This is a genomic window from uncultured Planococcus sp. (genome assembly GCF_947501725.1).
GTDB classification, from domain to species: domain Bacteria; phylum Bacillota; class Bacilli; order Bacillales_A; family Planococcaceae; genus Planococcus; species Planococcus donghaensis_C.
Window position 1 is genome coordinate 115,343 of record NZ_CANMXD010000011.1, and the last position, 57,671, is coordinate 173,013.

Annotated in this window: 57 protein-coding genes; 19 read left to right on the forward strand and 38 right to left on the reverse strand. The window is 46.0% G+C overall.

Annotated elements, in window-relative coordinates:
- Positions 1–115: 115 nt before the first annotated feature.
- The gene (locus Q0785_RS15965) at positions 116–358 is read right to left on the reverse strand and encodes an IDEAL domain-containing protein (protein WP_223641706.1); all 243 of its coding nucleotides are present in this window, start codon (positions 356–358) and stop codon (positions 116–118) included.
- A gap of 177 nt (positions 359–535) precedes the next feature.
- Here Q0785_RS15965 and Q0785_RS15970 point away from each other — a divergent pair, with 177 nt between their 5' ends.
- Entirely contained in the window at positions 536–1,090 is a 555-nt protein-coding gene (locus Q0785_RS15970; RefSeq protein WP_298832090.1) for a competence protein ComK, read from the forward strand.
- Between the two features lie 262 nt (positions 1,091–1,352).
- Here Q0785_RS15970 and Q0785_RS15975 read toward each other — a convergent pair whose 3' ends face one another.
- Positions 1,353–2,969, reverse strand: coding sequence for an AarF/UbiB family protein (locus Q0785_RS15975; RefSeq protein WP_298832093.1), 1,617 nt, complete (start codon positions 2,967–2,969; stop codon positions 1,353–1,355).
- Positions 2,970–3,070: 101 nt separating this feature from the next.
- On the opposite strand from Q0785_RS15975, the gene Q0785_RS15980 reads away from it, so the two are divergent.
- Entirely contained in the window at positions 3,071–3,847 is a 777-nt protein-coding gene (locus Q0785_RS15980; protein WP_298832096.1) for an enoyl-CoA hydratase-related protein, read from the forward strand.
- Between the two features lie 39 nt (positions 3,848–3,886).
- On the opposite strand, the gene Q0785_RS15985 is transcribed toward Q0785_RS15980, so the two are convergent.
- From Q0785_RS15985 to Q0785_RS16015, 7 genes are all read right to left on the reverse strand, one after another.
- A complete protein-coding gene (locus Q0785_RS15985; RefSeq protein WP_298832098.1) occupies positions 3,887–5,863 on the reverse strand; it encodes a S9 family peptidase in 1,977 nt (658 codons plus the stop codon).
- 158 nt (positions 5,864–6,021) lie between these two features.
- Positions 6,022–7,575 (reverse strand): fatty acid--CoA ligase family protein, encoded by a 1,554-nt coding sequence (locus tag Q0785_RS15990; RefSeq protein WP_298832101.1) that lies wholly within the window; start codon positions 7,573–7,575, stop codon positions 6,022–6,024.
- 97 nt (positions 7,576–7,672) lie between these two features.
- On the reverse strand, positions 7,673–9,610 hold the full coding sequence (locus tag Q0785_RS15995) for an ABC transporter permease (RefSeq protein ID WP_298832104.1): 1,938 nt from the start codon (positions 9,608–9,610) through the stop codon (positions 7,673–7,675).
- Entirely contained in the window at positions 9,582–10,355 is a 774-nt protein-coding gene (locus Q0785_RS16000) for an ABC transporter ATP-binding protein (RefSeq protein WP_298832107.1), read from the reverse strand. The genes Q0785_RS15995 and Q0785_RS16000 overlap by 29 nt, the downstream gene beginning before the upstream one ends.
- Positions 10,258–11,361 carry a sensor histidine kinase gene (locus Q0785_RS16005; protein ID WP_298832110.1) on the reverse strand — a complete coding sequence of 368 codons (1,104 nt, stop codon included), beginning with the start codon at positions 11,359–11,361 and terminating at the stop codon, positions 10,258–10,260. Before Q0785_RS16005 ends, Q0785_RS16000 begins: the two co-directional genes overlap by 98 nt.
- Positions 11,361–12,065: a response regulator transcription factor gene (locus Q0785_RS16010; protein ID WP_223641674.1), complete on the reverse strand. Its 705-nt coding sequence runs from the start codon at positions 12,063–12,065 to the stop codon at positions 11,361–11,363. Before Q0785_RS16010 ends, Q0785_RS16005 begins: the two co-directional genes overlap by 1 nt.
- A 72-nt stretch (positions 12,066–12,137) precedes the next feature.
- Complete coding sequence (locus tag Q0785_RS16015; protein ID WP_298832113.1) at positions 12,138–13,130, reverse strand: lipoate--protein ligase; 993 nt, start codon at positions 13,128–13,130, stop codon at positions 12,138–12,140.
- A gap of 143 nt (positions 13,131–13,273) precedes the next feature.
- On the opposite strand from Q0785_RS16015, the gene yhfH reads away from it, so the two are divergent.
- Positions 13,274–13,399 carry a protein YhfH gene (gene yhfH / locus Q0785_RS16020; protein WP_215102079.1) on the forward strand — a complete coding sequence of 42 codons (126 nt, stop codon included), beginning with the start codon at positions 13,274–13,276 and terminating at the stop codon, positions 13,397–13,399.
- Between the two features lie 951 nt (positions 13,400–14,350).
- Here the strand turns inward: yhfH and Q0785_RS16025 are convergent.
- From Q0785_RS16025 to hemE, 4 genes are read right to left on the reverse strand one after another with little or no spacing between them, the layout of a single operon-like run.
- Entirely contained in the window at positions 14,351–14,815 is a 465-nt protein-coding gene (locus tag Q0785_RS16025; protein ID WP_298832118.1) for a FixH family protein, read from the reverse strand.
- On the reverse strand, positions 14,812–16,248 hold the full coding sequence (gene hemY, locus Q0785_RS16030) for a protoporphyrinogen oxidase (RefSeq protein ID WP_298832121.1): 1,437 nt from the start codon (positions 16,246–16,248) through the stop codon (positions 14,812–14,814). Before hemY ends, Q0785_RS16025 begins: the two co-directional genes overlap by 4 nt.
- Positions 16,249–16,272: 24 nt before the next feature.
- Positions 16,273–17,205: a ferrochelatase gene (gene hemH, locus Q0785_RS16035; RefSeq protein WP_298832124.1), complete on the reverse strand. Its 933-nt coding sequence runs from the start codon at positions 17,203–17,205 to the stop codon at positions 16,273–16,275.
- A gap of 24 nt (positions 17,206–17,229) precedes the next feature.
- Entirely contained in the window at positions 17,230–18,276 is a 1,047-nt protein-coding gene (gene hemE, locus Q0785_RS16040; protein ID WP_223641657.1) for a uroporphyrinogen decarboxylase, read from the reverse strand.
- Between the two features lie 213 nt (positions 18,277–18,489).
- Between hemE and Q0785_RS16045 the strand changes: the two genes are divergently transcribed.
- From Q0785_RS16045 to Q0785_RS16055, 3 genes are all read left to right on the forward strand, one after another.
- Positions 18,490–19,002, forward strand: coding sequence for an antibiotic biosynthesis monooxygenase (locus Q0785_RS16045; RefSeq protein WP_298832131.1), 513 nt, complete (start codon positions 18,490–18,492; stop codon positions 19,000–19,002).
- 43 nt (positions 19,003–19,045) lie between these two features.
- Positions 19,046–20,041, forward strand: a complete 996-nt coding sequence (locus Q0785_RS16050; RefSeq protein WP_298832134.1) for a sodium:calcium antiporter — start codon at positions 19,046–19,048, stop codon at positions 20,039–20,041.
- 188 nt (positions 20,042–20,229) lie between these two features.
- Positions 20,230–21,399, forward strand: a complete 1,170-nt coding sequence (locus Q0785_RS16055) for an amidohydrolase (protein WP_298832136.1) — start codon at positions 20,230–20,232, stop codon at positions 21,397–21,399.
- Positions 21,400–21,444: 45 nt separating this feature from the next.
- Here Q0785_RS16055 and Q0785_RS16060 read toward each other — a convergent pair whose 3' ends face one another.
- The gene (locus Q0785_RS16060) at positions 21,445–22,647 is read right to left on the reverse strand and encodes an ABC transporter permease (protein ID WP_298832138.1); all 1,203 of its coding nucleotides are present in this window, start codon (positions 22,645–22,647) and stop codon (positions 21,445–21,447) included.
- Positions 22,631–23,380, reverse strand: a complete 750-nt coding sequence (locus Q0785_RS16065; RefSeq protein WP_298832142.1) for an ABC transporter ATP-binding protein — start codon at positions 23,378–23,380, stop codon at positions 22,631–22,633. Before Q0785_RS16065 ends, Q0785_RS16060 begins: the two co-directional genes overlap by 17 nt.
- Before the next feature lie 105 nt (positions 23,381–23,485).
- On the opposite strand from Q0785_RS16065, the gene Q0785_RS16070 reads away from it, so the two are divergent.
- The 7 genes from Q0785_RS16070 (at position 23,486) to Q0785_RS16100 (ending at position 28,197) form a co-directional block, all read left to right on the forward strand.
- On the forward strand, positions 23,486–23,917 hold the full coding sequence (locus Q0785_RS16070; RefSeq protein ID WP_298832145.1) for an HIT family protein: 432 nt from the start codon (positions 23,486–23,488) through the stop codon (positions 23,915–23,917).
- 103 nt (positions 23,918–24,020) lie between these two features.
- Positions 24,021–24,551: a tryptophan transporter gene (locus Q0785_RS16075; protein ID WP_223641645.1), complete on the forward strand. Its 531-nt coding sequence runs from the start codon at positions 24,021–24,023 to the stop codon at positions 24,549–24,551.
- Between the two features lie 126 nt (positions 24,552–24,677).
- On the forward strand, positions 24,678–25,097 hold the full coding sequence (locus Q0785_RS16080; protein ID WP_298832152.1) for a YtxH domain-containing protein: 420 nt from the start codon (positions 24,678–24,680) through the stop codon (positions 25,095–25,097).
- Positions 25,098–25,401: 304 nt separating this feature from the next.
- Positions 25,402–25,965 carry an HTH-type transcriptional regulator Hpr gene (locus tag Q0785_RS16085; protein ID WP_223641641.1) on the forward strand — a complete coding sequence of 188 codons (564 nt, stop codon included), beginning with the start codon at positions 25,402–25,404 and terminating at the stop codon, positions 25,963–25,965.
- Positions 25,966–26,065: 100 nt separating this feature from the next.
- Positions 26,066–26,611, forward strand: a complete 546-nt coding sequence (locus Q0785_RS16090; protein WP_223641639.1) for a DUF3267 domain-containing protein — start codon at positions 26,066–26,068, stop codon at positions 26,609–26,611.
- 61 nt (positions 26,612–26,672) lie between these two features.
- Positions 26,673–26,858, forward strand: a complete 186-nt coding sequence (locus tag Q0785_RS16095) for a hypothetical protein (protein WP_006828367.1) — start codon at positions 26,673–26,675, stop codon at positions 26,856–26,858.
- Positions 26,859–27,300: 442 nt separating this feature from the next.
- Positions 27,301–28,197, forward strand: coding sequence for a peptidylprolyl isomerase (locus Q0785_RS16100; RefSeq protein ID WP_298832183.1), 897 nt, complete (start codon positions 27,301–27,303; stop codon positions 28,195–28,197).
- Between the two features lie 139 nt (positions 28,198–28,336).
- Here the strand turns inward: Q0785_RS16100 and yhaM are convergent, their stop codons facing one another.
- From yhaM to Q0785_RS16125, 5 genes are all read right to left on the reverse strand, one after another.
- Positions 28,337–29,275 (reverse strand): 3'-5' exoribonuclease YhaM, encoded by a 939-nt coding sequence (gene yhaM / locus Q0785_RS16105; RefSeq protein WP_298832186.1) that lies wholly within the window; start codon positions 29,273–29,275, stop codon positions 28,337–28,339.
- Positions 29,272–32,112 carry an AAA family ATPase gene (locus Q0785_RS16110; protein ID WP_298832189.1) on the reverse strand — a complete coding sequence of 947 codons (2,841 nt, stop codon included), beginning with the start codon at positions 32,110–32,112 and terminating at the stop codon, positions 29,272–29,274. Before Q0785_RS16110 ends, yhaM begins: the two co-directional genes overlap by 4 nt.
- 4 nt (positions 32,113–32,116) lie before the next feature.
- Positions 32,117–33,334 carry a DNA repair exonuclease gene (locus tag Q0785_RS16115; RefSeq protein ID WP_298832192.1) on the reverse strand — a complete coding sequence of 406 codons (1,218 nt, stop codon included), beginning with the start codon at positions 33,332–33,334 and terminating at the stop codon, positions 32,117–32,119.
- Between the two features lie 163 nt (positions 33,335–33,497).
- Positions 33,498–34,748, reverse strand: coding sequence for an ABC transporter permease (locus Q0785_RS16120; protein ID WP_298832195.1), 1,251 nt, complete (start codon positions 34,746–34,748; stop codon positions 33,498–33,500).
- Positions 34,741–35,640 (reverse strand): ABC transporter ATP-binding protein, encoded by a 900-nt coding sequence (locus Q0785_RS16125; protein ID WP_298832198.1) that lies wholly within the window; start codon positions 35,638–35,640, stop codon positions 34,741–34,743. Before Q0785_RS16125 ends, Q0785_RS16120 begins: the two co-directional genes overlap by 8 nt.
- Before the next feature lie 126 nt (positions 35,641–35,766).
- Between Q0785_RS16125 and Q0785_RS16130 the strand changes: the two genes are divergently transcribed.
- A complete protein-coding gene (locus Q0785_RS16130) occupies positions 35,767–35,952 on the forward strand; it encodes a YhzD family protein (RefSeq protein WP_298832203.1) in 186 nt (61 codons plus the stop codon).
- 96 nt (positions 35,953–36,048) lie between these two features.
- On the opposite strand, the gene Q0785_RS16135 is transcribed toward Q0785_RS16130, so the two are convergent.
- From Q0785_RS16135 to Q0785_RS16145, 3 genes are all read right to left on the reverse strand, one after another.
- Positions 36,049–36,828, reverse strand: a complete 780-nt coding sequence (locus Q0785_RS16135) for an enoyl-CoA hydratase (RefSeq protein WP_298832206.1) — start codon at positions 36,826–36,828, stop codon at positions 36,049–36,051.
- 90 nt (positions 36,829–36,918) lie between these two features.
- A complete protein-coding gene (locus Q0785_RS16140; RefSeq protein WP_298832208.1) occupies positions 36,919–37,266 on the reverse strand; it encodes a YlbF family regulator in 348 nt (115 codons plus the stop codon).
- Between the two features lie 22 nt (positions 37,267–37,288).
- Positions 37,289–38,431 carry a DUF445 family protein gene (locus Q0785_RS16145; protein WP_298832211.1) on the reverse strand — a complete coding sequence of 381 codons (1,143 nt, stop codon included), beginning with the start codon at positions 38,429–38,431 and terminating at the stop codon, positions 37,289–37,291.
- A gap of 82 nt (positions 38,432–38,513) precedes the next feature.
- Here Q0785_RS16145 and Q0785_RS16150 point away from each other — a divergent pair, with 82 nt between their 5' ends.
- Positions 38,514–38,717 (forward strand): YheE family protein, encoded by a 204-nt coding sequence (locus tag Q0785_RS16150; RefSeq protein WP_298832214.1) that lies wholly within the window; start codon positions 38,514–38,516, stop codon positions 38,715–38,717.
- Positions 38,718–38,826: 109 nt separating this feature from the next.
- Here the strand turns inward: Q0785_RS16150 and Q0785_RS16155 are convergent, their stop codons facing one another.
- Positions 38,827–40,581 (reverse strand): ABC transporter ATP-binding protein, encoded by a 1,755-nt coding sequence (locus Q0785_RS16155; RefSeq protein ID WP_298832217.1) that lies wholly within the window; start codon positions 40,579–40,581, stop codon positions 38,827–38,829.
- Between the two features lie 2 nt (positions 40,582–40,583).
- A complete protein-coding gene (locus Q0785_RS16160; protein WP_298832220.1) occupies positions 40,584–42,320 on the reverse strand; it encodes an ABC transporter ATP-binding protein in 1,737 nt (578 codons plus the stop codon).
- 475 nt (positions 42,321–42,795) lie between these two features.
- Between Q0785_RS16160 and Q0785_RS16165 the strand changes: the two genes are divergently transcribed.
- Positions 42,796–43,314 carry a universal stress protein gene (locus tag Q0785_RS16165; protein ID WP_298832222.1) on the forward strand — a complete coding sequence of 173 codons (519 nt, stop codon included), beginning with the start codon at positions 42,796–42,798 and terminating at the stop codon, positions 43,312–43,314.
- A 221-nt stretch (positions 43,315–43,535) separates the two neighbouring features.
- Positions 43,536–43,928: a phosphatase gene (locus Q0785_RS16170; protein ID WP_298832224.1), complete on the forward strand. Its 393-nt coding sequence runs from the start codon at positions 43,536–43,538 to the stop codon at positions 43,926–43,928.
- Between the two features lie 214 nt (positions 43,929–44,142).
- Here Q0785_RS16170 and kynB read toward each other — a convergent pair whose 3' ends face one another.
- Genes kynB through chrA form a run of 3 tightly spaced genes read right to left on the reverse strand, consistent with a single transcriptional unit; the run spans position 44,143 to position 47,209 of the window.
- Positions 44,143–44,763: an arylformamidase gene (gene kynB, locus Q0785_RS16175; protein WP_298832226.1), complete on the reverse strand. Its 621-nt coding sequence runs from the start codon at positions 44,761–44,763 to the stop codon at positions 44,143–44,145.
- A complete protein-coding gene (gene kynU / locus Q0785_RS16180; RefSeq protein ID WP_298832228.1) occupies positions 44,764–46,017 on the reverse strand; it encodes a kynureninase in 1,254 nt (417 codons plus the stop codon). It lies immediately after the preceding gene.
- 19 nt (positions 46,018–46,036) lie between these two features.
- The gene (gene chrA, locus Q0785_RS16185; protein ID WP_298832230.1) at positions 46,037–47,209 is read right to left on the reverse strand and encodes a chromate efflux transporter; all 1,173 of its coding nucleotides are present in this window, start codon (positions 47,207–47,209) and stop codon (positions 46,037–46,039) included.
- A 298-nt stretch (positions 47,210–47,507) separates the two neighbouring features.
- Here chrA and Q0785_RS16190 point away from each other — a divergent pair, with 298 nt between their 5' ends.
- Entirely contained in the window at positions 47,508–48,410 is a 903-nt protein-coding gene (locus Q0785_RS16190) for a cation diffusion facilitator family transporter (RefSeq protein ID WP_298832232.1), read from the forward strand.
- Positions 48,411–48,460: 50 nt separating this feature from the next.
- On the opposite strand, the gene Q0785_RS16195 is transcribed toward Q0785_RS16190, so the two are convergent.
- The 8 genes from Q0785_RS16195 to Q0785_RS16230 form a co-directional block, all read right to left on the reverse strand.
- Positions 48,461–49,516, reverse strand: coding sequence for a mechanosensitive ion channel domain-containing protein (locus tag Q0785_RS16195; RefSeq protein WP_298832234.1), 1,056 nt, complete (start codon positions 49,514–49,516; stop codon positions 48,461–48,463).
- Positions 49,517–49,552: 36 nt separating this feature from the next.
- Positions 49,553–50,854 (reverse strand): DUF2254 domain-containing protein, encoded by a 1,302-nt coding sequence (locus tag Q0785_RS16200; RefSeq protein WP_298832236.1) that lies wholly within the window; start codon positions 50,852–50,854, stop codon positions 49,553–49,555.
- A gap of 101 nt (positions 50,855–50,955) precedes the next feature.
- A complete protein-coding gene (locus Q0785_RS16205) occupies positions 50,956–52,152 on the reverse strand; it encodes a cytochrome P450 (RefSeq protein WP_298832238.1) in 1,197 nt (398 codons plus the stop codon).
- A gap of 92 nt (positions 52,153–52,244) precedes the next feature.
- The gene (locus Q0785_RS16210; protein WP_298832315.1) at positions 52,245–52,583 is read right to left on the reverse strand and encodes an enoyl-CoA hydratase-related protein; all 339 of its coding nucleotides are present in this window, start codon (positions 52,581–52,583) and stop codon (positions 52,245–52,247) included.
- Between the two features lie 24 nt (positions 52,584–52,607).
- Positions 52,608–53,675 (reverse strand): phosphotransferase family protein, encoded by a 1,068-nt coding sequence (locus Q0785_RS16215; RefSeq protein WP_298832240.1) that lies wholly within the window; start codon positions 53,673–53,675, stop codon positions 52,608–52,610.
- 100 nt (positions 53,676–53,775) lie between these two features.
- Entirely contained in the window at positions 53,776–54,003 is a 228-nt protein-coding gene (locus Q0785_RS16220; protein ID WP_298832242.1) for a hypothetical protein, read from the reverse strand.
- A gap of 9 nt (positions 54,004–54,012) precedes the next feature.
- Positions 54,013–54,111 (reverse strand): AMP-binding protein, encoded by a 99-nt coding sequence (locus tag Q0785_RS16225; protein WP_298832318.1) that lies wholly within the window; start codon positions 54,109–54,111, stop codon positions 54,013–54,015.
- Between the two features lie 6 nt (positions 54,112–54,117).
- Complete coding sequence (locus tag Q0785_RS16230) at positions 54,118–54,321, reverse strand: hypothetical protein (protein WP_298832244.1); 204 nt, start codon at positions 54,319–54,321, stop codon at positions 54,118–54,120.
- A 439-nt stretch (positions 54,322–54,760) separates the two neighbouring features.
- Here Q0785_RS16230 and rsgA point away from each other — a divergent pair, with 439 nt between their 5' ends.
- A complete protein-coding gene (gene rsgA, locus Q0785_RS16235) occupies positions 54,761–55,816 on the forward strand; it encodes a ribosome small subunit-dependent GTPase A (protein WP_298832246.1) in 1,056 nt (351 codons plus the stop codon).
- 36 nt (positions 55,817–55,852) lie between these two features.
- Here the strand turns inward: rsgA and Q0785_RS16240 are convergent, their stop codons facing one another.
- Both Q0785_RS16240 and Q0785_RS16245 read right to left on the reverse strand, forming a co-directional pair.
- Positions 55,853–56,494, reverse strand: coding sequence for a response regulator transcription factor (locus tag Q0785_RS16240; protein ID WP_298832249.1), 642 nt, complete (start codon positions 56,492–56,494; stop codon positions 55,853–55,855).
- Between the two features lie 16 nt (positions 56,495–56,510).
- On the reverse strand, positions 56,511–57,626 hold the full coding sequence (locus Q0785_RS16245) for a GAF domain-containing sensor histidine kinase (protein WP_298832252.1): 1,116 nt from the start codon (positions 57,624–57,626) through the stop codon (positions 56,511–56,513).
- Between the last annotated feature and the right edge of the window lie 45 nt (positions 57,627–57,671).

A 57,671-nucleotide genomic window follows, 5' to 3' on the forward strand; every position in this document is an offset into this window, starting at 1 on the left:
ACAAGAAGAACCTGAATCTGATCCAAAAAATTTTCCATTATCGCTGGCAGACAAAAAAAAAGGAGAGTCAGATTAAATCCGACTCCCCTTTCACCGGCTATTTCAAGACAGCCATTTATTCAGTTTCTTCGTGCTTTAAAGTTTGTAGTTGGGCAGCATATATGGTGAATGCTTTTTGGTCATGATTATCCAGGGCTTCGTCGATAAGGGTCATAAGCTGTGCTTCCTGCTGAGAACGGTGTACATGCTTTAAGAACAGATCTAGATAAATATCGTTCAGCAGTTTTTCCGCTTCCGTGATTTTTTTTGTTTGAGCCATAGCTTTCATGAAATCAGCATAAGAATAATAGTTTTCCATTCTTCCTCACCCCGAATGCTTTTCATTAGTATACATTAGCGGTGTAGAATAAATCAAGATTTATTTGAAAATTCCGATGAAATAGAAAAAATTTTATTTTCAATCTAATGAGCATTGCGAAATTTCCATTTTTTATTATAATAAGGTATGTAAAGTAAATTAAGGGGGTTATTTATCATGAGCAAAAAGAATCATAGACCATTCTCGTATACCATCTGTGCAAATACGTATGCTCTTTTACCCTACACGGATGGCCACCGCACATGGATGCGAGTGATTGAAGACCGCAGCGAGATTGTGGTTGAAGAAGCGGTTTATAAAACGGTGACCACTTCCTGCCGTTTCTATCGCGCTTCACTTGAAAGTGCTACACTCTATGCCCAAAAAGCAGTCGGCGTAAAACATAAGCCCCCTATTATTATCGGCGAGTATTACGGCAACCCACTGATTTTCTTCCCGACCCACTCTCCAAAGAACAAGGAATGTGTCTGGTTCAATTATGACGCCGTCGACCTGATCGAAAGTGACAGCAGCGGCAAAGGCAGTATCATTTATCTGAGCAACAGCGAAACGGTTTATTTGGATGTGTCGCCCATCGCCTTGCGTAACCAACACTCTTTTGCCGGTTCACTCCGCCGCTATTTCAAGAAGGCGCAGCGTGTCCACAATCATCCAATGGCCTATGTAACGAAACGGACCTTTCCGCCGCGGAAACAGCAGCCACGTGATTAAGTGTTTTTTCACACCACGAAAATCTTCCTAAAAAATTTTTACCCCCATTGCCGCACAGCCTCTTCATATGGCGATTCTGCATATGGACCGTCATCTCCTTCAATTCTTTCCGCTCCTATTTTTCTAAGTTGTACATAAATCATATTCCCGTACATCGAACAGCACAAAAAAAGAGTTTCCATCCAAAGTCAGGTTAAATGACTTCAGGCGGAAACTCTTTTTCATCAGCCAAATTACACTTCATAAAGCAGCTTATCCATTTCTATTTAATCGATCGATACACCCATAAAGAGCCCACAAAAAATACCGATGATACCCATAGATAAGGTTCATTCCAAAACCAGACCGATACAGAAATCCCGGTGAATGACAGGATAGTGAAAATTCCTGCAAACATACGTGATTGCAGGTCGCGCCGGTATTCGCGTTCACGCCCGTCGCGATTTTCGATATAGCGCCGCATGCGTTCCGGCTCTTCCAGGTAATTAATGACTTTCTGCGGCAGCACTCGCAGCGGTCCAGTAGCGTTCAACACCCAGCGCAGCACATCTTCTTTGCCGAAGATCCCTTTGCCTTCTTTCTGCGAGGAAGCCCATTCCAGTATCCGTGGACGAGCCAGGGCCAATAGATCCACATTCGGGTCCAGCACATGCAGGACGCCGACGAATATAGAAGCAGCCCGTCCGAAAAAGGCGAACTCCGCCGGTAATTGAACCGGCTGGGTCCGGACGATTTCCTGCATATCGTTAAGCAGCCGTTCCACTACAAAACTGTCCATCTGCGACAGCTCGTTGGACTCATAAGCTGCTACGAGCCGGGAAATGGCATCGCCCAAAACTGCGCGATCTGCCTGCGGCAAAAGGAACCGCAAGTCTTCCAACGAATCCAGTACCTGGTCGTAGTTTTTGAATATGATACCTTCTGCGGCACGCAGCACTGCCTGAGAATCCTTTTGAGAAATATTGCCGATCATTCCAAAATCGATCAGCACGATGCCGCCATCCGGTTCCAGCAGGATATTCCCACCGTGTGGATCTGCGTGGAATTGTCCACCGTATAGAACCTGTTCCAGGAATAGAATAAACAGGCGTTCTGAAATCTCATGGCGATCCAATTCATTTTTTTCAATGAATGCCAAGTCTGTGATGCGTGCACCTTCAATCCACTCCATCACCAACACACGGCGTGTGGTAAATTCATCAAAATAAAGTGGGATTCGGACACCTTCCATCGCATCGAAACGATCCGCAAAAGCACGGCCATTTTGAAGTTCCTTCAAAAAATTCAATTCAGCGCCGATCGTCTCGGTCATTTCCACATACAGAAGTTTGAAGTCTATTTGTTTTGCAAACGGAGTGAATTTTTCAGCCATCCAGATGACGATGCGTATGGCCTTGAAGTCTGCGCGCAAAATCCGGTCCGTGCCGGGACGTTGAACTTTAACAGCGACCTCCATCCCGTTTTTCAATACCGCTTTATATACTTCACCGATTGAAGCTGAAGCGATAGCTGAATCTGATAATTGATCCAGGTAGTTCGTGTGTGGCGTATTCCATTCCTGTTCAAGCACAGAGACGATGCTCTTCTTTGGAACGGATGGTACGCGATCGGTTAAGCCTTCCAACTCTGCAAGAAACGATGGGGGCATGATGTCTGCACGCGTCGACAGGAACTGGCCCAGCTTGATCATTAGTCCACCCAGCTTCAAAGCCAGGTTCTTATATTCTTTTGCTTGCTTGGTAATCATATCATTCCATCTTTTTTCAACCAGTGGACTCCAATTGCCGCGATTTCGCCTTTGGAAGAACGTCACTTGCAAAAAGATTTTGACTGCCAGCCAGACAATCCGGAAGATGCGGATAAATGTAATTTGATTCATAAGTGCAGTCCCTCCCATGGATTTCATTATAGAGACTGATGGCAAAATAGTCCAAAAAGTGGTATGTTTTTAACGGATGGAACGATACAAGGGGGATGAAAATGGACACAATTCATTACGAACAACGAAATAATTTAGCCTTTATTACATTGAATCGACCAGAAGCATTGAACGCCTTCAATTATGATATGCTCCTCGAACTTGGCCAGGTCGTGGAAGCAATCCGCATTAATCCGGATATCCGCGTCGTGGTGTTTACAGGCGCTGGTGAAAAGGCCTTCAGTGTGGGAGCTGACTTGAAGGAACGCAAAAACATGACTGACGATCTGGTCAAACGCAATATCTTCAAAATCGGCGAGGTTTTTTCTACGATCGAGAGTTTACCGCAGCCGACGATCGCCATGATGAACGGCTTTGCGTTTGGCGGCGGCATGGAGTTGGCGCTGGCATGCGATTTCCGGATTGTGGCTGAAGGTACGCTTCTTGGTTTGACGGAAACCAGTCTTGGGATCATTCCAGGGGCTGGCGGCACTCAGCGTTTGCCGCGTTTAATCGGTGAAACCAAAGCACTGGAATTGATTTTGACTGCCCGTCGCCTAAATTCGGCTGAAGCGTTGGAATATGGACTGGTGACACGTGTGGCAACACGAGACCAGCTAGCGGATGTGACCGGCGCCTTTGCCGATTCAATCCTTGCCAACGGTCCGGTCGCGCTTCAACAGGCAAAATTCGCCATCAAAAATGGCATGAACACCGATTTGCAGACTGGCCTCCAAATCGAACGCAAAGCTTATGAAATCACCATTCCGACAGAAGACCGAGCTGAAGCGCTTGTCGCTTTCGGCGAGAAACGCAAACCGGTATTCAAAGGAAAATAAAAAACGGAGCAGCTTTTATCAGCTGCTCCGTTTTTTTGTTTACAGGTATTTTTCCATCCAACCGGTAATCTGCTCCAGACGTGCAAAGCGGAGGTTCGGTTTGCCCGTCCGTGATAAATTATGGTCGGCTTCAGGGAAGCGGACAAACTCCGTTTCTTTTTTCATGCTTTTCAAAGTCACATACAATTGTTCCGATTGCTCGATCGGGCAACGGTAATCATTTTCAGAATGAAGAATCAGCAAAGGCGTCTCGACATTTTTTGCGTACTTTAGTGGCGAGTGCTGCCATAACTTATCCACATCCGTCATATCCGCACCGATTTGCCAATCACTGAAATAATAACCGATATCCGACACGCCGAAGAACGAAATCCAGTTGGAGATGGAGCGTTGGGTCACGGCTGCTTTAAAGAGATTGGAATGGCCGACGATCCAGTTGGTCATGAAGCCGCCATAACTGCCGCCTGTGACGCCTAAACGGTCCTCATCGATCCAGCCATTCGATTCCACGATTTGGTTCACTGCGTTCATGATGTCCTCATAATCACCGCCGCCGTAATCGCTGCGCACCGCGTCTACAAATTCCTGGCTGTAGCCATGGCTGCCGCGCGGATTGACATACAGGACCCCGAAGCCGCGTGCTGCCAGCAATTGCATTTCATGGACAAAGGTATTGGCATACATCGCGTGGGGGCCGCCGTGAATATTAATGACCAATGGATATTTCTGACCTTCCTGATAGCCGTATGGCTTCATCAGCCAGCCATGGACTGCCCAGTCTTTCGCCCCTTTTGTAATGATCGGCTGTGCTTCGGCCAACTCCGTCTCTTCCAGGAATTCCTGATTAAAGTGAGTTAAAACCTCGCGTTCACCCGTAGCAATCGTCAAACGATATAATTCACCGGGATTGATAGGATTACTGATAGCTGCTACCGCAAATTCGCCGGTCCGGGAAATATCATAGCCATAAATATGTTCCATATCAGGAGACGCTGGGAAAATCATGCCATCAAGCGACGCAAAATACAGACGCACATCCCCCATCGTCGAAACCTGGAAATACAGATGATCATCTTTCGTCCAGACCACGTCCGGTGCAGCAGCACCTTGCTGATGATCGGCCACCACGTAGTCACCGACAGGTACATCGAGCGCTTCAGTCAAGCACACGCGTGTTTCGGCTTTTAAATCTGCTACATAAACTTCTGTATGCGTCGCATTCTCGTATTGCCGGGTATTGCCGACAAATGCGACTTTCGAATCGTCATGCGAAAAAGCCGCACCACCGAAATAGCCTTCTTCTTCTATTAAAGCCGACTCTTGCTTTGTCTCCACATCATAGATGTAAAGAGGCTGGCGGAAGACAAAATCCAGGTTTTCTTCACGCGTTACCCCATAAATCAATTTCTTTCCTTCATGCGATACGGCTTCCAGGCTGTAGTGGAATTTCCCTTCTGTCAGCTGCTCCACTTTCTTCGACTCAAGCTCAATCGACCCGATATGGCGATGAAATTCTTTCGGCAGCAAGCCCATACCATCCATCTTGTATTTCATCTTATCCACATGATAAGGTTCCGGCTGTTTCTTTTCTTCTTTTTCTTCCTTATCCGTGAAGGTCTTCCCTTCCTTCGTTAATGCATTAAACCAGATTTTTGTTCCGCAAGGCGACCACTCAAATCCGTTGACCCCTTTTTCGAAATCCGTCAGCGAACGGGCTTCGCCGCCGGCAGCAGACATGACAAACAATTGATTTTTCTCATCCCGATCCGATAAAAAAGCGACTGCAGTTCCATCGGCCGACCAACGCGGGGAGCTCACCCGTTCCTTGCCGAACGTCCATTGGGTCTGCTTGCCTGTTTCCAGGTCGATATGATGGAGATGGGCCCTGTATGTATTTTCCTCTTCATCAATTTGCGTATGGACAAATACCGCTTTTTTTCCATCCGGGGAAATATGGGGATCTGTTACTGACACTAACTTCGTTAAATCCTTAATTTCCATCGCTTTTTTCGCCATTCCATTTCCTCCTCGGATCCAACTATTTCGAAATTCGTAATACTGCTCCTTAACTATAATAAAAAATGTCAGTTTTTTCAATCAAATCAAAAGAAAACTCTGGAATAATCATCCAGAGCCTTCTCATCTCATGCAATTCAGCTGCTACGTTAAATAGGTTATTTCTGCATCGCCTGGTCTTTTAGTGAACGGCGCAGGATTTTTCCGGTCGTGTTTTTCGGCAGTTCATCCAAGACTTCAAATTGTCTTGGCACTTTGTATTTCGCTAGATGTTCCGCGCAATATGCCTTCAAATCTTCTACTGACACTGACGGGTCCTTCAAGACAACATAAGCGTTGACTTCTTCACCGAAATCCGGATCTGGCAAGCCGACAACCGCCGCTTCCAATACCGCTGGGTGAGCGAATAGGACTTCTTCGACTTCACGCGGGTAGACATTATAGCCACCGACGATGATCATATCTTTTTTGCGGTCGACAATATAGAAATAGCCTTCTTCATCTACACGGGCCAAGTCCCCTGTGTACAGCCAGCCGTCACGAATCGCCGAAGCGGTTTCTTCCGGCATTTTGTAATAACCTTTCATGACATTCGGTCCGCGGACGATCAACTCGCCAACTTCATTAGCAGCCACTTCCTCGCCAAGCTCATTGACGACTTTGTTTTCCACATTGATGATGGATGTACCGATCGAGCCGGCTTTCCGCTCACGGTCAATCGGGTTGAAGCAGGTAACAGGCGAAGCTTCCGACAAACCATAGCCCTCTGAAATGCGGACATTGAATTTTTCTTCAAAACTATGCAGCAAAGCGACTGGCATAGCGGAACCGCCGGATACGGCTAAGCGAACAGAGGCGAAGTCTGCCGGGTCGACATCCGGTAATTGATTCATAAAATTGAACATGGTCGGAACTCCCGCAAAAACACTTGCCTCGTATTTTTTGATCGCTTCGAATACCTCTTTCGGATTGAAGCGAGGCACCAGTATTATGGTCGCTCCTTGCAGCAGAGGGGCATTCACAACAACAGTCAGCGCAAACACATGGAACACCGGTAACGTTGCAATCACGCGGTCGTTTGCTCCGATCTGCAGGTATTCCCCTACATCACGTGCATTCGAATACAGATTCTGATGCGTCAGCATGGCGCCTTTCGGTTTCCCAGTTGTGCCGGACGTATACAAAATAACCGCATTATCATCTGCTTTCACTTCCGTAAATTCAGCATGCGGCACTGACTTACTCATCATGCCCGCAAAGGAATGGACTTTCCCTTTTACATCTTCAGGAAGCTGCGCCATCTTTTCAGGTGTCGCCGGATCTGTTTCACAAATAATATACGATTCTACTACAGGCAGTGCTTTATGCGCTTTTTCCACCAGCGGCAGCAGGGCATCAAGTGCCACTACAACTTTCGCATCGCTGTTGTTGACTATGTAAGCGATTTCATCTGGACTGTAAATAGGATTGATCGGGACAGCTGTAGCTCCCAAACGCATAGTCGCGTATAAAGAAATCAAAAAATGTGGTGTGTTGCTCAAAAGAAATGCGACATGGTCCCCTTTTTCCACGCCTAACTCTTTTAAAGCACCCGCAAAAACCGCTATCGACTGATCGAATTCGCCGTAACTGGTATCTTTTCCCATAAAACTATAGGCGACTCTGGCAGAATCCTGTTCTGCAATTTCATGAACGCGTGACATTAAATCCATTTCCATCCCTCTTTCGTGTTGAATGAATACTCATTCATATTTCAAGCTATTTTCATTATAAAATAAATCTTCAGACAATACAACAGACACCGTAAAATTACGGTGCCTGAAGATGGGCCACATAGCGCCAACGAATCAAAAAGAAGTATAAAATTTGTGCAACTGTAAAGCCGCCCAGGACAATAGCCATCTCGCTGAGAATTGACAGTTCGGCGAATTCTTCCCAAACAACCTGCAGCGAAATAAAAGCAAAGGCGCTGTGAAGCAACGCCAGTCCCCAAGGCAAAAAGAATTGGGGAATCAATTGGCGATTGATGATTTTCCCCAGTTCCTTGTCAGTCATGCCTAAGCGGATCAGCAATTTGTACTGCTTACGGTCCCGTTCAAGACCAGTATACAATTTAAAATAGATGAAGCTGCCGGCTGCTAAAAGAAAGACGGCTGCCACCATGACTCCGATAAACAGCAGCAGAGCGAACGAGGATTTGAACCAGCGGTAATCATCACCTGGATTTTCAAAGAAGAAATTGACTCCGCTGAAATCAGCATTTTCCACCGCGTCACTTACCGTCTCTGTTAATCGGTCGCCGATATTGACTGTTTCTGTCCAATTCAAAATATCAAATGCATAATAGGAGAAATCCGACTTCCCTGGTTCATACCCGAGAAGAGGTTCATCAATTGCTTTATAATCGGCATCGTTGACGACGATTGTATTGATATTCAAGGTATGTGTCGGAAACACGACATGCGGATAAGTTGAGCGGATCGATAAGGACACGTCACTTTCGAACAATGCCGTGTCGACGCTCGTGCTTTCCAGCTCCTTTAAAGAATCCAAGGAAAACGGCACAAACATCCCTTCACCTTCTTGCAGTTCCGCCGGTTCAAAATCAAGGGCAGCCGCTAAACGGTTAAATTCGGACAGGGATAAGATATCGACATCGTTTCCGGTGGCCTCTGAGGTTTGGCGCTTGACCGTCAACTCGACCAAATCATAAGACAATTGTTCATTTTCCAATTGGCTGGTCAGACGCTCGATATGCTCGGCTTCCTGTTCGTTTCCATCAAAGGAAATATAGACGAGCCCAAGTGGATTCGACTCACGGAAATCACCTGTATAGGACATGAAAGACGCTAATGTTCCCACTGTCAAAAAGGCAACGGTGGACACGATGGTGACGATGAAGAACATTTGCGCACTGTCTTTCAGTTTGACCGAAGCCTCTGCCAATGAAACCAACCGCGTTTTTTCCCAGTAAACATTCTTTTTCCGTTTATACAGCCGCAATAAGGAATGCAGGGTATGGGTAAAAAACAGATACGTACCAAAAGTGGCAAGTGGCGGAACGATGAAAACCATCTGGTAAACAGTCCGGTCCGACACATTTGCAGCAAATGTATAAGCAATAACTAAAAAAACAACTCCCATGATGGATAGCGCCGTCGACGATTTCGTCTCTTCCTCCACTTTCCAGAAGCCCTGCAGCAAGTCCACCACGCGTTTGGTTCGGATAAAGCCGACACTGACAAAAGATATGATGATGAACAAACTGGCAAATGCTGCAATCGTCAGCAGGAACGGCTCCCATGAAACATATAACGGCAAATCATCCAATTCCATGATTTCCCGGCCGATCATGAAAAAGAATTTTGAAAAGGCAAAGCCGAAAGTAATGCCCGTGACGGTTGAAACAGTTCCGAGAATCAGCATTTCAAAGAAAATCAATTTATTCAATTGTTTTTTGGTCATCCCTAAATGCATCAATACTCCGAATTCCTTTGATCGTGCCTGCAAAAAAGCGCTCATCGAATAAAACAGGAAAAACAAAGTAAAAATATAGAGCACGACTTCGGCAATCAGCATTCCCCGGATTGCCAATAGCCGCAATCCTTCCTCTTCAAATGCAGGATGAAAAATAAACATCGAGTAGACGAAAAATACCATGACTGAAACAACACTGGCTAAAAAGAACGCCGCATAGTTTCTTCGGTTGCGGACAACATTATGGTAAGCGAGTTGCCGAAAGGTCATTCACGGATCCTCCCAGCAACGAAAGAACATTCAAAATCCGCTGATAAAAGGTCTGGCGCCGTTCATCTCCATAGATTTCATTGAAGAATTCACCGTCTTTGATGAAAAGGACGCGATCGCAATAGCTTGCAGCAATCGGATCATGCGTCACCATGATGATCGTCGTCTCACTATCATTGGCAGCATTCGACAGAATCTCCAATACATCACGTGACGATTTGGAATCCAGATTGCCGGTCGGTTCATCAGCCAATATGAGAGCCGGCTGATGAATAAGCGCCCGGCCAATGGCTGTACGCTGTGCTTCCCCTCCGGAAATTTCATTGGGTTTCTTGTGAAGGATCGATGTCAGCCCCAAACGTTTGGCGATGACCAGCACCCTGCGTGCCATTTCTTCAATCGGCACATAATCAAGCGTCAGCGGCAGCACCAGATTTTCTTCGACCGTCAGCATCTGCAGCAGGTTGAAATCCTGGAAAACAAATCCTAGCTGCCTTCTGCGAAACAGCGCCAACTCATTTTTATCCAGCAAATGCGGATTGATGCCATCTATTAAAATCTCTCCGGAAGTCAACGAGTCGATGGTTGAAATCAAGTTCAACAAGGTTGTTTTCCCACTGCCTGAAGGCCCCATCACTGCTAAAAATTCACCTTTTTCCACTGTGAAGCTCAACTGGTTGACTGCCCGGTGCGTCACTTTTCCCTCGTATACTTTTGTCACTTCGTCGATTTTCACTATTGTCATCGTTTTCCTCCTGTGTTGCAAAATCTTGGTTGAAGAACAGTACAGAGATCGTCGTCCCTTCTCCCTGAACAGAAGAAATCGACAGTTCATGGCCCAGTTTCCGGCAAACTTCATTCGCCAGATATAAGCCCATCCCTGTGGATTCTCCTGTTTTCCGTCCATTTTCTCCAGTGAAAAAGGCTTTTGTTATGCGTGGCAAATCAGAAGCTGGAATCCCAACCCCTTCGTCGCGTATCGTCAATAAAGTATTGCCATTGGCACATTCAGCTGTAATGAATACTTTTTTATTGGATTCGAATGTATATTTGACCGCATTCGTCAAAAACTGGCCGATAATGAACTTCATCCATTTCTGATCGGTCGCGACGATATGCTCTTCTCCAATCGAAATTTCCGGGTAAACGCGCTTCGAAATGAACAACCGTTTGTTTTCGGTGGCCACTTCGCTGACTAAAGACCGCAAAGCGACCTGTTCAATCTGCATGTCCTGCTCAAACGTATCCAGACGCGCATTCATCAAAACGGTATCCAATCCCGTTTTCAGGCGATCCATTTCTTCACGGACACTGCTCTTATCCAATTCCTGCTCTTCCTGCAGCAGCAGGTGCATGACCGATAAGGGTGTTTTCATCTGATGCACCCATTGGTTCATGAACTGGAGATGGCGATTCTGGGTAGCGTATAACGACTGTACTTCATGCTGATACAGGCGGTACAATTCCTGGAGGTAAATCTCATTTTGAATCTGTTCGGGTGATTTCCCTTCGCGCTGCAGTGCATGCTCCATGCTTTGCGGTTTCGCCAAAATCCGTTGGTAATACTGATAGCGTTTAACAAAACGCGCCGCCAGAAACGTCAGCACCAGCACGCTGCTGATGACAAATGAATAGATGGCCGTATCGACATTGCGGAAACCATCCAGCCAATACAGCATCATGATGAACGCCACAAGCACGATTTGAAAGACGATGAACGCTGCATGCTCTTTCAGGAATAATCGCAGCATCAGGCTTCCTCCTCATGGAGCAGCAGGCGGTATCCGGCCCCTCGTACAGTTTCAATGGCGGATAATACGTGGTAGTCGGAAAGTTTTTTACGGACCCGAGTCATATTGACATTCAATGTATTTTCATCCACGAATGACTGATCATCCCATAATTCCTCGAGCAGTTGCTCACGCGACACCACTTTCGGGTAATTGGCCAGCAAAAGTTCCAGTATCGTGCATTCTTTTTTCTGCAATGGAATGGCTTCGGATTTTACATGCAGTTCCATCCGTTCCATGAAAAGAACAATACGCCCGGCCTTAATCGACCGCTCTTCCTGCTTTGGCGCGTACTCGCCATAAGCTCTGCGCAGATGACTTCTTATTTTTGCAAGGACGATTTCATAATGGAAAGGTTTCGTAATAAAGTCATCCCCGCCATTTTCCAAGGCGAAGACCTGATCCATTTCTCCTGAACGGGCAGAAATGAATAATATCGGACAAGTGGTTTGCTGCCTAAGCTGGCGGCACCAATAATAACCATCATAAGAAGGCAAATTAATATCGAGTAAAATCAAATGGGGATCAAAAGCTTCGAATTCTTCGATGATTTGATCAAAATCTTTTGCGGTTTCCACTTCATAATGATATTTCCGCAGGGTCTCTGCCAACAACTCCGCAATTTTCAAATCATCTTCTACAATGAAGATCCGTTGAACAGCCACAATGATTCCCCCTTTCCTTTTTCTTTCCATTTTAACAAAAGAGCCTGCATAAATGCAGGCTCCGGTGAATTCTTAATAAATTAATTTTAAAAACTCTTCCGTCGTGATGCCGCCAAGAAGTTTTGGGATGTCGATTCCTGCAATCGCCTCATCCAAAGAAGCCCGTTCGTATTTTGAGCCGATGATGGCCTGCTCTATTTCAGATACGTCACCGACACCGAAAAAGTCGCCATAGATATTGGCGTCCTGGACAATGCCTTTCTCTACCTGCAGACGGACATCGATGCCCCCTACCGGGAATCGGTGGGAATGTTTGATGTTGAACTTAGGTGACTTGCCGTAATTCCAATCCCAATTGCCGTAGCGCTCTTTCGACAACTCATGGATATTTGTCCAATCTTCGTCCGTCAATTCATAATAGCGGACATTTTCTTCGCCCTCGAAAATCGAATGCAGAATCGCATTGCGGAATTCCGTCACTGTCATCGGCTCTTTCAGAAACTCGGAAACATTCGCGACACGGCTGCGAATCGACTTGATGCCTTTCGACTCGATTTTTTCTTTGCTGACTTTCAGCGCAGATACGACCGCGTCCACTTCAGTATCAAACATCAACGTGCCGTGGCTGAACATCCGGCCTCTCGTAGAGAACTGTGCATTGCCCGACACCTTCCGGCCTTCAGCCATCAAATCATTGCGTCCTGAAAGTTCCGCATTGACGCCTAGGCTTTGCAACGCTTTGACCACAGGCTCTGTGAACTTACGGAAATTGCGGAAGCTGTTGCCGTCATCTACCGTGATAAAGCTATAATTCAAATTCCCAAGATCATGATAAACCGCTCCGCCACCGGATAATCGGCGAACCACATGGATGCCATTGGAATCCACGTAATCGGTATTGATCTCCTCTGCCGTGTTTTGGTTCTTGCCGATGATGATGGAAGGTTCATTGATATAGAACAGAAGGAATGGATCTTTTTCAACATCCATTGTTTTCAGCAGATATTCTTCAATTGCCAGGTTAATTCTCGGGTCTGTAATGCCTTTATTGTCTATGAAATACATAATCTCTCTCCTTTTGGCTGCGTTCCTGTACTTAGTTTAACGGATTTTTCAAATAAATTCACGGTTAAGGGTTGACGAATCCAAACTGTTATAATACACTGTTTTAAACACCAACAGTACTATAACAAAAGGAGATGGAAGTTATGATTGAAAACGTAGTTGAATTTTTCAAGAACTTGCCCCCGAAACAGTGTGCGTCTTGTGGAGAAAAAATGGAAGAGCAACATGAATGTTATGGTACTCAATGTGATTCCTGCAACGAATTATAAGATCAAGTAAAATATACTTATAAAAAACGAAGCAGCGCTAAGTGGCGTTGCTTCGTTTTTTGTGTTGAATTTTTGTGTTAAATAGATTTAGAATAATTTGAGTAGGTTGGAGAAATCGCTTCAGACGTATTCATTCGAGGAGTGATGAAAAAATGAGTTGCACTTATGCTTTTCGCCTGTGAAAAGCGGGCATGTCGGAGAAGCGCAGCGGATCGCTTTTGGTTTGTGGACAGTCCGTGAATAATGGATCTTTCAACCACTAAACAGATTATTTTCACATCATATTCCCATAAATTCTTGTAGAAATACAAAAACTTCATGTAGAAAAGTAAAATATTAAGGTAGAAATCTTACGTCTCTCAGGTAGAAACGTGAACTGGTAAGGTAAAGCCTCGAAATCCACACACTTCCATCCCAAGCCGAGCGAAGGCGCGTGTACCATCGCTGCCGAGCGATTTTAGAACCACTCCCCATCTATCTCTCCCAAACAACTAGGATATCCACCTATCAACTACACACCCAGCTGAGGAGCGGCTACGGAGTGGGTGGAGCGATAAGACTGGCAGCGCCCTTCAGCTGCCCGGCTTATCGTGGGAACCCACTCCAGAGCGACCGAAGCGGCTATAGAACCTCATCAAAATCAACTTATCCACAAAACCCGCTTAGCGAAGGCGCGTGTACCATCGCTGCCGAGCGATTTTAGAACCACTCCCCATCTATCTCTCCCAAACAACTAGGATATCCACCTATCAAATACACACCCAGCTGAGGCGCGGCAACGGAGTGGGTGGAGCGATAAGACTGGCAGCGCCCTTCAGCTGCCCGGCTTATCGTGGGAACCCACTCCAGAGCGACCGAGGCGACTATAGAACTGCAGTGTAAATCGCCACCCCACTCTTTTATTCACAATAAAAAAGACACCGCCTAAGCGATGCCTTTGGGTAGTCTGTATCAATGGCCGGAATGGCCTTCCATCTTATCCATGCCCTGCGAATCCTCGCTGTCATCCGGAACAATGGAATCCGGGTCTGGATTGCCGACCGTGACTTCCTGTTTCGGCATAACGTGCAAACTCCGTGCAGTGGTATGCGCCTGCATATAATACAGGCCCTCTTCTTCAAAGCTGGTTTCCGCTTCGTAAACCCCGTCTTCCTTATGTTCAGCCGGAATCATCTCGCTGTTGTCGCGATCTCCGGATTCCCATACTTCATAGACGACTTCATCTGCATCTTCCACAGCTTCGTCTCCCTGTGTCACAGAAACGGACAGCACCACTTCTTCAGCAACAGCTGCCTGCTGTTCAGTGTTGAATTCCACCATCACTTCTTCTATCTGCTCACCAGTACCAGCTGCATCCGTTCCGCAGCCAGCCAGCAATAAAAATGGCAATCCAAGCCACATAAATTTTTTCATCATGCATTTCCCTCCGTGCTGATAGATTCAGCAGTAAATCGTTCGATCAATTGATTGGCGGCCGCTTTCCCTTGGTCAACGCAGGCTGGCAATCCGAATCCTTCAAAGGAACCCCCTGCAATCTGCACCATCGGAAGCGCATCCTGCAATTCTTTTTTGGCGGAAGCAATCCGCTCTTCATGGCCCACTAAATATTGCGGCATCGCTTCTTTCATTCGGGAAACGACAGTCAGTTCAGGTTCTCCCTGAATGTCCAGCAATTTATTCAGGTCTTCTAAAACGGCTTTAACAATTTCCTGATCCGATAATTCCACAACCGCTTCATCACCGACCTGCCCAATAAATGAGCGATACATGGTTTTTCCAGCCGGTGTTAAGCTGGGCCATTTCAAGTGTGCTGCTGAACACGCCGTAATGGTGAAATCGCTGTTTCGTGCCACTACAAATCCCATGCAATCAGGTTCGGACGCTATGGCACCTTCCGGAAAAGCGATGGATACCGTCGCAATGGAAGTGGAGGGCATGCCTTTCAGGCCTTTCAATAAGCCCAATGGTTCGAAAATCGGCAACAGTTTAGCATGCGGCAAGGCGAAAATGACACCATCTGCGATGATGGAAGCTTCATTGTTCAGCTTCAGCTTCACCTGGTTTTGTTGCTGTTGCAGGTTTTCCACTTTAACGCCTTTTAGAATGGTACAGTTTTCAAGTTCTTTTTCCAGCGTATGTACCAGTGTTTCAAGTCCACCTGTAAACGTTTGGAATAAGCCTTCTTTTATGGTATTGAATGGGCGGGAATCCGCTACTTGATTTTTCTTTAAGCCCCTTATTAAACTGCGGTGCTGCCGCTGGGCATCAAGTAACTCAGGAAACGTCGCTTTTAAGCTCAAACGGTCAATATCACCAGCAAAAACACCTGAAAACAAAGGTTCAATTAAATTTTCAACCAATTCATTGCCGAACCTGCGCCTTAGAAATTTTCCAAGCGGCTGATCTTCAACTGCTGTCGATGCCGGTAGGACAAAGTCCCCTAAAGCGCGGGCCTTGCCAAACCAAGAACTGATGCCGGACGTAAGGAACGAACCGAAATTTGTCGGTACGCCCATGACTGAACCCAACGGAATCGAATAGAGCTGATTCTCGACTGCCACATGGGTTTTCCCCGGCGCGCTTTGGATTAATTGGTCTTCAATCCCTAATTCTCCAGCTAATTGCTGGATGCTGTTTTTTCGTGAGACAAACGAATCCGGACCACGCTCTACTACAAAACCATCTTTATGCAAAGTCTGGATTTTCCCGCCGAGACGATGGGCTACTTCAACCAATGTGATGTCAATCTCCAAACCTTGCTCAACTGCCTGTTTTTGTAAGTAGTATGCCGCTGACAGTCCTGTAATTCCCCCGCCCACGACGACTACTTTATGCGCTTTTACGGCCACGTTTAATCCTCACTTTCACTTGGTTTATTTTTCTGCCAGCTTTCTCAATACCACATCAGCCAAACCATCGATGAATAATGGCTGGACGTTCGGCATTTCTGGACGACGGTAGTTTGCACCGATTTCATCACAAACTACTTTACATTCGTAATCATTATCGAAAAGCACTTCTAAATGATCTGTCACAAAACCAACCGGTGTGTAGACAAAAGAGGTATATCCTTTTTGTTCGAACAGCTCGCGGGTCAAGTCCTGGACATCCGGTCCAATCCAAGGCTCACCTGTTTGTCCAGCACTTTGCCAGCCAATTTCAACGTTTTCCACGCCAGTAGCCTGTTGAAGTATTTCAGCTGTTTCCTTTAATTGATCCGGGTAGGGATCGCCATTCGCGATGATTTTCTCAGGCAAAGAGTGTGCAGAAACGATCAGGCAAGATTTCGCTCGTTCTTCTTCTGACATTTCAGCGAAAGAAGCACTGATTTTTTCACTCCAGTACTGGATGAATTTCGGCTCTGTGTACCAGCTTTCAACTGATGTCAATGAAATGCCTGCTTTTTCAGCTGCTTCAGCTGCGCGGCCATTATATGATTTCACGGAGAATGTCGAGAAATGAGGCGCCAATACAATTGAAACGGCTTCTGTGATACCGTCTTTCTTCATTTCTTCCACACCATCTTCAACAAACGGTTCGATATGCTTCAGGCCCAGATACATTTTGAATTCAATGTCATCCTGCACTTCATTCAAGCGATCGCATAAGCCATTTGCTTGGTCTAACGTGATTTTTGCAAGTGGTGACAATCCGCCAATCGCTTTGTAGCGGCTGCGCAAGTCTTCCAGACTTTCTTCGCTCGGCTTGCGGCCCCGGCGGATATGCGTGTAATAACGTTCAATATCATCTTCTGTATATGGCGTTCCATATGCCATCACTAATAATCCCATTGTCTTTTTCAACATAATCACCTCAAAATGAATTTTCTTCTATTTTAATTTGCTTTTATGAGCAGCACTGTATTCATGGACGAATGAAGTCAAACGCTTCAATGTATCCGGATTGACTTCAGGGAATACCCCGTGGCCAAGATTGAAAATATAGCCATCACTCTGCATGCCCATGTCCAAAATCTTCTTCGCACGTTCTTCGATTACTGGCCAGTCTGCCAATAAGTACGCCGGATCAAAATTCCCTTGAAGGGTTTTGGTCAATCCCATAGCACGTGCTTCAGAAATCGGCAGGCGCCAATCCAATCCAACTACATCCACCGGAAGCTCGTGCCATTCTTTTGCCAAATGGCTTGCGCCGACACCGAAAATCGTCAACGGCACACCTTCTGTACGCAATTCAGCGAAAATACGATCCATAACCGGCTTGATGAAGATACGGTAATCTTCTACATTCAAAGCACCTACCCATGAATCGAAAATCTGAATTGCCTTAGCACCTGCTTTGATTTGCGCATTCACATAAGGAATGATCGTGTCTGCCAATTTATCCATCAACGCAAACCACATCGCCGGTTCCGATACCATCATCGCTTTGGTTTTGTTGTAGCTTTTCGAAGGGCCGCCTTCAATCATATAGCTGGCTAATGTGAAAGGGGCGCCTGAAAAGCCGATCAACGGCACGTTCAGTTGCTCTTGCGTCAACAAACGAATCGTATCAAGGACAAAATCGACGTCTTGTTCAGGATTGATTTCGCCTAAGCGTTCGATATCCGCCATTGTACGGATCGGATTATCAATTACGGGACCGATTCCCGATTTGATTTTTACGTCAACGCCGATTGCCGGCAACGGTGTAACGATATCTTTGTAAAGAACTGCTGCATCGTTGTTGTACTGATCTACAGGGAGTTTGGTCACGTAAGCGCATAGTTCCGGCTGATGCGTAATTTCTTCCAATGAATATTTTTCTTTGATCTTGCGGTATTCCGGCTGCGAACGTCCAGCCTGCCTCATGTACCATACAGGTACATGATCCGTTTTTTCTCCACGCGCTGCGCGAAGATAAGTATCATTAAATGTCATGAATTTTTCATCCCTTCAAACTTCTGCTCTACTGTTTGTCTACCTATATCCGTCTATACTATAGACGTTCCGCCCTTTATTGTATAGATTCACAGCGCATTTGTCATAAATTAGACGCTTCTCTTTTCACTTGTTTGTCAAACCTGTTTCATGTAGATTTCTAGAGGGAAGGATGTATAGTAAGCAGTAAGTATATTATTAGGAGGGGTATCAGTGAATTTTTATATGACAACAGGAACATATGATTATATGAAAAAAATGCGCGACAAAAATCCAGCAGAGAAAATGGTCCTCATGCAGGGTGAAAATTCGACCTTGATGATTCACGAATCAGAAGGAAAAACGATCTTTCAAACTCCCCGTCGCTATGAAGTTGTCGACGGAACTGGTGAGTTGAAGGAAAAAGGATTTTTTGTCTTCAATAACATACCGGTCTCCGATGAAGGCCGCCCTGTTTTCGAACATCGTTTTAAGAATCGGGCAGGTGCTATTGAAAATGAGCCTGGCTACATTGCATTCCGTGTTCTGAGACCGCTCGATTCGGATACGTATGTGGTCCTGACTGAATGGGAATCCCCTGCTTTTTATGAGAAATGGAAAGAGTCGCAGGCTTTTGCAGAAGCCCATTCCGCTAAACCTGAAAGTCCGGCCGGTTCACAGCGTCCGAATATTTTCTCAGGTGTGTCCTATATCAGTACGTATCGAGCAAAACCAGAAGAAGAATAATAGCTAAAAAAAGTCTTTGCATATATAAAGAGGAGGAAATTACTTGGTTTTCGTTATTTTCATATTAGCAGCCGCATTGACTGTTTTCGCGTCCATCAAGCTGTCCCAGTACGCCGATGTTATCAGTTCTAAAACGGCAATGGGCGGCATGATGGTCGGTACACTCTTGCTCGCAGGTGCCACTTCTCTTCCCGAAGTGTCCACCAGTTTCTCGGCAGCAGCGATCGGCAATGCCGATATCGCGGTCGGAAACATGATCGGGTCGAACCTTTTCAATCTCTTCATTCTTGCCGGATTTGATTTCCTTCTCAGAAGGCGCCGAATTCTGGACCGGGCTTCCCGAAATAATATTTATACTTCCCTCCTTGGGATTTTATTGACCGTCCTGGTGATCATGGCATTATGGCTTCGCTTGGACATTCAAATTCTGGGTGTTGGTCTTGATGCACTGATTATCGCCATCACTTATATTGTCGGTATGGTGGCCATCAACAAACTGCCTTCATTGGATCCTGAAGCAGAAGCAATTGCGGAGTCGGAAGAAGAACCCGACAATCCGAGTGCTTCGCTATCTCCGAAAGCAGCGATTTTCCGCTTTATCATAGCTGCACTTGTTATTTTAGCTGCTGGTACCGCTTTATCGATTACCGGCGACCAAATCGCCATCATCACCGGAATCGGCTCCAGCTTTATCGGCAGTTTCCTGATTGCAGCGGCTACTTCCCTTCCGGAAGCCATTTCTGTTTTTGTAGCGCTTCGATTGAGCAATGTCAACATGGCAGTCGGTGCGATTCTCGGAAGCAATATCTTCAACATGATCATCCTTGCTCTGTCTGACCCTGTGTACACTGCAGGAACCATCATTTCGGGAGTTTCCGGTGCCAATATGATCATCGCTGTCGGTGTTCTGATTATGTCCTTGCTGGCTTTGCTTTCGCTTTACCGGCAAGAAAGTAAGTCTACATTATCTTATGCACTGCCATCAGTGATTATTCTCATCGTGTACTTTGCAGCATCTTATATGAACTTTACTTATTAACTAAGCAAAACAAGGCGCAGCCCTACTTCGGCATACGAAGTAGGCTGCGCCTTGTTGGTTTCCTGGACTTTTCGTCGAGTCAGCTAAAGTCTTTTCTGTTTGGTGGATGTATGTCGCAAAGTTGCGTCACTTCTCTTAATAAACAGTTAATTATGATATGATTTTAAAAAGAGAGAGGAGTTTTGACAATGATTGATAAATTATACGTTGAGTTGGATGCTGCTTATCCTGAAATGGTGGAGATCCGACGCCACCTGCATATGAATCCCGAGCCATCGTTCCATGAAATCAAAACAGCCCGTTATATTCGCCAATATTATGAGCAATTAAGCATCGACGTCAAACATAGCGTTGGCGGAAACGGTGTGGTAGCCACGATAGAAGGCGCAAAACCTGGGAAGACCATTGCTTTGCGTGCTGATTTTGATGCTTTGCCTATACAAGATCAGAAAGAAGATGTGCCCTATAAATCAACGGTCAATGGGGTCATGCACGCATGTGGACATGATGGTCATACAGCGACTCTTCTGGTGCTAGGAAAAGTCCTGCACTCTTTACGCCACGAACTGGATGGAACTTATGTATTGATCCACCAGCATGCTGAAGAACTGGTACCCGGCGGTGCTAAATCGATGATTGAAGCAGGTGTCCTGGAGGGGGTAGATGCCATTTTCGGAACCCATCTTTGGTCTACGACGCCATTCGGGAGAATCGATACACGCGTCGGACCGATCATGGCCGCTGCCGACAGCTTTGAACTGAAAGTCCAGGGGCGCGGAGGACACGGCGCCAGCCCCCACGAAACCATCGACGCGGTCGTCATCGGCTCCCAAATCGTTTCGAACCTTCAATCGTTGGTATCGAGACGTGTGGACCCCCTCGAATCAGCGGTCTTGTCCGTCGGTTCGTTTGTTGCGCAGAACCCGTTCAATATCATTGCTGACCAGGCCGTACTGTCCGGAACTGTCCGTTCATTCAAAGAAGATGTCCGAAGCCTTATGGAGACGGAGATGGAACGGGTCATTGAAGGAACCAGCATAGCCAACAACAGCCGCTATGAATTTAATTTCAAACGGGGATATCCAGCGGTCGTCAACCATGAAAAAGAAACCCTCTATATTAAGAGCATCGCAGAAGCGATTCCTGGTGTAGAAGAGGTCTATGATTGCCCGCCTCAGATGGGTGGAGAGGATTTCGCCTACTACCTGGAGGAAATTCCAGGTGCTTTTTTCTTCACTGGTGCCATGCCTGAAGGCGAAGTCTATCCTCACCACCATCCGAAATTCGATTTCAAAGAAGAAGCCATGCTGCTGGCAGCCAAAACTCTTGGTGCTGCCGCGATCAATTTCCATAAATAAATCAAAAAACAAGCCCGGCCTCGAAAAATAGAGGCCGGGCTTGTTTCAATTCTTTTTATTTCTCAACACGGTAACAGACAGTAAAGAAGCGATTAAAATAACCCCGAAAGTCAACAGAGCGGTAATCATTTCCCCCATCAGCAACAAGACAGCTGCTGCTGCAATGCTTTGCAGCACCTGCATGGCCATGATGAGTTTCCTGACAGCCTGCTGCCTGCTGAAATGTGTCAGCGGAAACAGATTGTCCATCCGGAAATGCTGGGTATGGGTCAGTCCCTGCCAAATTTGGATCACCGTTGCAAATGCCAAAGCACCGGCAAATAAGGCGACACCAATCTGGAACGGAATAAACCAAGCCCCCACCATAATGATTGCCGTCAATCGCACCCATAAATAAAACAATTCATCCGATCGGATAAACGTTCTCCAGACTAAAAACAGATGAGCGTTTTTCGGACCCGGTTTGATAAACCGGTAAACCCAGTTCAGCCAGCTTCTGGTTTTGATTTTACCCTTCAGATGAGGAACATCTGTAAAGTAATTGGCGAATTGATAAAAGCGAAGCATCCGGTTTTCTTCCAAGCCGATAAAATGTTCGTAAGCAAAAGGCTTTCCAACCGCCTTCCGGGCAATCCATTTGCCGTAGAAAATGATGGCAAACAAGACAACAATGGCAATGATCAACTGTTCTTCTATATAAAAGTACACAAATAATCCAATCAGCAGAAAGCGAAGCAACCGATCCAGCCAGACGCCGTCCCCTGCTCCTTGTTTCCTAAAAGCAAACTCCGTCTGGACATTCCACCATTTAATCAGCAGCAGCAAAATCGGAAAACCGATCAGGAAAGATGATGGAAGGCCATAGAGAGCGTTGACCATCGGCAATGAAACAATAAAGACAATGACCGGCAAGTACAATTGCGAAAAGAATGACCATTTCAATGCCGGCTTCAGAAATTCATCCAACTTGCTTTCCAAAGGTAAAAAATATACCGAATCCGCTTCTTTCAATAAAGTGGACGGCGGACTGATGGCTAACAGCACCCCAAAAATCACTGCTAAGACAAGCGCTCCCGGGAAATCCGGCGGGATATTCTGAATCCATTCACTATAGGCGAATCCTGCAGCTCCAAGTGCAAAAAGCAGCACGACCGCAATATGGCCGGTGAAAATATATTTCAGGTAATTTTGGACTTCAACTGTGTATTTAGTTAGCCTCCGTGACCAGACATCATGCAAATTCTTCATTTAGCTCATCCTCGGTCATCGCAATGTATAAATCGTCAAGTGACGCGTCCGGCATCTTGAACGCCTTCCGCAAATCATCCATTGTCCCGCTGGCCCGCACACGGCCGTTGTGAAGAAGGATGATCCGGTCGCAATAACGCTCGGCAGTCGACAAAATATGGGTCGACATCAGCACGGATGCCCCTTTTTTCTTTTGCTTTTCCATTTGATCCAATAAAGATTTGATGCCCAGCGGATCCAGCCCCACAAAAGGTTCATCGATGATATAAAGAGCCGGATTCACCAGAAACGCACTCATGATCATCACTTTTTGGCGCATTCCTTTTGAGAAATGCGACGGAAACCATTTCAGGCGCTTTTCCATCCGAAATTCCTTCAGGAGTTCAGCAGAACGCTTTTCAAACAACTTCGGATCTAAGTTATAGGCCATCGCAGTCAATTCAAGGTGTTCCCGCAGCGTCAGTTCCTCATATAATACCGGCGTCTCTGGAATATACGAAAAAGAGGAACGGTACGTGTCCATATCTTCTTCAAAGGTTTTTCCATTCAAACGGATCTGCCCCGATTTCGGCTGCATCAATCCGATAATGTGCTTGATCGTCGTACTTTTTCCGGCACCATTCAAACCGATGAGCCCGACAAGCTCCCCTTTTCCTATTGAAAACGTCACTTCCTGCAGGACCGGCTTGCGTGTATATCCTCCAGTCAACGCATCGACTTCCAAAATTGCCATGCATAACACCTCTTTCTATTAAACTATTGTATCAAAACCAGCTGCTGAATTCTTTTCGGATATGTCAATTGTGGTAAAATGGGAAAAATGGAAAGGATGATACCTATGACAAATTGTATTTTCTGCAAAATCATTGCAGGCGAAATCCCAAGCGTGAAAGTTTATGAGAATGAACATGTTTTTGCATTTATGGATATCATGCCATTGTCTAAAGGGCATACCTTGCTTATCCCCAAAACACATCGCGAATTCGTCTATGACCTCACGCCGGAAGAGGCAGCCAATCTGTTTTCCGTAGCACCTAAAATTGCAAAAGCCATCAACGAAACCTTCCAGCCTGAGGGCATGAACCTGTTGAACAACAATGGTGCGAAAGCGGGACAAAGCGTTCTCCATTTCCACCTGCACTTTATTCCCCGTTACGGCGAAAGCGACGGATTTGGCGCAAAGTGGATGACGAAAGAAAAGGAATTCACTTCTGAACGCATCCAGGAACTTGCGGAAAGCGTAAAAGAAAAATTAGCCGCTGACGCTTGATTTTCTAAAGTGGACAGGATAGAATCAGTATAAGTTTTCGCCGGCGGTCATGAGGACACGACCGGGAAAAAGAAACTAGCACAGAGCTGAGGAGAGATGAGAAATGAATACGAAAAACCTAGTTTTAATGGCGTTGCTGGTCAGCGTCGGAGCCACTCTTTATGTGGTGATTCCAGGCATCAACGGCGGAATGAAGCCCGATTTCATGTTGACGATGATGTTTGTCGGCATTCTTTTATTCCCGAATGTTAAAAACGTGTTTTTATTGGCGGTAACGACGGGTGTCCTGTCTGGACTGTTTTCCACATTCCCAGGTGGATTCTTCCCGAATATCATCGATAAGTTCATCACGGCTTTTGTTTTTCTTGCTTTGGTGATGATCTTGAAGAAATTCATTTCTAAATTACCAGTGACTATTGCCCTTTGTGCAGTTGGAACTTTATTGTCCGGAACGATTTTCCTGTCTGCAGCCATTTTTGTAATCGGCGCCAATATTCCCTTCAGCCTTTTGGTTGTTACGGTGGTCTTGCCTGCAGTATTGATGAACGGAGTCGCTTTCGCCTTTATTTATCCGATTGTCATCACATTGGTCAAGCGTTCAAAATTCGAAACGGCTGTTTCACAAGCAGCCTAAATCCCAGAGCTTTTCGCCATTATTTTTGGCGAAAAGCTTTTTTTATTGAATAGTCATTCATCTTTATGTTTTAATTAGGTAAAATAAAGGAAAAGAAGCTTATAGGAAGAAAGGGGCGTTTTATACATGAAAGCATCAAGGTTTTTCTTAGGACTTGCTACAGGGTTGGCAGCTGGAGCTGCAACGGCCTTATTCTCTGCTCCCCAATCAGGGCAGGAATTCCGTACGACTATGAAGTCGTCATCATCTGAGTGGAAAGAGTATTTAAATGAACTGAAGGAAAAAGTGAATGGCTTAAAAGAGTCGATCAACCATTTGACCGAGGAGGCCAAAGCACAGCTGCCTGAAGCAGTCGACGGATTGAAGGCTTCTCTTGAAACATGGACGGAGAGCACTGCTCCTGCAAAAGAGCATCTCCAGCTTGAAATCATGGCAATCCAAAACGCAATTGAAGAATTGCAGAATACTATCAGTAAAGATAAAAAAGACAATGACGATGATAAACCTAAAAAGGAAAAAGTCGATGACGATACACAAACCGCTTAAAACAGCAGCCTTCGGGCAGCTGTTTTTTTTGTGGGATACCTTATTCTCCCATTCAAAACTAGAAACGCAGTTTTCGGCACCTTCAATCCGTGAAAATAACTATTCAATGTCAGGTCAGTGTTTGCTGCTCAGCTTTGCTGTATCCAGCCTTTTGAATAGCTGATTACGGCTGTTTTTTCCCGATCGAGTATGTTTTACAGTACTTACATATTGCTTTTGTAAATTATTTTACTATTCTTACTTTAATTACGTTTGCTTTACTGCTATAATAAAGAAAATATTTCGGAGGAAAGTTGGTGCTTGTGTGAATGAAAAGGAATATACCATGAAAGAGGCTATGCTGTTTAGCCAGCGCATCGGTCAATTATCGAAAGCTTTGTGGAAAGCGGTGGAAAAAGATTGGCAGTTGTGGATAAAACCTTATGATTTGAATATTAATGAGCATCACATTCTTTGGATCTCGTACCACTTAAAAGGAGCTTCCATCTCAGATGTTGCTAAATTCGGCGTCATGCATGTTTCAACCGCTTTTAATTTCTCAAAAAAACTGGAAGAGCGTGAACTGCTATCTTTTTCGAAACGCGATACGGATAAGCGCAATACCTATGTACAACTGACCGAAAAAGGCGAGAAACTGATGCAGGAAATGATTGAGAATTATCATGAAACTCCGCACGCCGTTATCGACGGCTCTCTTCCATTGCGTGAACTGTATGGAAAGTTCCCTGAATTCATGGATATCATGGCCGTCATCCGAAACATTTACGGAGATGATTTCATGGAGATATTTGAAGCTTCCTTCAAAAATATCGAGAACAGATTCAGTGAAGAAAACCATGTCATTATGCACCAGGAAAGCCAACAATAATCAGTAATTCCCCAAATTTAATTTATGGTTGCATTTCCTTATAAATCATTGTAATGTATGTATCGAATCAAAAATGAATTTATAAATAGGGGATGCACACATGCACTGCTGGAAAACAATTAATGTAAAAAAACAATATGGATTTGACCGGCTTTTCATGATATCAGCGCTTTTCGGAATCGCTGTTTTTATGGCCTCGTACATTGGGCTTGCGATTGCTTATGCCACACCTCTATCCGATCAGTATTTCCTGCTTTTTATCCTGGCTTTGCTGGCCATCTATCCGATCCACAAAATTCTGCATTTTTTGCCGATGATCGGGTGCCACAAGTCCTTGAAGCTCATCATTCGAAAACAATTGAAAGTTTGTCCAGCTATTTTACTTCATATCAATGAACCGGTACCAAAACTACGTTTTCTTTTGTCATTGGCCACACCTTTTCTTTTTTTAAACACAGCCATTGTCACCTTAAGTATACTGATGCCTGCCTTCAGCCATTATTTCGCTATGCTTTTGGCCTATCATTGTGCGCTATGTTTGACGGATATCATCTATCTTCGCAATTTAGCGCGTTCTCCAAAGTATGCATTAATAGAAGAAACAGAGACTGGTTTTGAGATTTTAGTACCTCCAGTAGTCAGCTGATTCCTGCTTTTTCTTCCCGTCTTTGTTATACTAGGAAGTAAAGTCAGAGGGGAGGAAATCCATGATTATCGCATTCATTGTTATGTTCTCCGTGTTTTATCTTTTCCAGATCAACCGGATGACATTGGCATTAGTCACTTCTCGGGAAATCCCGGAAGAAAATCACCAAAAAATATTCCGTACCATTAATATATTGATCACAATACTACTGGTATCGTTGTATGTAGGCGTAGAATTTACACCTTAAATCACTTGCCTCCTGGCAAGTGTATTTTTTTAGGAACTTTGCATACTGCGAATCGTTTATAGTATAGTAATTACTGCAACTATATATGTTGAACTAAAGAATTTTGCTTTTACACAACGCTTCGGACGCTTTGGGCATGGCTCCCGTAAGAAACCAGGCAAAGAGCGCCAGTCTTCTTGCTTCGCCTAGCCCCTGGGCGCGCCGGCGCTAAGAGATGTAGTGAATTCAAAGCGAGTCTCTATGTTTCTACTATATCTATAAAAGATATGGAGCAAATCAGCGGAGACTCCAGCGGGATAGCGAAGTGCCGAAATCCACTCGGGCCAAAAGCCCGAGTTAGTTCGGCGCGAGCCCGCAGGAAAGCGGAGCTGATTTGTGGAATATCACCAGGCGAAGATCTTTAGTTCAACTTATACAGATAGAAAGTAGGGAGCGAAATTCAATGAAAAAGTCCTTTTTAACTATAACCTTGGCAGCATCCGTACTGGCTTTAGCTGCATGCAGCGACAACGGTGAAGGAGAAGTCATCGTTACATCTGAAGTTGGCGATGTCACCAAAGATGAACTTTACCAAGAAATGAAAACGTCAATCGGTGAACAGGCAGTACAGATTCTTATGATTGAGAAAGTGCTTGCTGAAAACTACGAAGTGACGGACGAAGAAGTGAATGCTGAATACGAAAGCAATAAAGAAGAATTGGGCGAAAGCTTTGATCAGTTTCTTGCTCAAAACAATCAAACAGAAGAAAGCTACAAAAAAGTCATCCGTTTGAATATCTTGCAGGAAAAAGCATTGACTGAAGATGTTGAAGTGACGGACGAAGAAATCCAAGCTCAATATGACCGTCAAGGCACTGAGTTGAATGCACGCCATATTCTAGTGGCTGATGAAGAAACTGCCAACTCCCTTAAAAAGGAATTGGATGAAGGCGGCGATTTTGCTGCATTAGCTGAAGAAAACTCAACTGATACAGCATCTGGTGCTGACGGTGGTAACCTTGACTGGTTCGGTCCAGGAGCTATGGTTCCTGAATTCGAAGAAGTCGCTTATGGCCTTGAGGTTGATGAAATCAGTGAGCCTGTAGCCTCTGAATTCGGATTCCATATCATCCAGGTTCTTGAAAAACGCCAGGTGGAAGACCAGCCGGCACTGGAAGATCAAAAAGAAGAAATCCGTTCTGAAATCGCACTTTCAAAAGCAGACCAAGCATCCTTGCTTCCAAAAGTTGCTGAATTGATGAAAGAAGCAAATGTCGAGATCAAAGACGAAGATCTTGAAGGCGCATTGGATGATATCTTAAATCCACAACCTGCTCCTGAAGCCGCTCCTGCTGAATAATAACTGAAGATCTAAAAACCCCCGTTTCCTGCTATAGGAAACGGGGGTTTTTTAAACTTAAAAAACTATGATATTTTCGTTCTTCAGTTATTGTCCAGACTTTAGCGGCAAGGCTACGCGGACGCTTGCACTTTTCTTCTTAAATTTTAGGTTTATAGAATGAACGGTTATCCAATGCAAAGACGCGTTCGGAAAATTCGCCTTCCTTGGTTTTTCCAAGGACGCGATCCATCATCATCATCTTGGCATCGATATTGTCTATATAATGCAGGATTTCCGCTTCTTTGAGCATCGGTTTTTTCGGACTGCCCCATTCTTCCTTGCCGTGATGAGAGAGAATGATATGCTGCAAGAGCATCACTTCTTCCCCTTCAATCTCCAGCTCTTCTGCAGCTTTCGCCACTTCCGTCACCATGATGGAAATATGACCGATTAAATTGCCTTCCACTGTATAGGTTGTAGCAATCGGGCCTGAAAGTTCAATTACTTTGCCGATGTCATGCAGAATAATTCCCGCATACAACAGGTCCTTATTCAAGCCTGGATAGATTTCGACCAATGACTTGCCCAGTTTCAGCATTGAAACGACATGATCCGCTAAGCCGGAAACGTAGTCATGGTGATTGCGGGTCGCTGCCGGATATGTCAGAAATTGCTGCTGGTATTTTTTCAGCATAAAACGGGTAATCCGCTGAATTTGCGGGTTTTCCATTTCAAACAGATACTTCATCACTTCTTCCAGCAATTCTTCTGTTGATTTTTCCGACGATGGCATCAAATCAGCAATCGATTGATTTTCCTCGGGCTTTGCCGGCCGGATGCTTTTTATGCGCAGTTGATTTTTCCCTCGGTAATTGTGGATTTCTCCACCTACACGGACAATCGTTTCCGCTGCGAATATTTTTTCCTGTTCATCTTTTGTATCCCATAATTTCGCTTCAATATCGCCGCTTTTGTCTTGCAGCACCAACGAAATAAATGGGTTCCCCGTAGTTGTGACTCCCTTGACGGACTGCTTGATCAGCAGGAATTCGTCGACGGTCTCGCCAACTGCGCGCTGTGTAATTCCTTTAGTCATGAATGAACGCTCCTTTCGGTATTGGCCACTTTGATGATCTGCGCATTAGGCCAAGCCTGTTGCATGCCTTCGTGGCAAGTGAAATAAATGAACTGATGCTCTTTTTGCAGCTCTGTCACTAAGTTTATCATTTGCTGCAGACGACTGCGATCAAAATGGACAAAAGCATCGTCCATAATAATCGGAAATGGATGGCTGTTCTTCATCGATACGGCTAAAGACAGCCTCAATGCCAGATAAGCCTGCTCTTTTGTCGCCTGGCTGAGTTCAGCAATACGGAAATACGTGCCGTCCTGCCGCTCCGCTTCGAAATACCCATCCATGTTCATCGCCAATCCTTTATAGGCACCAGCGGTCAACCGGTTGAAATAATGCTGTGCATTGTTCAGCACTGCCGGCAGTTTCTTTTCTTTCAACTCATCCATTGTTTGTTTGATCGCTTCCACAACTGCTTTATTGATGGACCATTGCTGCGCCAACTCAGTAAATCCCGCTTTTTTTCCTTCAAATTCCTGCTGCTTTTCTTCGTAGGAAGTATCCGACAACAACAAACGGGTCAATTGCTGTTTATCCGCCTGTTCAGCCAGCAGCTCATTTCGCTCTGCTTTCAGTTTCGCCAACTGGACTTGGCATCTCTCCAAGGCCGCATCTGCATCATCAAGCTGCCAGCCATCCGGGAGTTCATGATCACCGATGGACTCCAATTGTCCATCAACAAGTGCAAGCTCTCTTTCCAGCTGCTGTTTCCGCTCCCATGCATCTGCAACACCATAGAAAGCGGGAACATTTTCCGCTTGAGCATATTCCAGCAAAACCTGCTGTTCCTTTTCAAGCTGCTCCCGGTACACAGTCAAACGACTGATTTCCTGCTCCAGCCCCGCTTGCTTTTCTTTTATTTTCAGCCATTCTTCCTGCTGCTGCTTTCGGTGTGCCAACTCTGAACGCAAAGCCGGCATCAGTTCGCCAGCAGCCAATTCCTTACCGCATGCCGTTTCTGCTTTCTCCAACCATTCCTTCTGCCGCTCTTCGAGTACATGGATTTCATCCTCGATCCGCTTCAGCCGTGAATGGACATGGTGCACCTTACGGATTTTTTCAAATAGTTCCAGAATCATCGTGCGGCTTGTTTCCGGCTGTAGGCCGATCTGCGACAGATACTGACGATAAGCAGCTTGAGCTGAATATCCAGGTTCTTCTGTTGAATAGGTGGTGATTTTCTTTTTAATGGCATCCCGTTGAGCCATCAAATTATCCAGGTGACGGTCAAATTCCGCGACTTTCTTCGTAACGGTTTCATAGTCACTTTCTTTGCCGGCGTACTTCTTCAGAACCGCCTCGTATTCTGCCGACAGCTCTCCAGGTTTCGGCGTTTTAAGAAACAGCCTGACACCTACTCCGATTGCCGTTGCACCCAGTACCATCACTACTGACGAGGTTTGGATGAATCCGTATGCAGCTATGATCACACCCAGTGCGATCATCATATAGTTGATCATAGATCCATTTCCGCTGCTGGCCTGTTGAAATTTTGATGCTGCTTTGGCTTCTGCCAATTCTGCTGAGATGGCTGGCCATTGTTCCGCAGCGAGCCGTTCTTTTCCAGGAGGCTCTCCCGCCAAAAAAGAAGTCAACTCATGCTCTGTTTGAGCCAGCTTATTTTTCTCTTCCTGCAGATTGCGCAGCCGGAAACGCTGGTCCTCTTCTTCCACATCCAAATCCTTCAGCTTGCCAAGCAATTGCTCTTCATTGCTCAAAGAGACATCTACAGCCAATGCCTGCTGTTCTGACAGTCCCAACAATGACACGGTGGTCTCGCAGTCTTCTGACAGTTCCGAATGCTCCTGGCGCTTTTGTTCCAGCTGAATCCGCAGTTGATGCCAATCCGATTCACGGTTCAACAGGTTTTCCAGAATAGAGGCAGGTTCTCCTGCTTCAATGGCAGGCAAGCTGCCTTGCTGGTTCGCCGCGTGCTCCAAATCGGCTTTTGTTTCCGACAGCTTGTCCACCAGGCGATCCATCTGCCTTTTGCCATCCACCGGAAATCGTACAAGTTCCAAAGTTTTAATCTGTTCTGTTAGCTTCTTTTTATCAGCAAGCAATGGAGAGGCCTGCTGCCATTTGCCAAGTTTTTTCAGTTCCTGGTCTATTTCCGCTTCTTCGCCTTCAACAGCTAACAGCCGGTGCTCGATTTCCCGCAGCCGCTCGATAGAAGGGCCATAAAGCTCTGTCCGTTCCCGGTACTCCTTCAGCTCACCTTCGATGCTCCGGAGTTCTTCAGCGAGTCTATTCATTGCCGGTGTACGTCCACCCTTCTTGAATAGCTGCGCCATTTCCTTTTCCAGCTGGCCTTCCAGGCGCGTCACTGCATCGATGCCTGTGGTTCCTGAAGCAAGCAGGGTACGGCTCAATTCTGTTTCACTCAGCCCTTCAAGCCCCTGCAGTTCATGGATGGAAAATGAAAAAACCGCTTCAAACGAGGCGCGGTCATAATTGCGCAGCAATTGCTTGAGCTCCGCTTCTGCTCCCCGCCTGCCATCTTCAAACCAGACCGTGACATCTCCAGCAGATTTTCCTTTTATCCGCTCAATCACCAGTCTCCCATATTGCGGATCGGAAATATGGAGCTGACCCCCGTATTTCCCTCCGTCTTTCGGTTCATAGCGTAATTGCGTCCCATTGCGTGCAGGAAAACCAAATAGAATTTGGATGATGAATTGCTGCATGGTTGTTTTTCCGGCTTCATTGGGTCCATAGAACAATGCCAACTGATCGGTCAGGTCGATTGTCCGATTCTCATGCCTGCCGAAGCCGTAAATGATCAGTTTCTCAATTTTCATCCCGTCACTCTCCTGCCTGCATACTGCGCCGAATTTTTTGTGCGGCTGCTTGTTGAAGATCCCCGACGGATTGATCTGCCAATGGCTCTAAAAAACGACTGCTTTTCGGATGCCTGTATAAATCCTTCAACACCGTTTTCCATTCTTCTGTACTCCACCCTTCGATTGCCTGAACCAGTGTAGCCCCAAGCGGTGACAGCTCTGTTTCACTCTCTGCCTGTTGAAACTGAATCCCTTGGATCCAAATAAAATAATCCAATGCATCCATCGATTCCTGCAATGTTTCCAGCAACTCGCTCTCTGGAATTTCGGCTAACAGCTGAAAACTTTCCCGATCCAGCTCGGTAAACACGATATCCACGATTGCCGTACCCGCTGCTTCCCCCAATAGGCTCAGCTCCTGCCGGCAGGCATCGATCAATTCATTCATATGGAGGAGTCCTTTGACCGGAATGGCCACCTGCTCGAATTGTACGACTGACGTGGGGATGAACTCCAGAGCCGTATCCCTTTTCGATAGCGTTACATCATAAAAGCCTTTTACACCGGATTCCTTGCGGTGGCGTCCTTGAATATTGCCCGGATAAATGATGGATGGCTCCCTGTGAAGTTCCTGGCGTTTATGGATATGGCCAAGCGCCCAATAATCGTAATGTTTGCTGAGCAGCTGCTCTTTTTTGAAAGGCGCGTAAACAGCATGGGTAGAATCCCCCTCGAGGCTGCCATGCAGCATGCCGATCTGATAGCTGTCCGTATCTGTCGCTTGGGGATAATGCTCGACCATCGATTCACTGACATGGCGTTTGCCATAGCTGAATCCCGTGAAGATTACGGAACCGCCTGCAGTTTCCAGGTTAAACTGGGACACCGAATCATCGAATGTATGGACATTCTCCGGGAGATTGAAACGCGTCCAATTGCCGCTCAGATGATCATGGTTGCCATAGCTGATGATCACGGGAATCTTCTGCTCCGCCAGCTGCTGCATCCCCTGTTGAAAACGGGCTTGTGCGCGGATGCTGCGGTCTTCACCGTCATAGATATCTCCGACAATCAAGACGAAATCGGGTTTTTCTTTAAGGGCATGCTGAATAAGCCGATCGAAAGCATCCAAGGTGCTGTCTTTCAGCTTTTTCCACTGCTCTTTCCGCAAACCTTTCATACCGACGAACGGACTTCCCAAATGCAGATCTGCTGTGTGGATAAAACGAATGGATTCCATAATTAACCCCTTTTATTGACCGAATATTTGTTCCTATTTTACCATGAAAATCTCATAAAAAAAACTGTTTGCAAGAAACTTCCTGCAAACAGCGTCCTTATGTTCTGTTTAAATTGAACTGAAGAAACCAGCTCTTACCCAGTGCTTTGAGCACAGCTCTCGATTACTTATTATTCCCTAAACGAATGGCTTTGCGGATGTCCTTCAGCGATTGGGACGAGCCATACATCAGGACACCGCCGCGGTAGACACGGGCACCGAACCAACCGAGGATCCCGATGGTCACCAGCATGATCGCGATGGACAGCAGCGGCTCCCATAATGGCAGATCCAGCATGCCGACACGCAGGAACATCACCAAAGGCGCAAAGAAAGGAATAAAGGAAGCGATGGTCACGTAACCGGCTTCCGGTATCGAAATTCCCGAAAACGCGATAAGTGATCCGAGGATGATCAAAATCATCATCGGCAGCATCAATTGCTGCACATCCTCTGTCCGGCTGACCAATGACCCCAGCAATGCGGCAAGCACCGCATACAGGAAATAGCCCAGCAGGAAAAAGAGGATGGCGAACAGGAATGTGCTGATTTTGACTTCCGAAAAGCCCATGACGCTGAAAAAGCCTTCCGTCAAATCGGTGCCGGCCGTTTTAATTGCGAAATAGCCTGCCAGTCCGAATATCATCATCTGTAATATTCCGAGGGTGCCGATGCCAGCGATTTTTGCGAACATATGCTTAACCGGCGACACGCTGGAGATCAGAATCTCCATAACACGAGAGGATTTTTCTGTTGCCACTTCCATGGCGATCATATTCGGATAGTAGATGACTGCTACATAAATCAGCATGATCAGAACGTAGACAAGTCCTCTTGCCTGACTCAGCTCTTCCTGCGATTTGGAGGATTCCGAAATAGCTTGCCGTTCAAATTCGACCGGCATGAACAATTGGCCCACCTGATTATCGTCCAAACCAAGCTCTTCAGCAGTTAAAGATGTATGTATGGCCTGAACTGCATTTTCAATTTCCATTCCACTGCCCATTTCATTGGCAGATTCCGAGACATAGCGCGCCTGCAATTGGCCATTCTGTGTTAACACCAAATAATCATCGATGGTGCCTTCTGCAATGCTTTCCTGCAATTCTTCTTCCGTCAGAAAGGTGGGTACAGCTTCGATGCCGCTGTCCATCAACTCAAACTGATTCTGCAGTTCAGGGAACAGCTCTGTGGTTTCATCAAGGACATGCAGTATGTTCTCCTCGGATTCTTCGTTATCGAAAAGGGAGATGATATTCGGTATATTCGCCAGAAGGAAAAAAGAGGCGACGACAATCAATGTTGTGATGATAAAGGATTTCGTTCTTGCCTTGGTCATAAATGCCTGTTTGAAGATAATCCAAAAACTATGCATGCTTTTTCCCCACCTTCGCAATGAAAATTTCCTCCAGAGAAGGTTCTTCTATCGCAAAGTGGCGTAAAGTTCCCAACTCCATAGCTTTCTTCAGGAGAATTTGGGCTGTATGTTCATCTGTAATCTGAAACAAAGCGCCCTCTTTTGTTTTAGTGAAATGATCGACACCCTCAATTTCGCTTAAACGACTGAGGTCGGCATTCATATTCAAACGGACTTTCTGCTTGCCGAATGACCGTTTCACTTCCCGGATTGAGCCTCCAACAACCACTTTTCCGCGATCCAAAATGCTCATCTCATCACATAGTTCCTCGACATGATCCATCCGGTGGCTGGAAAAGACGATGGTTGCTCCCTGCTTCTGAAAATCCAGGATGGCTCTTTTCAGCATTTCCACATTGACTGGATCAAGCCCTGAAAAAGGTTCATCCAATATCAACAGTGAAGGTTTATGCAAGAGCGACGCAATCAATTGGATTTTCTGCTGATTGCCTTTCGACAATTCTTCCACTTTTTTCTGGCCATAATGAGGTACTTCAAAGCGCTCCAGCCAGGCAGCCGTTTCACGCTTGGCATCCACCTTCGTCATCTTGCGCAGCTGTGCCAAATAAACCAGCTGTTCTTCAACTTTCATCTTCGGATACAGGCCCCGTTCTTCCGGCAGATAGCCAATATCCGGACTGCTTGCATATGTAATAGGCTTTCCTTTCCAGCGTACTGTTCCGTGCGTGGGATCCAACAGCCCGAGAATCATCCGGAACGTTGTCGTCTTGCCCGCCCCGTTGGCCCCAAGGAAACCGTGCATCCCCCCTTCTTCGATTGACAGCGAGAGATCATCCACCGCTGTAAAGTCACCGAATTTTTTCGTCACCTGTTCTACATGTAAAGCCATTTCCGGTCGCCCCTTCCTTTCTACTTATTACGAAACATCTGACGAAATGTTTCAAAAATTACAGGACTTTTCAAAAGAAACCCTTTATACTTAAAATGAATATCCATTCAGAAAGGATTGATTCACTTGAGAACTTATAAATTGACTGCATTCGAACAAACAGGCAAACAGATAATGGACGAAACATTTACGGCCGAAACAGATGAGGAAGCGCGTGACAAAGGAAAAGTCATCCTGGAAGAAAAAGGGCTGACCAAACAAACCCATCGTCTGGCATCACCTGCTGGAAAACTTCTTCTTTTCCATTCATAGAAACGCAAAAGCATGGCGGGAAATTCCCGCCATGCTTTTTTCTGCTATTCATATAGAAGAGGCATAAAAACCTCCGCTGATCCATGCCTTCATTAATTAACTGCCTTTAAATTCGGGTTTGCGTTTTTCGACGAATGCCTGGATGCCTTCCAGGTGATCCGCTGATTTCCGCATAGCCGACTGTGCTTTCGCTTCCATTTCCAGTACATTCTCCAATTCATCCACTTTCAATTGATGAAGGATATGCTTGGATGCCAATTTGGCATTAAGTGGTGAGGCAATCGCTTCAGCCGCATAGCTTTCAGCTTGTTCAAGGCCCCGCCCTTCGGCTGTCACTTCTTCGATCAGGCCTTTTGCCAGGGCGTCATGCGCTTTTAAAGTCTGCCCTGCCCAAATGAGTTGCTTGGCTTTCGGTACGCCGACGCGTTCTTTCATAAAGAAATGGCCGCCGCCATCAGGCACAAGTCCGATGCCGATAAAGTTCATGGCCAATTTGCTGTTTTCTTCAGCGATCACATGATCACAAGCCAATGCGATACTGAAGCCGAGCCCTGCAGATGCCCCATGGATTACAGCAATTGTAATCTGCGGCAGCGTGTAAAGCGCTTTTGCCAACCGGCTGACATCTTTCATGACCAGCTCGATATCCATTGGATTATCCGGATCCATCATTTCCTTGATGTCACCGCCGGCTGAGAAAGCTCTTCCTTCGCCGCGGATGATCAACACTTGAACCGTACTGTCCTGCAGCAGCGACTCAAAGCAATCCGCCAATTCTTTCATCATCGTGCCATTCATCGCATTCATTGATTTCGGCCGATTCAGAACCAATTGTCCGATACGCCCTTGTTTCGTTAATTCAATCGTCTCATACATAAAAAAAAGACACCCCTTCGTAAAAATGAATTGTCATTCACCTTTACGTATTCGGTGTCTCTCTTTTAAAACCCTTTATTTCTGTAAAAATTACATGCTTTCGTATAGCGACTGTACCGGTTTGATCAAGACACGGTTCACTTCTTCGATCATTTGGCTCAATCCCATTTCGGCTTCAAGCATCGCCAAAATCTTTTCGTTCTGTTGAGCTGCTTGTGCAGTGCTCTGGGCGTTCATCATTTCTTCTTCAGTGATTTCTTCACCTTGTGTCTGTTTTTGCTGAAGAGAGATCTGCAAATCGCGGAAAGTCTTGAACAATTCGTTCGCTTCTTTGTCTGCAGTCACTTGCGCTACAGCCTCTTCCAATTTCTTGAACTCGTCTGTCGCACGGAACGTGCTTTCCAATTTGTTGATGTCGTCGTAAATGTTTACTGCCATTTTCATCAATCTCCTTCTGTAGTCAGTTTAGTACCATGACGAAAATCCCTTGGAAGATTCCGATGAATCCTCCCAGAAAAGCGCCCAGTACGGTAATCATCTTAAATTCTCTCCGTGAAATCCCAAGCACCAGTTCTTCCAGGCGGCTGAGCGGCAGAGAATCGACTTGCTCTTTCACCATACCTTCCATATCAATCTTCAATATGGTTTCTTCCAGTTTATGCTCTCCTTGCTCGAAGACAAAGTCTGTCACAAGTGGAGTAATATTGACACTTGTCCATTCTAACCCTCCAGGCCAAGTCTCTGCAAGTGTTGCGTTCAAACGCGTGGATACTGCTGCTTTTTCACGGACATACTGCTTCACTGCTGCCAATGCCGTGTCAAAATCAAATTCTTTCAGCAATTCATCGACTCTGCGGTCCTGCACCTTTTCCCATTCACTGAACGCCAAAGTTCCAATGAGTTCGAACGTTCTTGGGGAGTTGAGGAATTTGATGATTTCCGGTTGGATGCGGTCGACCAGAGGCTTCGACTCACCAAGCAGCGAATGCAGCATGTGGCCGAAACGCCCGCGCGATTCCAGAAACTCATCCAATAACGACTTGATGGTCTGCCTGCCATGCGGCGACTCGAAATATGTCGTACCTTGATCGATTGCATACTGCACACCTTCAAAAAGCTTTGCCTCAGTTTCCGTTTTCCAGTTTTCGGGCATGAGTTCACGGATGGTCTTGCCCGCAATATAGGCTTGCAGCGAATCTTTCTGAAGTTCGACCAATTCATCCAGCTTTGCCTCGATTTTACGATCCATTCCTGTTTGCCCGGCCGCCTGCAGCCAGTCATTGAATGTTTTCGGCGAATCGAACAAATGCTTATTCAGCTGCCGGTTGATCCATTTCTCTACTTTCACATGCATTTCTTCATTGAAAAAACGCTTTTTGAATGTTTCCGGAGTTAACAGATGCTCAACGACGGTCCTTCCCAACTGCCGGGATAATTCATCGCGCCGTTTCGGGATGAGCCCAGGTGTCAGTGGAACACGCCACTTGCCGATATACTTTGCCTCGTAAGGCCAAAAAAGCATTTTAATCGCTAAATGGTTTGTGACCCCACCAATCAATGCGCCTACTACTGCCATAAAAGCTAAAGTCCATATGATATTCACTTTTGTCACTCATTTCTTTTTCTGCTTTGTGTATTCGGTGAAATCCCCTATAATGGAAAGAGCAAGGTAAGGGGGAATCTGCATGCTTCAGCATTTTAAATTCAAGCCGATGTTCGAAAATCGTCAACTGCCGGGATGGGACATTTCCTTCTTTTATAAAAATGAACGGATTACTGGAGAGTACCATCCCGATGGCAGCATCCAGTGGCGCTCGAAAGCACCGCAGGACGAAGACACCATCAAAACCATGATCCACGAGCTGATGCTCTACCATGTATACGATTAAAGCGCGGGAAAGTTCCTGCGCTTTTTTTCGTCCGCTCTTTCAATTATAGGGAAGGCCAGCTGAATTTAACAGCGATAGCTTCGTGAACTCAAAAAAAGGGAATGCCCCTTTACCCAACAGATTGGGTTTGGGACATTCCTGATTGAATTTTGTACATCTGGAAATAGGTGCCGCCAAGCTTCATCAATTCCTCATGTGAACCGGCTTCAGCAATTTCTCCTTTTTCCAGCACCAGTATGCGGTCTGCATTCTTGATGGTCGACAGACGATGCGCAATGATAAACGTCGTTCTGCCTTTTTTCAATACATCCATGGCATGCTGGATGATTTCCTCCGTCTCCGTATCGATATTCGAAGTTGCTTCATCCAGTATCAATATGGCGGGATCGAATGCCAATGCTCTTGCAAAGGACACCAATTGACGCTGTCCGGAAGAAAGCGTGCTGCCTTTTTCTACGACCGGCTCATCGATTCCTTTCGGCAGATGGTTCAATACCCGCTCGCCGCCCACTGCTGCCAAGGCATCAATGACCATTTGCCTGGTAATCCGCTCATCTCCGAGCGTGACATTCGACTCGATCGTTCCACTGAACAGGTAAGGATCCTGCAGCACGATGCCCATATGCTCCCTTACCGATTGTCTGGGCATGTCATTGACGTTGATGCCGTCGATGGTTATGCCTCCTTCACTGACATCGTAGAAGCGGAATAACAGGTTCATGATGGAACTTTTACCCGAACCGGTATGGCCAACCAATGCCACCGTCTCCCCTTGCTTCGCTTCAAAGCTTATATCCTTCAGCACATATTCCTTCTCTTTATAGGCAAACCAGACTTTTTCAAAGCGGACATTGCCCTGATAACGCGCTATTTTTTTATCCACTACCGGTTCTCCACTTTGATCCAGCAGGCGGAATACCCGTTCGGCAGCCACCAATGCTTGCTCCAGACGACCGAATTGATTGACGATGCCGTTGATCGGGTTGAACAGCCGGATGATGTAGTCGATGAACGCATACAGAACTCCGACCGTCACCACTGTGTTTCCGGACATGGAAGCTCCTCCAAAATACCAGACGAACAGGATGAAGGTCATGGAACGCAATACGCCGACCAGGTTATAGGAAGCCGCTCCTTCAAGCACCAATAATTTCTTTTGGTATTTGTAGTGCTCATCGTTCAGTTCCACGAATTCATCCTTCATCTGGTGTTCCCGGCGGAATGCCTGGATGATCGTCATTCCCTGAATCGACTCATTGATCATTGCATTCATTTCACTGACTTTTTCCCGTACGATGTGATTATAGCGAGCTGCATATTTGCGGTAGATCAACATCCATACATACAGCAGCGGAATCAACACCAATGTCATAGCCGCCATTTTCCAGTCGAGATAAAACAGCGCTATATAAATACCGCCCATATACATGAAGCTCGTTGCAAATTGAGACAACACTGTCACGAACAAATCACGGATCGCTTCTGTGTCGTTGGTGATGCGTGCGACCACTTTTCCCGCCGGCAGATTATCAAAATACCGGATCGGCAAGGTCTGCGTGTGTTCATAAACATCATTGCGCATCTTCCGGATAATCCGGTTGGCCCCTTTCTGCAGGAGAATGGATTGCCAGTAGCGGAAAATCGCGGTGACGATCGCCAATGCAAAGAACAGAGCCAGCAGGTAAGCGATCGGCTCAAAATTCACCGTCCCGTCTGAAACTGCTATATGGTTATCGATGATCTCTTTGGCAATCAGCGGTGCTGCGAGATCCGCAGCCACTGCAATCGCCAGCATCACCAATCCGGAAATCAGGACGCTTTTAAAATTCATTGCATATTGTACTAATCGTTTTCCTGTCCCCATGCCTACACCTCCTCGATTTGCTGTCGGAGGAATTGTTCATTATACCAACCGTTTGCCTTCAGCAAATCATCATGAGTTCCTTCTTCTATAATCTTCCCATCATCCAGCACGACAATCCAATCGGCGTGCTTCACAGCAGACAGCCGGTGCGTTGTGATGATTGTCGTCTTGCCGGACCGTTCTGCCTGGATATTCTCAATGATCCGTGCTTCCGTCTTCGCATCGACTGCTGAAAGTGAGTCATCGAGGATGAGGATTTCCGGATCCTTGATCAATGCACGCGCTATTGAAATCCGCTGTTTCTGGCCGCCTGATAATGCTACGCCTTTTTCACCGACGAGCGTATCCAGGCCACTAGGCAACAACGCCAAATCTTTTTCAAAGTAGGACAGGCGAAGTGCATCGATCAGCTCTTCTTCACTGGCATCCGATTTGCCGAATAGGATATTTTCCCGGATAGTCCGTGAAAACAGAACATGATCCTGCGGCACATAACCGACCCAACTGCGCAATTGGTCTTTCGTCAATTTCTTCAATTCGATTCCATTCATCAGGATGGATCCCTGCCCAGTTGGATACTCCCTCATCAGCTGTTTGACAAAAGTCGATTTCCCACTTCCTGTCTTGCCGACAATACCGAGTGTCTGTCCACTGTTCATCGATAAGTTGATGCCTTGCAGATTGATGGAACTCGACTGTGGATAAGTGAAACTGAAATCCTTGAAGCCGATACGTTCTGGCCGTCCGGTTTTGGCCGGCTCTTTCGGATCAGTGACATCTTCTGGATAATCCAGTGTTTCATTGACACGATCCAGGGAAGCATTTCCGCGCTGCAGGATATTGATCAGTTCCCCGATTGCGAACATCGGCCAGACAATCATGCCGAGATAGACATTGAAGGCTACCAGGTCCCCCAGTGACATGACGCCTTCAGCCACTAGAAATGCACCATAGCCGAGGCCGATCATATAACTGATGGATGTCAGCACTTTGGTCACGGGCGCAAACAATGCATCGATCCGTTCGACCGCCATGTTTTTTTCGTAGACATCATCCGTCATGTCCGCAAATTGCTGTTCTGACGCGCGTTCCTGAACATAGGCGCGGATTACTCGAACGCCTCCGACTGATTCCAGCACGCTATCGTTCATATCGCCGAACGCTTCCTGGGCTTCCATATAGCGGACGTGGATTTTCTTGCCCAGCATTTGAACGATGATGGCCAGAATCGGCAATGGAATCATAGCCAGGAACGTCAATTCCCAGGAAACCAGCATGCCCATGGCAATAATGATGGTTGCCATATACAAGGTGGAATCCACCAGCGTCAAAATACCGAATCCTGCAGTCTCGGAAATCGCCTTCAGATCATTGGTGGCACGTGCCATCAAGTCGCCTGTCCGGTTTTTCTCGTAAAAAGTCGGAGTCATTTTCAGGAAATGCCCCATGAGACTGGAGCGAAGCTGGCGTTCTATGACATATGCCCCTCCGAATAATTGGTACTGCCAGACGAAATTGATCAAATAAGCCAATACTAAGGCTACTGCCAGAACCGCAATGTACTGCCACATCAATTCTGCAGTCAATTGCTCCTGTGCAATGGCATCAATGGCAACGCCGATCAGCCAAGGCGGAATAATCTCTAAAATATTTGCTATAAACAAGAGAACAACGGCTGTAGTATAACGCAGCCAATTTTCTTTAAAAAACCATTTTAATTTCCATAACACGTCAAACATCGTTTACGCCTTCTTTCTTTTTTCCAAATCCGCTAATCGCCTTCCAACGATTCCTTAATCATGATTTTTCCTTTTTGATGCTGCTTCATATTCAACATCTCCCCATTGTTTTTTTATTTAAACAGTCCAAAACTGATCAAACCACACAAAAAAGCGCACGCCTCGTTTATGGGCGTACGCTCATGGAAACAGGACAATTTTACAGACCTGTTCTGAATAGTTCTATTTCCGAAATAAACTTAGGAAAAAATTTCAAGAGGGTCTGACGACAATATTAAATTGATACAAATGTTAACTTTATGTTTTTTCATTATCATACCCTCCATTTCCTTTTATTTGTTAATTCAAGAGTACCAAAGTCTTTTTTGAATTGTCAACATTTTTCGAAAATACTTTCTTTCTAAAATTTAATGGATGTTTCATTCTGGGGGTCGAGGGTAATTTAGAACTAAGAGAATAGGGCGAGGTGAAGGAAATGTATAAAAATATCGCAGTGGCGTATGATGGATCTGATGGGAGTCGGATTGCGTTCGAAAAAGCAGTGGAATTTGTCAAAGCATTGCCGGATGCTAAGCTTTCAGTGATTTACGTCAATGAAGACTATCGTGAAAGCGTTGGCTATATGAATACAGGCAGTGCATCAGCTCCTGTAATATCAGCGAACGTCGATAGTAACTACGCACAGTTTATGCCTCCCGGAATCGGTGATGAGGGCTATGTGCCGCCAAAGGATTATGACAATACAACAGCGGAATACTCAAAGCACATGCACAACTCAATCCAGCAGCAGCTGGACTCCCACAATATTAAAGCGTCGGTTCTTGCACTTGAAGGAAATCCGGCGAAAACCATTTCCGCATTTATCGAAGAACAGAACATCGATCTATTGGTCATCGGCAACAGCGGAAAATCAGGGTTGCAAAAATTCTTCGTAGGATCAGTCAGCAAAAAATTGATAAAGGAATCTTCCAGTTCCATACTCGTAGTCAAATAAAGAATCCGGTCCGGCGGCAAGAGTTACTTGCCGCCGGACCGGATTCTTGAGCATTTAAAGGTCGATATATCACAATTCCATCACAAATTTAATAGTTTATTTCTCCATGAGATGGGTAAAGATTACTAGTAGAAAAAATCAGTTTGTATAAAAGGAAGAAGGGATCACCCATGCCAAGACACACTGTTTATTTTTTATCTTCCCACCAGGATCGGGGTCTGATGGCTGAAATTTGGGCAAATCGGCTGATGCTTCCTGATTGGGAAATTCGTAGCGCCGCATGGACCCAAAGCCCTCAATCTTCTTTCAACGAAATCCCTTTGGAAGTGATGAAAGAAGTGATATTGGATTTGCCGTCTGTTGAGGCACGCACCTATAATCCGGAAGAAGTCGGTGAAGCTGACCTGATCATCGCCTTACATGACGGAGAATTGGAGCATGGAGACATCCCAACGGATTTGCCAAGCCAGAAACTGTTGCGATGGGATATCCGCAATCCGGAACTGCGCAGCAGCGACAGTATCGAACAATGGGCACTCTATCAGGAGATTTGCGATGAGATTGCTATGAACATAAAAAACATGGAGCCTTATTTCCGTGCAGATTACGTATAAAAAACCTTCACCGTAGTTTCCGGTGAAGGTTTTATTTGTGGTTCAGGGGAATATCATATTTTTGCAGTTTCGACGAGCGCTTACGCTTTTCTATGTCCAGACTCCAGCGCCTAGAACCTCGGGGTCTTAAGTCCGTTTGCCTGTGCGGCTGAAGGAACGCCGCTTCGGCAAACTGCCTTAAGCCTGTCGGCTCTAAACAGGCGCTTACGCTTTTCTAGTAAAGTATTGCCCTCACTGGACTTCCTTCTGCGCCTTTGATCTTTAAGGGCAGGGCTGCTAATTGGTAGACTCCTTCTGCCACATCATCCAATACGATGCCTTCCAGAATAAATCGCTGATGGCGGTTCATTGCCTGATGCATCGGTAAGTCTTTGCTGGTTTCGGGATCCACTGACGGCACATCGACTCCAAGAAGCCTCACGCCACTTGCAGCCATCCATTCCGCAATCGACTCTTCAAATACCGGCCACTTTTCAGGAAATGTGCTGCGGTCTGTCCAAGACATAGTTTTCAACAATACGGTCGTGACCCCTTCTTCCAGCGCACCCAAATCCGCTGCACTGACTTTATCAGAGCCGCTGACATCTACAACCTGTGCTTTCGATAAATAGATATCCAGTGGAAGCTCATGGATTTGGATTCCTTGGTCATCGTAATGAAAAGGGGCATCGACATGCGTGCCGATATGGGTGCTGGACTGCAGTTTCCCGACATTGACGGAACCGCTTTGCTCTTTGGTGACGGACAGCTCATAGCTGAACGGCAAATCGCCTGGCCATTCCGGCGTTCCCCCACTCAATTCCATGGAAATATCAATTATTTTTTTAGGTTCCATTCAAGCCACCACATTTCGTTCATTGCTGAAATTTTTATAGGTTTCATTTTTCATGATGCTCTGCAATTTCTCTGCTACTTTCTCTACATCGCTGAACGATGTGTAAAAAGCGATAGGCGCCAGGCGGATGATATTCGGCGCCCGGAAATCCGGAATGATTTTTGCCTCTTTCAATGCTTTACAGATCCGCGCAGCTTCCGGATGGGAAAAGGCGATATGCCCGCCTCTTGCCTCGTCCTCTAAAGGTGTTACATCGACCAATTGAGGAACCCGTTGTCCGACCAATTCTCTTAAGAGACTTGTCAGTTCAAGCGATTTTTGGCGGACCGTATGAATGTCCGCTTCTTCAAACAGCTCCAGGCTGCCGAGAAGAGGGGCCATACTGAAAATATGCGGTGTACCGATCTGGTAGGCGCCTGCTCCTTCTGCTTTCGAAAATTCATGGTCCATATCGAATTGGCGGGTCTTATCAGATCCAAACCAGCCCGCATTGCCAGGCAGCAGGTGATGATGCCGCTCATGCAAATAAAGGCCGCCTGTTCCACCCGGACCGGAATTCATGTATTTATAATGGCACCAGACAGCGAAATCCACTCCGTCTTCGTGCAGGGTATGCGGCATAGCACCAATCGAATGCGCCAAGTCAAAACCTACCAATATACCTTTTTGATGGGCCGCTTCCGTGATTTCACGGATCGGCAATAACTGGCCGCTCCGGTATAGGACCGAGGGCAGCAACAAGACTGCGACGTCATTTGTCAGTTGTTCGATGATATCATCCAGCTCCAGCGTATAGCCATCTCTGCTTTCAATTTTGCGCATCGACTCGGCCGGATCCAATCCGCGCAGACGCAGGTGGCTTTCCACCGCATAGATGTCCGAAGGAAAATTCAAGCTGTCCACGATGATTGCAGAACGCTCGGACGTCGGCTGAAACACGGTCGACAGCATCTGATGGATATTCGATGTAATCGATCCTGTCACCATCACTTCATGCGCTCCAGCTCCGACCAAAGGTGCGACTCGTGCGCTCATCGTTTCCGCTAAAGTGAACCAGGGATGTTCCCCTTCTGTCCACCCATCGATTCCGAATGTCTTCCAGCTATCTATCAAGACCTTCAATTTTTCTTCAGACCGTCTGGACATCAAGCCAAGTGAATTGCCGTCCATGTATACCGTTTCTTTTTCTACAAAAAACTCCTGTTTAAAACCCGCTAACGGGTCTTGTCGATCTCTTTCTTTGCTCGTTGTCATTGCCATCCTCCTTCAGCCTTTAAATCGCATAGGCGACCGCACCCAGAACAGCCGTCACAAGGACGACGATCCAAGGAGCCAGTTTAAAATAGACTAACATTGTAAAGGCGGTTATCGCAATTGCAAAGTCGACAGGCCCGCGAATTCCAGAGGTGAAAACAGGATCGTATAAAGCTGCAAGCAAAATTCCGACAACGCTTGCATTGACCCCCTTCAATGCTGCCTGGACACCGGATTTCGTCCGGATGATGCTCCAAAAAGGCAAAGTTCCGATGATCAGGAGAAATGACGGCAGGAACATCGCGATAACCGCAATCATAACTCCCCATCCGCCGTCCATCAATTGCCCCAAATAAGCGGACAATGTAAAGAGTGGCCCCGGAACGGCCTGAGCGGCGCCATAGCCGGCAATGAAGGCGTCGGGCGTCATCCAATCCGGCACCACTTCGCGCTCCAGCATCGGCAGTACAACATGTCCTCCGCCGAAAACGATTGAGCCGACCCGATAGAAAATATCAAAAATCGCAAACGAAGTGGATTCAATGAACGGCCGGATCAACGGCAAGCCGATCAATAATACAGCAAAAATCGACCACGCTGCAATGCCGGTCTTTTTGCCAAAGCTTAACACCAGTTTTACCGGCTCTGGCGCTTTCTCTTTTCGATAAATAGCATATCCAAGGATACCTGCCAGCACAATAACTCCAATTTGAGCCCAAGTTGTCGGTATCAGCAAAATAATGATTGCCGCTCCCACCGCAATCGCGATTCTTTGTCGGTCAGGCGCTAGACTTTTCCCCATCCCCAACAAAGCATGCGCGACAACTGCGACGGCGACAATTTTCAATCCTTGTATCCATCCGCTGTCAAACGAGCCACTGGTGATGACGAGTGCAAATAACAGCAGCAAGATGACCGATGGCATCGTGAATCCTAACCAGGATAAAAAACCACCAAATATGCCTCCACGCAGCATGCCGATGGAAATTCCCACCTGAGAACTTGCTGGTCCTGGAAGGAATTGGCAAAGGGCAACTAAATCAGCATATGCTTTATCATCCAACCATTTTCTTTTAGTGACATACTCATCCCTGAAATAACCGATATGCGCCGCCGGTCCGCCAAAGGACGTCAGCCCCAATTTCGTCGATGCCTTTAAAATTTCTGCGTAGTTGTTTTTTTTCTTAGCCATAGTCCTCTCCTTCAAGTAAAATAATCTTTCTTTAAGCATAACCGTTTGCTTATATACATGAACATTAAATTTATGTAAAGTTTGTGAATGAAGATGACATAGAACCATTCGGTATTGACAATGCCTAAAAAGACATTGATACTATTTAAAGACGCTTTATTGGCCGGATCCGGCAGAATGATGACAAGCACATTAAAATACAGTCCATTCATCTTACGACAAATAGATACAATCACGAAGCGGCCCTCCTATGAGGGTCGTTTCACTTTGTTCCAGAGACTTGGAGGCGGGAAACTTTATGGACTTGTATACAAATTTACGCAAAGGGGAAAAAGGAGCCTGGATCAGTATCGGGGCTTATGTATTTCTAAGTGCCCTCAAGCTGATCTTCGGCTTTTGGGGCTCTTCCGAAGCATTGAAAGCGGATGGCTTCAATAACCTGACAGATATAATCGCTTCTGTCGCTGTTCTCGTCGGCCTCAGAATTTCCCAGAAACCACCGGACGAAAATCATCATTACGGCCACTTGCGGGCAGAAACCATCGCCTCGCTCTTAGCTTCCTTCATAATGGCAGTCATTGGTTTACAGGTTCTGACCAATGCTATCCGTTCAATTTTTGAACCCGCAGCTGAAGTACCTTCTCTAGTTACGGCATGGGTCGCTTTTTTTTCGGCAGGCGTGATGTATGCAGTTTACCGCTATAACCTAAAACTAAGCAGAGAAATCAAAAGCACAGCCGTCCGTGCAGCAGCCTATGATAACCGTTCCGATGCGCTGGTCAGTATCGGCGCAGGTATCGGCATCATCGGCGCCATCTTCGGTGCGCCGATTCTAGATGTCATCACAGCTTTCATTGTTGGGCTGATCATCATTAAAACTGCTTTGGATATCTTCAAAGAGTCCGTCATCACGTTGACGGATGGCTTTGATGAAGATGAAGTGGAGACGCTGTCTGTTTTGGTCAGAAGAGTGCCAGGGGTCATCATGTTGCGGGACTTTAAAGGCCGAAATCATGGCAATGTCATGTTCATCGATTTAACCGTCAGCGTCGCCCCTAATCTGAACGTGGTGGAAAGCCATTGGATTACAGAAGAAATCGAACGGAAAATCCAGAAAGTCAAACCCCATTGTGTCATTCTGGTCCATATCGAACCGGATTATTCCTTTACTGCTGCACAGGAAGACGAGTTTGACGAATAGTATTTTTAAAACTTAAAAAAGTCCATGGCTTTCACTAGCCATGGACTTTTTTATTGCCTTTCATACATTGTCTGTGCCAGTTTCACTTCATTTTCGATAAAATCTTCCGCAATGGCGTGGCGGATCCGGCTTTCCAGCCTTTCCTTCATTTCCACATCGGTGACTTGAACTTCCACCTGAAAATCGAGTGCCGAGTTCCGAAAATCGATAAACCGGACATCCGGTTCTTTTTCCGGTATTCCTTTCATCAGCTGAGCTGCTTTTACAGCTGCTGCTTTTAAAATCCGCTCGATTCGTTCCGTATCACTGCCATAATCCACACTGACGACAACTCTTGCGTATAACTGGGCACTGGAGCGATTTTTGACGATCTGTTCAATGAAATACTGATTAGGCACCACTAAAGTACCTTCTTTCAAGGTCTCTATAACGGTCGATCTGAGTTTGATTTTAGTGATCCTGCCGATTTTCTTATCGATTTCCACCATTTCCCCGACCTCCATCGGCCGTTCAAACAAAATGATGATACCGGAGACGAAATTGGCGGCAATATTGCGTACGCCAAATCCGATACCGATTCCGAGGACACTGAATACAAATCCGAGAGCCGTCAAATCGAGGCCCACTGTCGTAAAACTTATAGCCAATGCCAGAAACATCACCACATAATACAGTAAGCGGTTGATCGTGTATCCCATGCCGATGTCCACATTAAACTGTTCATAGACGAACGGCATGACGTAGTGATTGAATGCCTTTATGAGACGGCTGGCAAAAGTCACAATCATCACCGCTACGACGATCAGAAGAATGGAAATTTCAACCCCTTCTGTCTCATAAAAAGCCAAAGTCAGCCATTGTTCCCTGGAGAAATAAAACAGGAAGAAAAGGATGCCACCATAAAGGACCAGCCAATTCAGAACATCTTCAATCACTGGATAAATCCGTTCTTTGAAATCTTTGGAGGAAACCAGCTTTCTCAGCAGAAACAGGATCAGGGATTTCCCAAGCAGGATTAAAGCCAGGTAAATAAAGAACATCAGAAATTCGCCTACAGACAAATTCCTTAGAAACTCAACTCCTTCAAACAACTGGTTGTTCTGCATCATTTCCCTCCTTTATCGCTTCCAGTAGCATTGCCATCAGCTTTTCTCAGTCAATAATATATTATAGGAATGCTGGCCCGTTGCTACAGCCAGTTGGTCAACCTTTTCCTGAAGCGTTTCCCGATCGAATAATTTTAACCCCTGTGTATCGACAGCTTCCAATACGTAGCCATGTGTATCCCATAATTCCTGATGATGGCGCTTCGGCACAAGTTCTGCAGCGACAGTCAATGATTCAACAATTGAAATTAGAACCGAAATATCTTCTTTTCCATAATGGGCTATTTGATAAAAGGTTTTATATAAAACACTTTTGTATGTTGGAAAACGATACAGTACCCGTTCTCCTTTTTCTTCTCCACTTAAGAGGAACGGCCCTGTTTTCAACTGGCCCAGATGACCGAGGAGGCGACCGAGCCGGACAATGATTTCATTGGCCGTATTCGGATCGTTGATACCTGGAGATATGGCCCGCAATGCTACTTCCACCAATTTCTGAATAGCGAAATCGAGATCCTGTTCCGAAGTTCTGGAGGTACCGATTGAGTAGAAGTCAGCGGCAGAAACTTCTGTTTCACTAGTTTTAAAAACATGGAAAATCGGTTTTCCTTCGTAGATGTAATCGCCCGTTTGGACAAGAATCTCCACTTCCAGTTCGTGTTCTTCCGTATAATCCACCAGCTTATCGAACGAAAGGTACTGAATATAGCCTTCTTTTTCAGCATGATGGGTTTCTTTGATGCCGACAGGATTCCATTCTGTTTCTTTCCCGTCTTCATTTTCCTGCAGCTCTTTGAGTTTGGCAATGGCCTTTTCTGTATCTCCAATCAATTCATTGACCAGTTGGCCAACTTGCACATGCGTAGCGATATAGTGGATAAAATAAGCAAATGTCGAAAGACAGAAAAATGCGATGAGAATTCCGACAAACGTGGAAATCACGTCGGTGGTATACAAATCATCTCTCATAAAGAGCAGCGACAGTGTGTTATAAATAAAGCCGCTAAGAAAAATCCCCAGGACACGCCAGGTGATTTTATCATGGATGAAGTTTTTCAAGGTTCTCGGAGAGAATTGAGATGAGTACATGGTCAGGACAACCAGAATCGTCGAAAAAGTAAAAGTAGTCATGGTCAAAAGAGCCCCGGATAAACTTCCCATGATGGTTTTGGCCAAATCGACATTCGTCAAAAGAATAGATGGGATATAAGGCTTGAGCCTTTCAATATATAAAAGATCGATGTAGAAAAAAGTGATCGACAGGAGAACCGCCATCACAATGTACAATGCGGGAGTGAGCCACAGTTTTTCCTTCAGCCAAAATGATAGTGACTTCATAGATAATCCCCTCTCTTGTAACCTGCTTTCTAATTCCCTTTCCCTTGATGGCTTTTGGACAAACAAAAAGGCTGGATGCACTCCAGCCCTATGTCTCCTATTCACTTAAGCAGCAACGGAAGTTCTTTGACGCCTCGCACAATCATGCCCGGCCGCCAAATCAATTCGCTCTGCTCCACCGCTAAATCCATTTGTGGAAAACGCTTCAGCAGACTGGCAATGGCAATTTCCCCTTCCAAACGCGCAAGAGGAGCTCCAAGGCACATATGGATTCCTTTGCTGAATGCCAAGTGCGGACTTTTCTCGCGCTGGATATTAAATAGGTCAGGATCTTCGAATTGCGCTTCATCATGGTTTGCGGAATTCAACGACACTACGACCAAATCGCCTTTTTTCATCTCACGACCCTGAAACTCAAAATCTTCCCCTGCCCATCTGGAAGTACTGAATTCGACTGGTCCGTTAAAACGCAGGGATTCTTCGATGGCCTGACTGATGAGTTCAGGCTGCTGCTCCAAAATCCTTCGTTGTTCCGAGTTTTCGAGAAGGGATAAGACCGTATTGCCGATTAAGTTCACCGTCGTTTCATGGCCTGCAATGATCAATAAGGTAACCACGCCATAAAGCTCCCGTTCACTCAAACGGTCTCCTTCTTCCTCCGCCTGAATCAAGCTGCTGATGAGATCATCTCCAGGCTGCTCACGGACTGTCGCAAACCACTGCCCCAGGTATTGGACAAACTCATTCATATGCTCATAGACAGTGGCGCCGAGTTCCCCACTGGTCCCTTCAATGAGTGAATTGGACCAAAGGCGGAATTTATCGCGGTCAGCCGATGGTACACCCAAAATTTCACAGATGACGGTAATTGGCAGTGGAAAAGCGAATTCATCAATTAAATCGACCTGATCTTGACCTTCCATTCCCGTCAACAGCTCATCTGTTATCTCCTGAATTCTGCCGCGCATACCCGAAATCATTTTGGGCGTAAAAGCTTTTTGGGCGAGGCCGCGCAGCCTTTTATGGTCAGGTGGATCTGAAAACAGCATGTTCTGCGTAAAGACACTCATCATATCCATGCTGCCTCCATAAATCTTCGACATATCTTTAATGAAACGGGGATCTTTCAGGACTTCCTCAGCATCCTTATAGCGTGTCACCATCCAGCCATTCTGGCCATCTGGAAACCGCACCGCATGAACTGGATCCCCTTCCCTCAATTTTTCATAGGTCGGATAAGGGTTCTGCGTAAATTGATCTGTAAACAAACCGTATTCATTGGCACGATCTGAAGTCATCTCCACTCCTCCTTTTTCTTTTCTATACCCCTCCTCCAGTAGACTCACCTCGTTCAAATTTACCAAATACTCCTATATTTTATTCCTTCCATTCATAAAACCTGCTGTTTTTGATTGAACACCGGCTTGCGTTTTTCCTTGAAAGCAGAGACCCCTTCCAAATGATCGTCGGTAGTGATCATCATCGCTTGGGTGATCTGTTCCTGTTCCAGGATTTCCGCCAACCCGGCCGTCGACGATTGATCGGTGATCTTTTTCATCAATCCGAAAGCTTTTGCCGGTCCGTTTGCCAGTTTTTCGGCAAAGCGGATCGCCTCTTGCTCCAGCTTCTCCAGCGGATATAAATGATTGACGATTCCCCATTCATGAGCAGTTTCGGCTGTAATCGGCTGTGCACTGAAAAATAATTCCTTAGCGCGGTAAGGTCCGATAACACATGAAGTCTAGGCACCGATTCACTCCCTTTTCGCTGTCGTCAATGCGTGCTGCATCAGACTTTTGACAAATTGATCAAAATGGGAGAAACGCGAATCCTGGGTCTGTCCTTTTTTATAGCGATAGTAGATTTGTTGAATGATCACAGCCAATTTAAAATAAGCGAATGTCAAATAAAAGTTCATATCTGAAATGTCACGTCCGCTTTTTTTTCCATAGCTTGCGATAAATTCTTCACGGTTATAGAATCCATCCAGCACCGTCACTGGCGCTTTGCCAAGTCCGTGTTTCAACAAATCAGGATCATCCGCTTGAATCCAATAACTCATAGCCGCTCCCAAATCGGCCAGCGGATCCCCAACCGTCGTCATTTCCCAATCAAACAGTCCTGTCATTTCGGAGAAGTCTTCCGAAAACAGAGCATTATTCAGTTTGAAGTCATAATGAATAATGACAGGTTCTTGGGAAAGCGGAATATTCGTCAGCATCCATTCTTTCAACTGCTCTACACCTTCAATATCGTCGGTTTGGGCACGTTCATAACGTCCAATCCATCCTTCTACTTGGCGCTGCATGAACCCTTCCGGCTTTGCTAAATCAACAAGCGGTGTTTTCGTATAATCCAGAGCATGAAGTTTAACCAGTGTGTCCACCATCTTCTCTGAAATCTTTTTCCCCAGATCTTTTGTCGCTTCAATTCCTTCTGGAAACGCTGTGTCCAATACGATGCCATGCCGCCTTTCCATCACAAAGAAAGGACTGCCGATGATGGATTCATCATCGGAAAATACAAAGGGTTTTGGAGCTGTATTAAAAACAGGGTGAAGCGCGGACAAGATTTTAAATTCACGTTCCATATCATGCGCTTTTGGTGCGACCGGCCCGAGCGGCGGTCTTCTGAGAACAGCTTCCCATCCGCCGATTTGCAGCGCGTACGTTAGATTCGAGTGGCCGGAACTAAATTGCCGGACTTTCAATTCTCCTGCCGGCAAATCCTCAATGTGATGGCGCAGAAAATCTTCAAGCGCCGGATAATCCAATTCTTCTCCAGTTCTTACTGGAATCGTTGCATTTTCTTGATTCGACATCTCTTCCACCTCTTTTGACAAGTTGACTTCCCCCTACATAAATCTACAGAATCTCAAATACTCTATTTGTTAGATTATTGTTCATCCCGAAGCGCCCTTCTTAAAATTTTCCCGACATTGGTTTTTGGCAACTCATCTCGGAAAACGATTCGAAATGGACAGCTTGATTAAGATCCATCTTTTCCGTTTCAAAACTGACAACAATGATGTTTTTCAAAGAAATTTCTTTTGTGATAGCTTGGATACGCGGATATAAAGGCTCGTATACGACGATGGTTTCCGCACCTGAGTCATTCAATAGATAAAGCAGCTCTTTTTCGAGCAGCATAGGGTTTATCTATGTGACGATGGCTCCTGCTTTTAAAATCCCATAATACGAGATGATGTACTGCGGACAATTCGGCAGCATGACCGCGACACGATCATTTTTTTCGATTCCAGCTTACTGAAGAGAGGATGCAAAAACAGTTGAAAAAAGATCCAGCTCCTTATAGGATATTTCTTTCTGATAAAATTTGATCGCAATCTGATCCGGAATTTTCTTGGCGGTTTCCGAAAGCAATTGAGGCATCGTCTTATCAGCAAATTCCATCTCAGCAGAAATTCCTTTCGGGTAATGGTTCGTCCAAACTTGTTCTATTGTCATTTTCTGTCCCCTCGTCGTTTTTAAAAATTTCTTCACACAGCAAATCAATACTAACCAGTTGGTATGTTCAGAATATTAACATTATGTTAACGTTTACATTTTATAAATGCAAGACTTCACAGTAATTTAACGGTAGAAATACTTGGTTTTCTATCTCTGTATATTAGCCATTCTGCTTTAAACATACTTCTTAAATAAACGAATCAAATCTTCAGAAAAATTACTTGACGTTCAAATGGCCATACAGTATGGTTAAATTAACTTGAAGAAAGAGGTGAGGCATTATGGCTATTTTATTTTTGAATACGCAATTCCAGTCCATAGTGTCTCCTTCTGTGTATCGCTGACGATACGCTTCTTCCATTATGCCCGGAGACCACGGACTGCGAATTGCGCGCATCCGTGGTTTTTTATTTTGCATAATTAGGAGGAACTATCATTGAAAAAGATTGAACAGTACGGCTGGAACTCCAGCTGGCAGGAAAAAATAACTGCACCGGGAATCCCTGGACGCGTAACTTTGGAACATAAAAATTTATACCGTGTCGTAACAGACAATGGCGAATGGCTCTGCTCATTGTCCGGCAAATACCGCCATCAGCATAATCGCATAGAATTCCCATGTGTCGGCGATTGGGTCATGGTCGAACAGATGCCTGGAGAAGAAAAAGGCATCATCCATCAGGTTCTCCACCGCACTTCACAGTTTTCAAGAAAAATGGCGGGAGAAACATCCGACATCCAATTGATTGCCGTGAACGTGGACTATGTCTTTTTGGCAATGTCCTTAAATCACGACTTCAATGTCCGGCGTCTTGAACGTTATTTGCTGGCAGCTTGGGATTCAGGATCGAACCCCGTAATCGTCTTGACGAAGAAAGACCAATGCGCCGACACAGAACCGTATCTGCGCCAGGTTGAAGCAGTGGCATTCGGCGTTCCCGTCTACGCCGTGTCTGCCTTGACCGGCGAAGGAATTGAAGAGCTGCAGCAACAATTGGCCGGTTCAAAGACCGGTGCTTTGCTTGGTTCATCGGGAGTCGGAAAATCGTCATTGATCAATGCCTTGTCCGGCAGTGAGCGCATGATGGTCCAGAACATCCGGGAAGATGACAGCAAAGGCCGGCATACAACCACCCATAGGGAAATGATTCTACTGCCGGAAGGCGGCTTGATGATCGATACTCCCGGCATGCGCGAATTTCAGCTCGGGGATTACTCAGAAGGTGTCGAAGCAGGCTTCAGCGATGTGGAAGACTTGGCGCTTGCTTGCCGATTCCGGGATTGTGCCCATAACGACGAACCGGGATGCCGTGTTCAGGAAGCGCTCCAAAACGGAGAGCTGGATGCCGGACGTTACCGGAGCTATTTGAAACTGAAGCGCGAGCTTGCCCATATGGAGCGGAAAAGCGACGCAGCGGCCCAAAAGGCCGAGCGCAGCAAATGGAAGCAAGTAACTAAAGACAGCCGCAAACACCCGGTGAAAAAGCGATAAAAAAAGAGTGCAACGGAAGATTCCGTCGCACTCTTTTTAAATTCTACCGGGTTCTGTCAGGCCGTGCTTGACAGCGTAAAGCGCCGCCTGGGTCCGGTCCTGGACAGCCAGTTTAATGAAAATATTGGAGATATGGGTTTTCACTGTCTTTTCGGTGACAAATAATGCAGAGGCAATTTCCCGGTTGCTTTTTCCTTTTGTCAATTCGGCGAGCACTTCCTGTTCCCTTGGCGTCAACTGGTTGATGGTATGCGGCGCCGGTTCAGCCGGTGCTTTCATCAATTCGGATGATGCTTTCGGATGAAGCGTGTTTTCCCCACGCATCAAGCTGCGCAGCGAAGCCACCAGTTCATCAGGCTCGATATCTTTCAATTGATAACCCGCCGCTCCGGCTTCAATCGCTGGCACTACATGATCCTGATCTGAAAAACTGGTCAGCATCAAAACGATCATATCCGGAAACTGCTCTTTAATCAGCCGGGTTGCTTGAATCCCGTCCATAATCGGCATCACTAAATCCATCAGGACAATATCCGGTTGAAGTGCCGCAGCCATTTCCACGGCTTCTTTACCGTTTACGGCTTCTCCCACCACTTCAATGTCTTTTTGTGTTTTCAAAAAGAACAGCAAACCTCGCCGCACCACATGATGGTCATCGGCTATCAATACTTTCACCATGCTCCCCACTCCTCCATTAATACGGTATCCTTACGAGGATTTCCGTTCCTTTGCCGATTTCACTCGACCAGTCCGCCGTTCCGCCTTCTGCATTGGCGCGGTCACGTATGCTTTGGATACCGATGGACGGCAGGTTGACATTATGATCAAATGCAAACCCCCGTCCTTCATCTCTTAATACCAATAAAACATCAGTGGCAGTGACCGACAAGTACAATTCGACTTTATTGACCCCTGCATGTTTTCGTACATTGTTCAACGATTCCTGCGCAATCCGGAATAAGGTCTCCTCGATGCGCGATGGCAATTGGATGACGCCGGTCATTTTAGTTTCAACGGTTAACCCCAGCATTTCACCATAGCCTTTAATGGCATCCAGCAACCCGCTTTCCAGCCCTTTTGGCCGCAATTGCCAAATTAACGCCCGCATTTCATTCAATGCTTCCTGGGTCAGGTGTTGGATGTCGCGAAAAGTTTCCTGAACGGTAGGGTCTTCCGACATCTCCACGCCTCCCCGGGCAGTCAATGTCACTGAAAACAGCAATTGATTGACCGAGTCGTGAAGGTCCCGAGCTAAACGGTTCCGTTCTTTGACGAGAGCCAATTCCTGCTCTTGTTTCGTCAATCCGATCCGTTTGATCGCCGAACCGATTTGAAAAGCCACTGATTCCAACAGAGCCAACTCGTCTTTTGAAAATCCGACAGTGTCTGGTGCTGCGATATTCAACAGTCCGAACTTTTCTTTCCCTGACTGGAGCGGCACCGTCGCGTGATGCGTAATGCTGCCTTGTTTCCGCGCTTTTGCTGGCATAGCGTTTTCGATGCGCTGGCAAGCGATGATATTGGACGCTTTATCCAGATCCCCATCGTGGTAGCGCTTAACGCACCAACAGCCGCCTTTTTGCAGATGACGGCAGTTATTATCTTCCAAAGGAGCCGGTAAATTTGCCTGCGCCACCAATTGATGTTTCCCTTTTTCATTAATAAAGAAAATCCAGGCAGTCTCGAAAGTCGAAGCACTCAACAGTTTACGGATGGCGCCATCCAGCATACGGGCCATATCCGTTTCTTCATTAAGTAATTCTGCTATTTCTTTCAGTAGCGTTATATTGGAAGGTTCACTCATCACCATACCCATTCACCTCATTCTTGCTGATTTAACCATACACTTTTTTAA

Coding starts and splice junctions, on each gene's coding strand:
- Q0785_RS16245 (WP_298832252.1), bottom strand. CDS start 57,626: ATGGTGATGAGTGAACCTTCCAATATAACGCTACTGAAAGAAATAGCA.
- Q0785_RS16215 (WP_298832240.1), bottom strand. CDS start 53,675: ATGTCGAATCAAGAAAATGCAACGATTCCAGTAAGAACTGGAGAAGAA.
- hemE (WP_223641657.1), bottom strand. CDS start 18,276: ATGACATTTAATGATACTTATCTTCGCGCAGCGCGTGGAGAAAAAACG.
- Q0785_RS16015 (WP_298832113.1), bottom strand. CDS start 13,130: ATGTATTTCATAGACAATAAAGGCATTACAGACCCGAGAATTAACCTG.
- Q0785_RS16095 (WP_006828367.1), top strand. CDS start 26,673: ATGATTATCGCATTCATTGTTATGTTCTCCGTGTTTTATCTTTTCCAG.
- Q0785_RS16080 (WP_298832152.1), top strand. CDS start 24,678: ATGAAAGCATCAAGGTTTTTCTTAGGACTTGCTACAGGGTTGGCAGCT.
- Q0785_RS15980 (WP_298832096.1), top strand. CDS start 3,071: ATGGACACAATTCATTACGAACAACGAAATAATTTAGCCTTTATTACA.
- yhaM (WP_298832186.1), bottom strand. CDS start 29,275: ATGACTAAAGGAATTACACAGCGCGCAGTTGGCGAGACCGTCGACGAA.
- Q0785_RS16205 (WP_298832238.1), bottom strand. CDS start 52,152: ATGACTTCAGATCGTGCCAATGAATACGGTTTGTTTACAGATCAATTT.
- Q0785_RS16075 (WP_223641645.1), top strand. CDS start 24,021: ATGAATACGAAAAACCTAGTTTTAATGGCGTTGCTGGTCAGCGTCGGA.
- yhfH (WP_215102079.1), top strand. CDS start 13,274: ATGATTGAAAACGTAGTTGAATTTTTCAAGAACTTGCCCCCGAAACAG.
- Q0785_RS16005 (WP_298832110.1), bottom strand. CDS start 11,361: ATGCTGCGATTATTCCTGAAAGAGCATGCAGCGTTCATCGTCTTTCAA.
- Q0785_RS16100 (WP_298832183.1), top strand. CDS start 27,301: ATGAAAAAGTCCTTTTTAACTATAACCTTGGCAGCATCCGTACTGGCT.
- Q0785_RS16110 (WP_298832189.1), bottom strand. CDS start 32,112: ATGAAAATTGAGAAACTGATCATTTACGGCTTCGGCAGGCATGAGAAT.
- Q0785_RS16140 (WP_298832208.1), bottom strand. CDS start 37,266: ATGGCAGTAAACATTTACGACGACATCAACAAATTGGAAAGCACGTTC.
- Q0785_RS16170 (WP_298832224.1), top strand. CDS start 43,536: ATGGCTGAAATTTGGGCAAATCGGCTGATGCTTCCTGATTGGGAAATT.
- Q0785_RS16120 (WP_298832195.1), bottom strand. CDS start 34,748: ATGCATAGTTTTTGGATTATCTTCAAACAGGCATTTATGACCAAGGCA.
- Q0785_RS16125 (WP_298832198.1), bottom strand. CDS start 35,640: ATGGCTTTACATGTAGAACAGGTGACGAAAAAATTCGGTGACTTTACA.
- Q0785_RS16000 (WP_298832107.1), bottom strand. CDS start 10,355: ATGACAATAGTGAAAATCGACGAAGTGACAAAAGTATACGAGGGAAAA.
- Q0785_RS16090 (WP_223641639.1), top strand. CDS start 26,066: ATGCACTGCTGGAAAACAATTAATGTAAAAAAACAATATGGATTTGAC.
- Q0785_RS16165 (WP_298832222.1), top strand. CDS start 42,796: ATGTATAAAAATATCGCAGTGGCGTATGATGGATCTGATGGGAGTCGG.
- Q0785_RS15975 (WP_298832093.1), bottom strand. CDS start 2,969: ATGAATCAAATTACATTTATCCGCATCTTCCGGATTGTCTGGCTGGCA.
- Q0785_RS16025 (WP_298832118.1), bottom strand. CDS start 14,815: ATGATGAAAAAATTTATGTGGCTTGGATTGCCATTTTTATTGCTGGCT.
- Q0785_RS15970 (WP_298832090.1), top strand. CDS start 536: ATGAGCAAAAAGAATCATAGACCATTCTCGTATACCATCTGTGCAAAT.
- kynB (WP_298832226.1), bottom strand. CDS start 44,763: ATGGAACCTAAAAAAATAATTGATATTTCCATGGAATTGAGTGGGGGA.
- chrA (WP_298832230.1), bottom strand. CDS start 47,209: ATGGCTAAGAAAAAAAACAACTACGCAGAAATTTTAAAGGCATCGACG.
- Q0785_RS16055 (WP_298832136.1), top strand. CDS start 20,230: ATGATTGATAAATTATACGTTGAGTTGGATGCTGCTTATCCTGAAATG.
- Q0785_RS16195 (WP_298832234.1), bottom strand. CDS start 49,516: ATGCAGAACAACCAGTTGTTTGAAGGAGTTGAGTTTCTAAGGAATTTG.
- Q0785_RS16240 (WP_298832249.1), bottom strand. CDS start 56,494: ATGGTGAAAGTATTGATAGCCGATGACCATCATGTGGTGCGGCGAGGT.
- Q0785_RS16065 (WP_298832142.1), bottom strand. CDS start 23,380: ATGGCAATTTTGGAAGTCGATGCGTTGACTGGAGGATATACACGCAAG.
- Q0785_RS16070 (WP_298832145.1), top strand. CDS start 23,486: ATGACAAATTGTATTTTCTGCAAAATCATTGCAGGCGAAATCCCAAGC.
- Q0785_RS15965 (WP_223641706.1), bottom strand. CDS start 358: ATGGAAAACTATTATTCTTATGCTGATTTCATGAAAGCTATGGCTCAA.
- Q0785_RS16155 (WP_298832217.1), bottom strand. CDS start 40,581: ATGGGGACAGGAAAACGATTAGTACAATATGCAATGAATTTTAAAAGC.
- Q0785_RS16220 (WP_298832242.1), bottom strand. CDS start 54,003: ATGCTGCTCGAAAAAGAGCTGCTTTATCTATTGAATGACTCAGGTGCG.
- kynU (WP_298832228.1), bottom strand. CDS start 46,017: ATGACAACGAGCAAAGAAAGAGATCGACAAGACCCGTTAGCGGGTTTT.
- Q0785_RS15995 (WP_298832104.1), bottom strand. CDS start 9,610: ATGACCTTTCGGCAACTCGCTTACCATAATGTTGTCCGCAACCGAAGA.
- Q0785_RS16150 (WP_298832214.1), top strand. CDS start 38,514: ATGCTTCAGCATTTTAAATTCAAGCCGATGTTCGAAAATCGTCAACTG.
- Q0785_RS16115 (WP_298832192.1), bottom strand. CDS start 33,334: ATGGAATCCATTCGTTTTATCCACACAGCAGATCTGCATTTGGGAAGT.
- Q0785_RS16200 (WP_298832236.1), bottom strand. CDS start 50,854: ATGAAGTCACTATCATTTTGGCTGAAGGAAAAACTGTGGCTCACTCCC.
- Q0785_RS15990 (WP_298832101.1), bottom strand. CDS start 7,575: ATGGATTTAATGTCACGCGTTCATGAAATTGCAGAACAGGATTCTGCC.
- Q0785_RS16190 (WP_298832232.1), top strand. CDS start 47,508: ATGGACTTGTATACAAATTTACGCAAAGGGGAAAAAGGAGCCTGGATC.
- Q0785_RS16060 (WP_298832138.1), bottom strand. CDS start 22,647: ATGAAGAATTTGCATGATGTCTGGTCACGGAGGCTAACTAAATACACA.
- hemH (WP_298832124.1), bottom strand. CDS start 17,205: ATGTTGAAAAAGACAATGGGATTATTAGTGATGGCATATGGAACGCCA.
- Q0785_RS16230 (WP_298832244.1), bottom strand. CDS start 54,321: ATGACAATAGAACAAGTTTGGACGAACCATTACCCGAAAGGAATTTCT.
- Q0785_RS16160 (WP_298832220.1), bottom strand. CDS start 42,320: ATGTTTGACGTGTTATGGAAATTAAAATGGTTTTTTAAAGAAAATTGG.
- Q0785_RS16135 (WP_298832206.1), bottom strand. CDS start 36,828: ATGTATGAGACGATTGAATTAACGAAACAAGGGCGTATCGGACAATTG.
- Q0785_RS15985 (WP_298832098.1), bottom strand. CDS start 5,863: ATGGCGAAAAAAGCGATGGAAATTAAGGATTTAACGAAGTTAGTGTCA.